The 53,389-nt window shown below is 64.9% G+C and carries 56 protein-coding genes and 1 pseudogene; 40 read left to right on the plus strand and 17 right to left on the minus strand.

Annotated features, from left to right (window positions below):
• Positions 1-520: 520 nt before the first annotated feature.
• Together HNH97_RS13620 and aroB are read right to left on the minus strand one after the other, a co-directional pair.
• Entirely contained in the window at positions 521-1,699 is a 1,179-nt protein-coding gene (locus HNH97_RS13620; protein ID WP_110912695.1) for an OmpA family protein, read from the minus strand.
• Between the two features lie 313 nt (positions 1,700-2,012).
• On the minus strand, positions 2,013-3,776 hold the full coding sequence (gene aroB / locus HNH97_RS13625) for a 3-dehydroquinate synthase (RefSeq protein ID WP_407716809.1): 1,764 nt from the start codon (positions 3,774-3,776) through the stop codon (positions 2,013-2,015).
• 138 nt (positions 3,777-3,914) lie between these two features.
• Here aroB and HNH97_RS13630 point away from each other — a divergent pair, with 138 nt between their 5' ends.
• From HNH97_RS13630 to HNH97_RS13640, 3 genes are all read left to right on the plus strand, one after another.
• Entirely contained in the window at positions 3,915-4,130 is a 216-nt protein-coding gene (locus HNH97_RS13630) for a hypothetical protein (RefSeq protein ID WP_227744562.1), read from the plus strand.
• Positions 4,127-5,041, plus strand: coding sequence for a site-specific tyrosine recombinase XerD (locus tag HNH97_RS13635; RefSeq protein WP_171791254.1), 915 nt, complete (start codon positions 4,127-4,129; stop codon positions 5,039-5,041). The genes HNH97_RS13630 and HNH97_RS13635 overlap by 4 nt, the downstream gene beginning before the upstream one ends.
• 87 nt (positions 5,042-5,128) lie before the next feature.
• The gene (locus HNH97_RS13640) at positions 5,129-6,085 is read left to right on the plus strand and encodes an acetyl-CoA carboxylase carboxyltransferase subunit alpha (protein ID WP_171791255.1); all 957 of its coding nucleotides are present in this window, start codon (positions 5,129-5,131) and stop codon (positions 6,083-6,085) included.
• A 176-nt stretch (positions 6,086-6,261) separates the two neighbouring features.
• Here the strand turns inward: HNH97_RS13640 and HNH97_RS13645 are convergent, their stop codons facing one another.
• The gene (locus HNH97_RS13645; RefSeq protein ID WP_171791256.1) at positions 6,262-7,023 is read right to left on the minus strand and encodes a competence/damage-inducible protein A; all 762 of its coding nucleotides are present in this window, start codon (positions 7,021-7,023) and stop codon (positions 6,262-6,264) included.
• Positions 7,024-7,203: 180 nt separating this feature from the next.
• Here HNH97_RS13645 and HNH97_RS13650 point away from each other — a divergent pair, with 180 nt between their 5' ends.
• Complete coding sequence (locus HNH97_RS13650) at positions 7,204-8,127, plus strand: SMP-30/gluconolactonase/LRE family protein (protein WP_171791257.1); 924 nt, start codon at positions 7,204-7,206, stop codon at positions 8,125-8,127.
• A 113-nt stretch (positions 8,128-8,240) separates the two neighbouring features.
• Here the strand turns inward: HNH97_RS13650 and mutT are convergent, their stop codons facing one another.
• The 3 genes from mutT to HNH97_RS13665 form a co-directional block, all read right to left on the minus strand.
• Positions 8,241-9,254, minus strand: a complete 1,014-nt coding sequence (mutT, locus tag HNH97_RS18200; RefSeq protein ID WP_171791258.1) for an 8-oxo-dGTP diphosphatase MutT — start codon at positions 9,252-9,254, stop codon at positions 8,241-8,243.
• Complete coding sequence (locus tag HNH97_RS13660; RefSeq protein ID WP_110912703.1) at positions 9,251-10,366, minus strand: aromatic ring-hydroxylating oxygenase subunit alpha; 1,116 nt, start codon at positions 10,364-10,366, stop codon at positions 9,251-9,253. Before HNH97_RS13660 ends, mutT begins: the two co-directional genes overlap by 4 nt.
• Positions 10,367-10,640: 274 nt before the next feature.
• Complete coding sequence (locus tag HNH97_RS13665; RefSeq protein WP_171791259.1) at positions 10,641-11,513, minus strand: ATP-binding protein; 873 nt, start codon at positions 11,511-11,513, stop codon at positions 10,641-10,643.
• A 172-nt stretch (positions 11,514-11,685) separates the two neighbouring features.
• On the opposite strand from HNH97_RS13665, the gene yajC reads away from it, so the two are divergent.
• Positions 11,686-12,066, plus strand: coding sequence for a preprotein translocase subunit YajC (yajC, locus tag HNH97_RS13670; protein WP_110912705.1), 381 nt, complete (start codon positions 11,686-11,688; stop codon positions 12,064-12,066).
• Positions 12,067-12,104: 38 nt separating this feature from the next.
• Here yajC and HNH97_RS13675 read toward each other — a convergent pair whose 3' ends face one another.
• Positions 12,105-12,767, minus strand: coding sequence for a LysE family translocator (locus tag HNH97_RS13675; protein WP_171791260.1), 663 nt, complete (start codon positions 12,765-12,767; stop codon positions 12,105-12,107).
• A gap of 140 nt (positions 12,768-12,907) precedes the next feature.
• Complete coding sequence (locus HNH97_RS13680; RefSeq protein ID WP_171791261.1) at positions 12,908-13,516, minus strand: superoxide dismutase; 609 nt, start codon at positions 13,514-13,516, stop codon at positions 12,908-12,910.
• Positions 13,517-13,645: 129 nt separating this feature from the next.
• Between HNH97_RS13680 and HNH97_RS13685 the strand changes: the two genes are divergently transcribed.
• Positions 13,646-14,500 carry a phytoene/squalene synthase family protein gene (locus HNH97_RS13685; RefSeq protein WP_171791262.1) on the plus strand — a complete coding sequence of 285 codons (855 nt, stop codon included), beginning with the start codon at positions 13,646-13,648 and terminating at the stop codon, positions 14,498-14,500.
• A gap of 105 nt (positions 14,501-14,605) precedes the next feature.
• Here the strand turns inward: HNH97_RS13685 and HNH97_RS13690 are convergent, their stop codons facing one another.
• Positions 14,606-15,481 carry an NAD(P)-dependent oxidoreductase gene (locus HNH97_RS13690; RefSeq protein WP_171791263.1) on the minus strand — a complete coding sequence of 292 codons (876 nt, stop codon included), beginning with the start codon at positions 15,479-15,481 and terminating at the stop codon, positions 14,606-14,608.
• Positions 15,482-15,688: 207 nt separating this feature from the next.
• Between HNH97_RS13690 and HNH97_RS13695 the strand changes: the two genes are divergently transcribed.
• Both HNH97_RS13695 and HNH97_RS13700 read left to right on the plus strand, forming a co-directional pair.
• On the plus strand, positions 15,689-16,663 hold the full coding sequence (locus HNH97_RS13695; protein ID WP_171791264.1) for a bifunctional enoyl-CoA hydratase/phosphate acetyltransferase: 975 nt from the start codon (positions 15,689-15,691) through the stop codon (positions 16,661-16,663).
• 346 nt (positions 16,664-17,009) lie between these two features.
• The gene (locus HNH97_RS13700) at positions 17,010-18,503 is read left to right on the plus strand and encodes a malate:quinone oxidoreductase (RefSeq protein ID WP_171791281.1); all 1,494 of its coding nucleotides are present in this window, start codon (positions 17,010-17,012) and stop codon (positions 18,501-18,503) included.
• Positions 18,504-18,679: 176 nt separating this feature from the next.
• Here the strand turns inward: HNH97_RS13700 and HNH97_RS13705 are convergent, their stop codons facing one another.
• Positions 18,680-19,291, minus strand: coding sequence for a LabA-like NYN domain-containing protein (locus HNH97_RS13705; protein ID WP_110912709.1), 612 nt, complete (start codon positions 19,289-19,291; stop codon positions 18,680-18,682).
• A 184-nt stretch (positions 19,292-19,475) separates the two neighbouring features.
• Here HNH97_RS13705 and folK point away from each other — a divergent pair, with 184 nt between their 5' ends.
• The 20 genes from folK (at position 19,476) to gloA (ending at position 39,069) form a co-directional block, all read left to right on the plus strand.
• Entirely contained in the window at positions 19,476-20,015 is a 540-nt protein-coding gene (gene folK / locus HNH97_RS13710) for a 2-amino-4-hydroxy-6-hydroxymethyldihydropteridine diphosphokinase (RefSeq protein ID WP_171791265.1), read from the plus strand.
• A gap of 95 nt (positions 20,016-20,110) precedes the next feature.
• Complete coding sequence (rpoZ, locus tag HNH97_RS13715; protein WP_110095458.1) at positions 20,111-20,506, plus strand: DNA-directed RNA polymerase subunit omega; 396 nt, start codon at positions 20,111-20,113, stop codon at positions 20,504-20,506.
• A gap of 75 nt (positions 20,507-20,581) precedes the next feature.
• Positions 20,582-22,876, plus strand: a complete 2,295-nt coding sequence (locus HNH97_RS13720; protein ID WP_171791282.1) for a RelA/SpoT family protein — start codon at positions 20,582-20,584, stop codon at positions 22,874-22,876.
• 30 nt (positions 22,877-22,906) lie between these two features.
• The gene (gene acpS / locus HNH97_RS13725) at positions 22,907-23,320 is read left to right on the plus strand and encodes a holo-ACP synthase (protein ID WP_110912712.1); all 414 of its coding nucleotides are present in this window, start codon (positions 22,907-22,909) and stop codon (positions 23,318-23,320) included.
• Between the two features lie 185 nt (positions 23,321-23,505).
• Positions 23,506-24,249, plus strand: a complete 744-nt coding sequence (lepB, locus tag HNH97_RS13730; protein WP_407716811.1) for a signal peptidase I — start codon at positions 23,506-23,508, stop codon at positions 24,247-24,249.
• A 2-nt stretch (positions 24,250-24,251) separates the two neighbouring features.
• Positions 24,252-24,986: a ribonuclease III gene (gene rnc / locus HNH97_RS13735; protein ID WP_110912713.1), complete on the plus strand. Its 735-nt coding sequence runs from the start codon at positions 24,252-24,254 to the stop codon at positions 24,984-24,986.
• A gap of 77 nt (positions 24,987-25,063) precedes the next feature.
• Positions 25,064-25,972 (plus strand): GTPase Era, encoded by a 909-nt coding sequence (gene era, locus HNH97_RS13740; protein WP_407716810.1) that lies wholly within the window; start codon positions 25,064-25,066, stop codon positions 25,970-25,972.
• 235 nt (positions 25,973-26,207) lie between these two features.
• Positions 26,208-26,960, plus strand: a complete 753-nt coding sequence (gene pyrH / locus HNH97_RS13745) for a UMP kinase (protein WP_171791268.1) — start codon at positions 26,208-26,210, stop codon at positions 26,958-26,960.
• 73 nt (positions 26,961-27,033) lie between these two features.
• Positions 27,034-27,600, plus strand: a complete 567-nt coding sequence (frr, locus tag HNH97_RS13750) for a ribosome recycling factor (RefSeq protein ID WP_110912775.1) — start codon at positions 27,034-27,036, stop codon at positions 27,598-27,600.
• Between the two features lie 7 nt (positions 27,601-27,607).
• Complete coding sequence (uppS, locus tag HNH97_RS13755; protein ID WP_171791269.1) at positions 27,608-28,342, plus strand: polyprenyl diphosphate synthase; 735 nt, start codon at positions 27,608-27,610, stop codon at positions 28,340-28,342.
• A 103-nt stretch (positions 28,343-28,445) separates the two neighbouring features.
• Positions 28,446-29,201, plus strand: coding sequence for a phosphatidate cytidylyltransferase (locus tag HNH97_RS13760; RefSeq protein ID WP_390669913.1), 756 nt, complete (start codon positions 28,446-28,448; stop codon positions 29,199-29,201).
• Positions 29,202-29,243: 42 nt separating this feature from the next.
• Positions 29,244-30,401 carry a 1-deoxy-D-xylulose-5-phosphate reductoisomerase gene (gene dxr / locus HNH97_RS13765; protein WP_110912718.1) on the plus strand — a complete coding sequence of 386 codons (1,158 nt, stop codon included), beginning with the start codon at positions 29,244-29,246 and terminating at the stop codon, positions 30,399-30,401.
• 59 nt (positions 30,402-30,460) lie between these two features.
• Entirely contained in the window at positions 30,461-31,567 is a 1,107-nt protein-coding gene (gene rseP / locus HNH97_RS13770) for an RIP metalloprotease RseP (RefSeq protein WP_110912719.1), read from the plus strand.
• 145 nt (positions 31,568-31,712) lie between these two features.
• Positions 31,713-34,208 (plus strand): outer membrane protein assembly factor BamA, encoded by a 2,496-nt coding sequence (gene bamA, locus HNH97_RS13775; RefSeq protein WP_167400293.1) that lies wholly within the window; start codon positions 31,713-31,715, stop codon positions 34,206-34,208.
• A gap of 7 nt (positions 34,209-34,215) precedes the next feature.
• Positions 34,216-35,082, plus strand: coding sequence for an OmpH family outer membrane protein (locus tag HNH97_RS13780; protein WP_171791270.1), 867 nt, complete (start codon positions 34,216-34,218; stop codon positions 35,080-35,082).
• Positions 35,083-35,098: 16 nt separating this feature from the next.
• Entirely contained in the window at positions 35,099-36,175 is a 1,077-nt protein-coding gene (gene lpxD, locus HNH97_RS13785) for a UDP-3-O-(3-hydroxymyristoyl)glucosamine N-acyltransferase (RefSeq protein ID WP_171791271.1), read from the plus strand.
• Positions 36,176-36,276: 101 nt separating this feature from the next.
• On the plus strand, positions 36,277-36,762 hold the full coding sequence (gene fabZ / locus HNH97_RS13790) for a 3-hydroxyacyl-ACP dehydratase FabZ (RefSeq protein WP_040510475.1): 486 nt from the start codon (positions 36,277-36,279) through the stop codon (positions 36,760-36,762).
• A 114-nt stretch (positions 36,763-36,876) separates the two neighbouring features.
• A complete protein-coding gene (gene lpxA / locus HNH97_RS13795; RefSeq protein ID WP_407716812.1) occupies positions 36,877-37,776 on the plus strand; it encodes an acyl-ACP--UDP-N-acetylglucosamine O-acyltransferase in 900 nt (299 codons plus the stop codon).
• Complete coding sequence (locus HNH97_RS13800) at positions 37,766-38,662, plus strand: LpxI family protein (protein ID WP_171791272.1); 897 nt, start codon at positions 37,766-37,768, stop codon at positions 38,660-38,662. The genes lpxA and HNH97_RS13800 overlap by 11 nt, the downstream gene beginning before the upstream one ends.
• A gap of 17 nt (positions 38,663-38,679) precedes the next feature.
• Complete coding sequence (gene gloA, locus HNH97_RS13805) at positions 38,680-39,069, plus strand: lactoylglutathione lyase (RefSeq protein ID WP_110912723.1); 390 nt, start codon at positions 38,680-38,682, stop codon at positions 39,067-39,069.
• Here the strand turns inward: gloA and HNH97_RS13810 are convergent.
• Complete coding sequence (locus HNH97_RS13810; RefSeq protein WP_216657673.1) at positions 39,066-39,314, minus strand: hypothetical protein; 249 nt, start codon at positions 39,312-39,314, stop codon at positions 39,066-39,068. The genes gloA and HNH97_RS13810 overlap by 4 nt on opposite strands.
• A 178-nt stretch (positions 39,315-39,492) precedes the next feature.
• Here HNH97_RS13810 and rpmH point away from each other — a divergent pair, with 178 nt between their 5' ends.
• From rpmH to HNH97_RS13855, 9 genes and pseudogenes are all read left to right on the plus strand, one after another.
• Positions 39,493-39,627, plus strand: a complete 135-nt coding sequence (gene rpmH / locus HNH97_RS18005) for a 50S ribosomal protein L34 (RefSeq protein WP_010507731.1) — start codon at positions 39,493-39,495, stop codon at positions 39,625-39,627.
• 70 nt (positions 39,628-39,697) lie between these two features.
• Positions 39,698-40,048: a ribonuclease P protein component gene (gene rnpA / locus HNH97_RS13820; RefSeq protein WP_110912724.1), complete on the plus strand. Its 351-nt coding sequence runs from the start codon at positions 39,698-39,700 to the stop codon at positions 40,046-40,048.
• 47 nt (positions 40,049-40,095) lie between these two features.
• The gene (gene yidD / locus HNH97_RS13825) at positions 40,096-40,341 is read left to right on the plus strand and encodes a membrane protein insertion efficiency factor YidD (RefSeq protein WP_110912725.1); all 246 of its coding nucleotides are present in this window, start codon (positions 40,096-40,098) and stop codon (positions 40,339-40,341) included.
• Between the two features lie 21 nt (positions 40,342-40,362).
• Positions 40,363-42,114, plus strand: a pseudogene (gene yidC / locus HNH97_RS13830) (membrane protein insertase YidC); the annotation flags it as partial.
• Positions 42,115-42,505: 391 nt separating this feature from the next.
• Positions 42,506-43,183: a ribosome biogenesis GTP-binding protein YihA/YsxC gene (gene yihA, locus HNH97_RS13835; RefSeq protein ID WP_110912727.1), complete on the plus strand. Its 678-nt coding sequence runs from the start codon at positions 42,506-42,508 to the stop codon at positions 43,181-43,183.
• Between the two features lie 61 nt (positions 43,184-43,244).
• Positions 43,245-44,150: an acetylglutamate kinase gene (gene argB / locus HNH97_RS13840; protein ID WP_003618094.1), complete on the plus strand. Its 906-nt coding sequence runs from the start codon at positions 43,245-43,247 to the stop codon at positions 44,148-44,150.
• Positions 44,151-44,300: 150 nt separating this feature from the next.
• Positions 44,301-45,149: a 2,3,4,5-tetrahydropyridine-2,6-dicarboxylate N-succinyltransferase gene (gene dapD, locus HNH97_RS13845; RefSeq protein ID WP_171791274.1), complete on the plus strand. Its 849-nt coding sequence runs from the start codon at positions 44,301-44,303 to the stop codon at positions 45,147-45,149.
• Positions 45,150-45,163: 14 nt separating this feature from the next.
• Entirely contained in the window at positions 45,164-46,363 is a 1,200-nt protein-coding gene (gene dapE / locus HNH97_RS13850) for a succinyl-diaminopimelate desuccinylase (RefSeq protein ID WP_171791275.1), read from the plus strand.
• Positions 46,363-46,998, plus strand: coding sequence for a hypothetical protein (locus HNH97_RS13855; protein ID WP_171791276.1), 636 nt, complete (start codon positions 46,363-46,365; stop codon positions 46,996-46,998). Before dapE ends, HNH97_RS13855 begins: the two co-directional genes overlap by 1 nt.
• Positions 46,999-47,103: 105 nt before the next feature.
• On the opposite strand, the gene truA is transcribed toward HNH97_RS13855, so the two are convergent.
• On the minus strand, positions 47,104-47,955 hold the full coding sequence (gene truA, locus HNH97_RS13860; RefSeq protein ID WP_244949467.1) for a tRNA pseudouridine(38-40) synthase TruA: 852 nt from the start codon (positions 47,953-47,955) through the stop codon (positions 47,104-47,106).
• A complete protein-coding gene (fmt, locus tag HNH97_RS13865; protein ID WP_171791277.1) occupies positions 47,952-48,878 on the minus strand; it encodes a methionyl-tRNA formyltransferase in 927 nt (308 codons plus the stop codon). The genes truA and fmt overlap by 4 nt, the downstream gene beginning before the upstream one ends.
• Between fmt and HNH97_RS13870 the strand changes: the two genes are divergently transcribed.
• Complete coding sequence (locus HNH97_RS13870) at positions 48,877-49,020, plus strand: hypothetical protein (protein WP_167400295.1); 144 nt, start codon at positions 48,877-48,879, stop codon at positions 49,018-49,020. The two genes, fmt and HNH97_RS13870, sit on opposite strands and share 2 nt — an antisense overlap.
• On the opposite strand, the gene def is transcribed toward HNH97_RS13870, so the two are convergent.
• On the minus strand, positions 49,010-49,552 hold the full coding sequence (gene def / locus HNH97_RS13875; protein ID WP_110912731.1) for a peptide deformylase: 543 nt from the start codon (positions 49,550-49,552) through the stop codon (positions 49,010-49,012). The genes HNH97_RS13870 and def overlap by 11 nt on opposite strands.
• A gap of 258 nt (positions 49,553-49,810) precedes the next feature.
• On the opposite strand from def, the gene HNH97_RS13880 reads away from it, so the two are divergent.
• Positions 49,811-50,278 carry an Hsp20 family protein gene (locus tag HNH97_RS13880; RefSeq protein WP_171791278.1) on the plus strand — a complete coding sequence of 156 codons (468 nt, stop codon included), beginning with the start codon at positions 49,811-49,813 and terminating at the stop codon, positions 50,276-50,278.
• 84 nt (positions 50,279-50,362) lie between these two features.
• A complete protein-coding gene (locus tag HNH97_RS13885) occupies positions 50,363-50,629 on the plus strand; it encodes a DUF1150 family protein (protein ID WP_171791279.1) in 267 nt (88 codons plus the stop codon).
• A 56-nt stretch (positions 50,630-50,685) separates the two neighbouring features.
• On the opposite strand, the gene hpf is transcribed toward HNH97_RS13885, so the two are convergent.
• From hpf to HNH97_RS13900, 3 genes are all read right to left on the minus strand, one after another.
• Positions 50,686-51,327: a ribosome hibernation-promoting factor, HPF/YfiA family gene (gene hpf, locus HNH97_RS13890; protein ID WP_110912733.1), complete on the minus strand. Its 642-nt coding sequence runs from the start codon at positions 51,325-51,327 to the stop codon at positions 50,686-50,688.
• A gap of 272 nt (positions 51,328-51,599) precedes the next feature.
• Positions 51,600-52,394, minus strand: a complete 795-nt coding sequence (lptB, locus tag HNH97_RS13895; RefSeq protein ID WP_244949468.1) for an LPS export ABC transporter ATP-binding protein — start codon at positions 52,392-52,394, stop codon at positions 51,600-51,602.
• A partial coding sequence (locus HNH97_RS13900; protein ID WP_244949469.1) for a hypothetical protein occupies positions 52,391-53,389 on the minus strand: 999 nt, incomplete at its 5' end. The genes lptB and HNH97_RS13900, both read right to left, overlap by 4 nt.

Consider the following 53,389-nt stretch of genomic DNA (forward strand, 5'->3'; position numbering starts at 1 on the left):
ATACGGACCGGTGATCGTCGTGGCCATTGAGGCCGCCGGAGCGGCAGCCATCAGGGTCGTTGCCAGTAACGCCGTGCGAAGACGCATATTCTCGTCCTTAAAAAATGAAGTGTCAGAACTTCATGGAGTCTCAAAGGGATGAGGCGCGTCCCAACTCAGCAGGATGCACAGACACATCATCCGTTAATCTTTTCTGAGTGTCAGATAGCCTTTCTCGGTAGGGATGAGAAGGGATGTTTCGCTGTATCGGGATGAGTGTGGCAAAAAAAGCACAAAACCTTAAAGATACTGCGAGGTATAATTCTAATTTATCGTGTTCCTAAAAGGGGATATCGGAAATTTCCTGCGAAATCTCATAAAATTCATATGGTCTTTGAAAAAGAATATATGAAGAACACTCTATGGTGTTTCTGCCTTATTTTGCCGGGACTTATCTACCGCCGCGGCAGGAATCGGCGGCACCATGAAAAAAGGAGCGCCGGAGCGCCCCTTTTCCCTGTTGCCGTAACCGGGCATGTCATCAGTGCAGGATGATTTCGACGCGGCGGTTCTGCGGTTCACGTGTGTCCGGGCCGGTCGGGACCAGCGGGTGCGCCTCGCCATAGCCCTGAATGTCGATGGCGTTGGCAGGTACGCCATCACGGATCAGTTCGGCCTTCACGCTGTTGGCGCGACGCAGGGACAGGCCCATGTTGTACTGCTCGCCACGCGGGCCGGGCTGCGCTGCCGAATTGTCGGTGTAGCCATTGACCTCGATGCGGGTGGTCTGGACATGGGTGGAAGCCTGCGCGGCTTCGGCCACGATCTCACGCGCACGGCCGGTAAGGGCTGCGCCGTCCCAGTCAAAGAAGACGAGGTAGGTGCGCGCCGCGGTCGGTGCGGGCGGGACAACGGCGGGGGCCGGCGGCGGCGGCGGGGGCGCATGGTTGAAGGCATAGCGCACGCCGACGATGAACTGGTGGTTGAAGCGGTGGTCGAAACGGACATAGCCATTGCGTTCCGCGTTCCACGGGCTGCCGATGGTGGTCTGGCTGCCGGCATTGCCCATCGCAAAGGACTGCGGCTGTCCGATCATGCGGTATTCGGTGGTCATCTGCAGGCCCGGGACACCGGGGATGTCATAGGCCGCACCGACGATGCCCTGATACGCAAAACCCTGGTTGCCGCCCATATGGCGGACATTCGCGCTGACGCCATTGATGTTGTAGCCGGTTGACGTGCCCACATCCTGCCACAGGTAGCCCGCACCGACACCGACGAACGGCGTGACGGGGACGTCGATGTTGAACAGGCGCTTCAGGTCGATGTCATACAGGACATTGAGGAACCCGCCATAGGAGCGGTCGGACCCGTGGGTACGGCCCACGAAGGTGTTGGCCCCGCCACCGATCGTCTCGCGGTTGATCTGCGACCAGTTGTAATCCCCCTCGATTTCCACGCGCAGGCCGTTGCCAAAGCCCCAGCCCACCCCGCCAAAGCCGGTCCAGCCATTGCTGTGATGCAGGCGGTCGCGTGTTCCGACCTCGTTTTCCTGATGGCTGGGACCACCGTCGCGATCGACCCCGTGGCCATGCTGGACCTGGGTGAGGTCATAGCCCCCACCGATTCCGACATAGGGGCCCGTGATCGTCGTGGCCATCGAGGCCGCCGGGGCGGCAGCCATCAGGGTCGTTGCCAGTAACGCCGTACGCAGACGCATATTCCCGTCCTTAAACCTGATCGTACGCCTGTGTTCGTGGAGACAGGGGGCAGTTCCACAAGGGCGATACAATGTTGAGCGAATAAAGCTTGTGCTTTTCTTTTGCGACGCCAGGGGGAATATTGCGGGAATATTTCTTACCAGATCTCCCGATACGACCCTTGGCGGGTTTCTTTCTGAGGGAGACAGGTTGAAATAAGGTAAATATAGCCCGGCAGATGGCAGGTGCGCACCATCTCCGGGCTATTGTTGCATAAACATCACGCCTTGCCGCATGCGCTGCTGGTCGTGGCGCGGTGTGGCGGGCGGCGGGTCAGGGGCGGCAGCCATCCGCGCGCAGGACGGCGGCCACCGCGTCATCAGGCACGTCGCGGCAGGTGAAGGCCTCGCCAATGCCGCGCACGAGGACAAAGGACAGCCGCCCGTCGCGCATCTTCTTGTCACGCTGCATGTGGCGGATCAGGGTCGCGGCGGAGAATTCCTCCCCCGTGTCGCTGATGCGCGCGGGCATGCCCAGACGTTCAAGGTGCGCCGTCACGCGGTCAAGGTCGGCCTGCGGGCAGTAACCCAGTTGCACCGACAGCATGAACGCCAGGCGCAGGCCGATCGACACGCCCTCCCCATGCAGGAGGCGCCCGTCATAGCCAAGCTCCGCCTCCAGCGCATGGCCGAACGTATGGCCAAGGTTGAGGAGCGCGCGCCCGTTGGCCTTGCGCTCCTCACGCTCGTCATCGGCGACGACGGCGGCCTTGAAGGCGCAGGCGCGGCGGATGGCCTCGGCCTGCATGGCGGAGTCGCCCTCAAGCACCGCCTGCCCGTGCCGGTCGCACCATTCAAACAGGTCCGCATCGCCCAGCAGGCCGGATTTCAGGATTTCCGCGTATCCGGCGCGGATTTCGCGCGCGGGCAGGGTGGTCAGCGCCGTCGTGTCGATCAGCACGGAAATGGGCTGGTGGAAGGCGCCGAGCAGGTTCTTGCCAAAGGGGGTGTTGATCCCGGTCTTGCCCCCCACGGACGAATCGACCTGCGACAGCAGCGTGGTCGGGATCTGCACGAACGGCAGGCCGCGCAGGGTGGTCGCGGCGGCGAACCCGGCAAGGTCGCCCACGACCCCGCCGCCAAGGGCGACGACCGTGGTGCCGCGTTCGACCCCGGCGGCCAGCAGTTCGTTGGTCACGCGCCCGTATTCGGCAAGTGTCTTCGACCCTTCGCCCGGCGGCACGGTAATGGTCTCGTGTCGGATGCCGGTTTCCTCCAGCCCCGCGAGCAGCGCGGGCAGGTGGAGTGCCGCCACGTTCGCGTCGGTGACGATCATCACCCGCTTCTGCGGCAGCAGGGGCGCAAGGCGCGCACCCGCACGGCGGATCATGTCCGCCCCGATCTGCACGTCATAGCGCGCGCGTTCCAGTTCCACGGGCACCAGCAGGGGGCGGCGCGCGGTGTTGATGGCCCCCAGGACCTTTTCGGCACTGTGCTCCACGTTGTCATCTCCACAATCGACGATAATGTCCGCCTCGGCATAGACGGGATGACGGGCGCGCATAAGGTCCGACAGCACCGTGGCGGGCGACTCCACGTTCAACAACGGGCGATGGGTGCGGTCCTGCACGCGGTTCAGCAGCACCGGCAGGGTGCAGCGCAGCCATACCGAGGTCGCATTTTCGCGCACGCACGCGCGGGTGCGCGGGTCCATGAACGCGCCGCCCCCGGTCGCCAGCACGATCGGCGGCCCGGACAGCAGCCGGCGCAGGACCATATGTTCGCCGCGGCGGAATTCCGCCTCCCCGTATTTCTGGAACAGGTCGGCGATGGAACATCCCGCCGCGCGTTCGATCTCCTCGTCCGAATCCACGAATTCCAGGTTCAGTTGCGTCGCGAGCATGCGTCCGATGGTGGTCTTGCCCGCGCCCATCAGCCCGACCAGCACGATGCTGCGTCCCTGTGGCGGGGCGGTGGCGGCATGCCGGCCCTGGCCGAGCGCATCGAGATCGAGGGGGATGAACAGGGGCGTGGCGTCGTTATGGGTGGACGTCGGGCGCGCCATCGGGGGCGTATCGGATGAAATCGGGCGTGACATGACGGCCAACCTAACATAGAGCGGGAAAAAACGGATAGCGGGGAAGACGGCGCACCGCCGGTTGTACGGCCATGCGCCGGCTTTTTCCCGCGTTGTCCATCTGGTATCTGGCGCATCCTTTGCATGGGGGAAACGGTCATGGGCCGTATTATTGTCGCCGCGTTCGCGGTCGTGCTGGTCTGCATGGTCGGCGGGTTCCTCTCGCTCGGCATGTTCCCGCCCGCGCTGGTGCAGCAGGACGTGCATCGTGACCTGTCGCTGGCCAGTGCGCCTGCCGCACCCCCGCCGATGGCGATCGCAGCACCCGCGCCGCTGCCGGTCATGCCACTGGGCAAGCCCGCCGCCGCGCAATGAGCGCGGACGGCGTCGATGCGTTTCTTGAGATGCTGGCCGCCGAACGGGGGGCCGCGCTCAATACGCTGAAGGCCTATCGCCGCGACCTCGATGACCTCGGTGCCATGCTGGCGGGGCAGGGGGCGTCGCTGCCGCAGGCCACGGCCCGGCAACTGGGTGCGTATCTTTCGGGCCTGGCGCAGGCGGGACTGTCGGCGCGCACGCAGGCGCGGCGGCTGTCATGCCTGCGCCAGTACTACCTGTTCCTCGTGCGTGAAGGGCGGCGGCCCGATAATCCGGCAGGCATGCTCGAAGCCCCGCGCCTGCGTGCGGCGCTGCCGCGTTTCCTGTCCGAAGGTGATGTGGAGTCGCTGCTGGCGGCATGCGTGGCGCGCGCTGATGCCGGTGCGCAGGAGGTGCGGCGCATGCTGGTCGCGCGCACCGCGCTGGAGATCCTGTATGCCTCGGGCCTGCGCATTTCCGAACTGCTGTCCCTGCCGCGCGCGGCGCTGGAACGCATGACGGGGATGCTGCTGGTGCGGGGGAAGGGGGGGCGTGAACGCATGGTGCCGCTGTCGGCGCGCGCGCGCGATGCCGCCGATGAACTGATGCGCATGGACCGCCCGCTGCGCAGCACATACCTGTTCCCTGGCCGCAGTCCGCTGCGCCCCATGACGCGGCAGGGATTCGACCGCATCCTGCATGACGTGGCGCTGAAGGCCGGGCTGGACCCGCAGCACCTGTCGCCGCATGTGCTGCGCCATTCGTTCGCCACCCACCTGCTGTCGCACGGGGCGGACCTGCGGGCGTTGCAGATGCTGCTGGGGCATGCCGATATCGCCACCACCCAGATCTATACCCATGTCCTGACGGAGCGGCTGCAGGAAGCGCTACGTCAGCATCATCCGCTGTCGGAACATGCCGTCGCCTGAGGGCAAAAATACCGGGGACGGCAAAAACGCGCGATCATCGGTGCAGAATCTGTTTGGCTGTGCCCCGGCCTGTGCTATCGGCAGGCCATGCGCCAGTTTCTAGATTTCGAAAAGCCCGTCGCCGAGCTTGAAAACAAGATTGACGAACTTCGCAAGATGTCCGGTCCCGACGGCATTAACATCGCCGACGAGATCGCACGCCTGACGGAAAAGGCCGACCGCGAACTGCGCGCGGCCTACGCCAAGCTGACGCCATGGCAGAAGGTGCAGGTCGCCCGTCATGCGCAGCGTCCGCACACGGTGGATTACATCGCCGGGCTGATTACCGAGTTCACGCCGCTTGCGGGTGATCGCCTGTTCGGGGAGGACAAGGCCATCATCGGGGGGCTGGGCCGTTTCGGCAACCAGCCTGTCGTTGTCATCGGCACGGAACGCGGGGCGGAAATCGAAACCCGCCTCGAGCACAATTTCGGCATGGCGCGGCCCGAAGGCTATCGCAAGGCGCAGCGCCTGGTGAAGCTGGCGGGGCAGTTCGGCCTGCCGGTCCTGACCTTCATCGACACGTCCGGCGCATGGCCCGGCATCGATGCGGAGGCACGCGGGCAGGCGGAAGCCATCGCGCGCTCCATCGACACCTGCCTGTCCGCGCCGGTGCCGGTCATCGCGACCGTCATTGGCGAAGGTGGCTCCGGTGGCGCGATCGCACTTGGCGCGGGGGATCGCGTCATGATGCTGGAACATGCGATCTATTCCGTCATCTCGCCCGAGGCCTGTGCCTCGATCCTGTGGCGTGACCCCAAGCAGGCGAGCACGGCGGCCGGTGCGCTGAAACTGACGGCGCAGGACCTGCTGCATCTTGAACTGATCGACCGGATCATTCCCGAACCGCTTGGTGGGGCGCAGCGCGACCCGAAGGCGACCATCCGCGCGGTGGGCGACGCCATTGCGGCGGAACTGCCCGGCCTGATGAAGAAGGATGCGACGCTGCTCAAGGCGCAGCGGCGGGAAAAATTCCTCGCCATGGGACGCGACAAGATCGCCTGAGAACCGCCCATTCAACCTTGGGAACCATGATTTTTTAAGGAATCAGGGTGCAGGGATCGCGATCCCTGCCGGGTCCGGGCGGCGCCCGCATATTCAGGGGCTTTGCCCCCGAACCCCCACCAAAGGGCATTACCCTTTGGAAACCATTACTTTTCAACAGATCGGGGGCGGGGTGTTTACGCCTTATGCGCGGGTTCACCTGCCAGCGGTGTGAAGCCCATTTCCCGGATCATGGCCGCGATCTTGTCCGCGACCTGCGTGACCTCGTCCGCGTCCAGTCCCTTGCACACCAGCGCCACGCCACCATGGCCGTCCCTGTCGTGGAAAGGGTAGGAGCCGATATCAATATCGGGATGGGCATGCTGGATATTTTCCAGCTTCGCCGCCAGTGCCCCTTCATACAGGCCGAATGCGTGCCAGCTACGTGACGTGACCGGCGTGCCATGGCGCAGGGTGGGGGCGATTTCCTCGAACATGGCGCGCATGATCCGGGGCACCCCCGCCATGACATGCACGTTCCCCATGGTAAAGCCGGGCGCGATGGAAACGGGATTGCGGATGGGGGTCGCCCCCTGTGGCAGGGTCGCCATGCGCTGGCGCGCCGCATTGAACTCACCCGGCGCGAAATGTTTTTCCAGCAGGGCGAATGTCTCGGGATGGGGCACCCACGGCACGCCGAACGCCTCCGCCACGCAGGAGGAGGTGATGTCGTCATGCGTCGGGCCGATGCCGCCGGTGGTAAAGACATGGTCATAGGCCGCGCGCGCTTCGGTCACCACACTGACAATCACGGGGCGGATGTCGGGAATGATCCGCACCTCCCGCAGGCTGATGCCGATTTCCGTCAGGCGGCGGGCGATATACTGCACATTTACGTCCTGCGTCCGGCCGGACAGGATTTCGTTACCGATAACCAGGATACAGGCGGTCGGGTTCATGGCGTCTCATCCATCGGGTTGAAAGCGAAAGGATCAATAGGCGCGCAGGCTACAGGAGATCGCGGCAAAAGTCTTGGCCATGGCGGGGTGCCGCGTTGCCCGGCGTGAAAGGGGACTGCGCGCGTCGGGGCTTTTTGCGATAGACTCCCGCTCATCCGATACATCCGCAAAGGAAGCAGCATGGATACGATGACACCGCAATGCATCTGGGACCTCAAGGCGCAGCTTGGCGAAGGCCCGGTCTGGGTCGCGGCGGAACAGGCGCTCTATTTCGTGGATATCGTCGGTTCGGCCATTCATCGCTATGTCCCCGCCACACAGGCGACGACATCGTGGCAGGCCCCCCGCCGTCCCGGTTTCCTTGTACCCGTGGCGGACGGCACCTTCATGTGCGGCCTGCAGGACGGGCTGCATGCGTTCGATCCCGTAACCGGGCGGTTCAGCGCGCAGGCCGTGGTGGAACCGGACAAGCCGGGAAACCGGATCAATGACGGGTATGTGGACCCGCGCGGCCGCCTGTGGTTCGGCACCATGGATGATGGGGAGGCATCCCCGTCGGGCGCGCTGTACTGCGTGACGCGCGAAGGCGATGGCGCCCTGCGCATCGTGCGGCAGGATGAGGGTTATGTGGTGACCAACGGCCCCGCGCTCTCCCCCGACGGGCGGACGCTGTATCATAACGATTCGCACCGGCAGTCGATTTACGCCTTCGACGTGTCCGGCGACGGTGCGCTGGCGAACCGGCGCGTCTTTGCCCGCCTGTCGGAGGGCTATCCCGATGGCGTGGTCGTTGATAGCGCGGGATGCCTGTGGGTCGGGGTCTGGGGCGGTGGCCGGATCGAGCGTTTCGCCCCCGATGGGCAGCGGCTTGCCCCCGTGATGGTGCCCGCGCGCAACGTGACCAAGGTCGCCTTTGGTGGTGAAGATTACCGCACCGTCTTCGTCACGACAGCGCGCAAGGGACTGGATGCGGATGTGCTGGCCGCGCAACCCCTGACGGGGGGGCTGTTCACGTTCCGTGTCGATGTCCCCGGACAGGAACAGGCGACGTTCCCGGCCAGCGGCGTGCGTGAACTTGGCAGGGAACTGCACAGCCCGGCCTGATGAAGCAGGTAAAAGTTTTTGGTGAAGCTTCTGATCGGAAAAGCTTCGAACGACGCCGCCTTTTCAGGTCAAAAGGCGGCGCCCGGAAACTTCTGTGCCCCTGCCCCGGTGCTTCAGACGAGGTCGCGCAGCAGCGGCACCAGCGGCTTGTCCGCGTCGGGCATGGCATATTCATGCAGGCGGCTGGTCGCCACCCATGCCAGGGCCTGCCCCTCCCGCGGGGTGGGGGTGTTTTTCCACCGATGGCAGACATAAAGCGGCATCAGCAGGTGGAAATGCCCGTAATCGTGGGACACGAAGGTAAACGGCGCCAGGCATGAGCGCGTGACGTCGATGCCAAGTTCCTCATCCAGTTCGCGGATCAGCGCGACCTCCGGCGTTTCGCCGGGTTCCACCTTGCCGCCGGGGAATTCCCACAGCCCGGCCATGGATTTTCCCTCCGGCCGCCGGGCTAGCAGGATGCGTCCGTCCGTGTCGATCAGCGCGACCGCCGCGACCAGCACGCTTTTCTTCTGGCGCGGCAGGCCAGTGTCCTCCCCGGCGGGGACGCCGGTGCCCGACAGGTCGGCCCGGCGCGCCTCGAAACACAGGACGGGATATTCCCCCCCGCGTGAGACGAACTCCTGATGTCCGGTCCCGACCTCGCGAAAGCCGATGCGGCGCAGCACGGCGATGGAGGGGTGGTTGTCATGCGCGGCCGACGCCGTCAGCCGTTCGATCGGCAGGTTGGCCATGGCCCAGCGCGCCAGCCGTCCCGCCGTGGTGGACGCCACCTTGCGGTTCCAGTGCGTGCGCGCGACCCAGTATCCCAGCGTGCCCGAACGGTTGGCATGGTCGATCCGCAGCCCGATGCAGCCGATCAGTTCGTCGGGATTGGCGGCCTTCGGGCAGGTGATGGCAAAATGGTAGGCATCGCCGCTGCGCGACTGCGCGATGGTGGAAGCGATCCATTCATCCGTCAGGGCGCGCGGGTAGGGGAACGGCACGCGGCTGAGCATGCGCACCACGCTCCAGTCATTGATCAGGCGATGCATGACCGGTGCGTCGGTGGCCCGCACCTCACGCAGGAGGTAGTCACCTGCCTCCAGCGCGGTGCCCGCAAACCGTGACTGTCCCTCCGCTGTCATGTGGTGGTCTGTGGCGCGGCGGGGGCAGGGGTGTCGTCTTCAGCCGGCAGCCCGCATTCGGCCAGCAGTTCGCGCAGGTTGCAGATCACGGGGAAGATCTCCTGGTTGCGGTCGCCGCCCTGCTCGTTCCATGCCTCCTGCTCCATTTCCACGATCTCGCGGTCCTCGCGGAAGATGCGCTCGGTAAAGGCGGTCAGGAACGGCCATGCGAGGTCGAGCAGGCCGGGGATGCCCGGCCGCTTGATCGACAGCAGGCCGAAGGTGCGGTTGGTCAACTGCTCCGCATCCTGCGGGACATAGGAAATCCACAGGTCCATGACCGGGTCGTTGTCGCCCGTGCGAATCGACAGCGTCTGGTGGGGATAGACGGTGCGGATCGTCATGACGTCGCGATGGGCGAATTTTTCGCTGTTGTCGCGCTTCTGCCCGAAGATCAGGGCCTCGCCAATCGGCTGCTTGCCCCCGGTGCGGGCAAAGCTGTAGCGCGCCTCCACCATGTTGGACGTGCGTTCCTGCCCCAGGAAGCGCGGCTTCATCTCGCCCATCTGCTTCATGTGCATGAACTGGTGGTTCATATCCATCAGGTTCTCATGCATGAAGCTGTAGTGGCACTTGATGGTGCGGCCGAAGCGGCGCGTCTTATAGGCGGGGTTGGCCACCTGCGCCAGGTGCGGCAGGGCCTGCGCCTGTGCCTTTTCCGGGTCGCCGGGGAAGATGAAGATCAGCCCGTCCTGTTCGCGGCAGGGATAGGTGCGCACGCCGTTGGGCAGTTTCCCCTTGCCAAGGTAGGGCACGTCGATGCAGCGCCCCGACCGGCCATAGGCCCAGCCGTGATAGCAGCATTGCACCGAGTCTCCCTTGACGGTCCCCTTGCTCAGGGGCACCTGACGATGGGCGCAGCGGTCCTCCAGCGCAAAGACGGAACCGCCCTCGCGCGGGCGCACCAGCGCGATGGGCAGGCCGGCGTAGCGTGTTCCGATTGTCTTGCCCGGGCGCAGTTCGCGCGACCATGCGACGGGGTACCAGTTGTCAGGATGCGCATGGATGCGACGCAGGTCGCGTCGGCCTGTGGTCAGGGGCGGCATGCTGTCTGACGATAGCAGTTTGTCCATTGTCTCTCTTGATTTTGAAGATGGCCGTGGCAATCGGACATGCCAGGAATCCCGGGTGGCGTTGGGTCTGTCATCTGTGCGGTCAGGTATAATATCCACTACGGTATATAAGGATGTTTTTCGCGGGAAGCATAAATGGTTCCGCCTGCCCACACTTTGTCATATGCCCTCCTGCGTCCTGATGCGGGTGCGCATGCCGCGCCATGATACGCGGCGGGACCATTGTGGCCCACACCATGATGGCAGGCGGGCACGCAATGGTCCTTGTGCTGGATCATCCTTGCGCGGAAAGTTCCGCCGTCAGGTCCTCGATGAACTGGAACGCGACACGGCCCGAACGCCCGCCACGCGCCAGTGACCACGCATTGGCGCGGCGCACCAGGTCGGCGTCGCCGATCGGCAGGTCGCGTTCGCGGGCATAGCCGCGCACCATGTCCATGAATGTATCCTGCGCGCAGTTGTGAAAGCCGATCCACAGCCCGAACCGGTCGGAGAGGGAGACCTTCTCCTCCGTCGCCTCGGACGTGTTGATGGCGGTCGAACTTTCGTTCTCGATCATCTCGCGCGGCATCAGGTGGCGGCGGTTCGACGTGGCATAGAACAGGACATTGGCCGGGCGTCCCGCGATCCCGCCATCAAGCACGGATTTCAGCGCCTTGTAATCCGCATCCTCGCGCTCGAACGACAGGTCGTCGCAGAAGACGATGAACCGCCGGGAACTTTCACGCAGCAGCGCGAGCAGTTCGGGCAGGGTGGACAGGTCCTCGCGCTGGATTTCCACCAGCGCCACGCGGCCCTGTCCCTGTGGTGCGGGCTTTCCATCCACCAGGTTGGCCTGCGCATGCGCCGCCTTGACCAGCGACGATTTGCCCATGCCGCGCGCACCCCACAGCATGGCGTTGTTGGCGGGCAGGCCACGGGCGAAATGCAGCGTGTTTTCCAAAAGCATGTTGCGCTGGCGTTCTACCCCGCGCAGCAGGCCGATATCGACACGCGCCACATGCGCCACGGGCGACAGGCGCCCCAGCGCGGGATGCCAGATGAAGGCGTCCGCCGATTCAAGCCCGCCGAGGCTGGGCGCGGGCGGGGAGAGGCGCTCCAGCGCGGAGGCGATACGTTCGAGGAGGGGGAGCAGGTTGGAATCCATCGTCGATCCTGGGTCCTGGACAAGAGGCGACAGCATACGCTGACTGGTAACCGGAGCGCGTCGGACCATATGCAATGGCGAAGTGACGCCTTGACGGGAAACAGGCGAAAACTATGGTCCGCATCGCAACCCTGCAACCCGTTCCAACCTGTATCATGCCGGAAAGCTGCCCATGCGCTCTCTTTTTGACAATTTCCTGACTACCCCAGCCTATGCACAGTCGGCCGGGGGCGGCGGATTCAGCGCCGAGGGACTGATGTCCATCCTGCCCTATGTGGCCATGTTCGGGATTTTCTATTTCCTGCTGATCCGCCCGCAGCAGGTCAAGCAGAAGCAGTTGCGCAGCCAGCTTGCCGCCCTGCGCCGGGGCGACCGGGTGCTGACGGCGGGCGGGATCGTCGCCGTTGTCCAGAAGGTCAGCGATGGATCGAACGAGGTCGAGGTTGAAATCGCCCCCAACGTGCGCGTCACGGTGCTGCGTGACACCATCAGCACCGTCATCACCAGTGTTTCCGTCCCCGCCAACGACGTGACCCCGTCCAAGAAGGACTGAGGCCACGCCCCGTCAGGCCGGGACCGGTCGGGTGGGGATCAGGCGCGTGCGCGCAGCAGGATCGCGCCAAAGCCGATGAAGATCCCCCCGGTCACCCGGTTGAACGCCCGCTTGAGTGATGGGCGTTCCAGATAGGCCGCCATCTTGCGGCCCCCCAGCGCGTAGATCATGTACCATCCCGTCTCGATCGTGGCGAAGGTCGCGACGAGGATGGAAAACTGCGGCAGTTGCGGTGCGGCGGGATTGATGAACTGCGGGAAGAACGCGGCCGCGAACAGCAGGAGCTTCGGGTTGCTGATCGCGACGAGGAAGCCGCCGCGAAACAGGGCGAATGTCGTGGTGGTGGCGGGATCCGCCGTGGCGTCGCCATTCCCGGCGCCGTCATCCTGCCCATCCCCCTGCGGCGGCGCAGTCCCCGCATCCGCGCGCCACGCCCTGATGCCGAGGAAGACGAGATAGCACGCGCCCGCCACGCGCAGGACGCCAAACAGCTTCGGCGATGCGGCAAGTGCCGCGCTGAGCCCCGCCGCGGAGGCGCCAAGTGCGACCAGCAGCGCGAGCAGGCATCCCGCCATGGCCGCGGTGGTGCGCCGCACCCCGAAATGGACGCTGCGTGTCAGGACATGCAGCATGTTGGGGCCGGGAATGGCGCAGAGAAGGAAGACGGCGACGGAAAACAGCCACCATGAATGAAGGGTCATCACGCGGTCCTGCGGGTCGTGCCATGGCCGTGCGGGCCAGGGGGTACACCTCATGGAAAGGGAACGAAAAAACCCGACCGCATGCACGGCCGGGTTCCATCATGGCGGCCCGGGGGCCGCCCGGCGGTTGCCGTGACGCCTTACGCGGCCTTGAGCTGCGCTTCGGCGAATTCGTAGTTCGCCAGCTTGTCGAGATAGTTGACGATGTAGTCGGGACGACGGTTGCGGAAGTCGAGGTAGTAGGAGTGCTCCCACACGTCGAGGCCCAGCAGCACCTTGCCCTGGCCTTCGGCCAGCGGGTTGGAGCCATTGGCCGTCTTCGTCACCTTGAGCTTGCCGTCGGGGCCAAGGACCAGCCAGGCCCAGCCGGAGCCGAACTGCGACGCGGCGGCCGCCTTGAAGTCGGCCTTGAACTTCTCGATGCTGCCGAAATCCTCGACCAGCTTCCTGGACACGGATTCGGGCATCTCGCCGCCCTTGGGCGACAGGTTCTGCCAGAACAGGATGTGGTTCCAGTGCTGTCCCGCATTGTTGAATACGGGCGCCTGTGCCGGGTCACCCTTGACCGCCAGGATGATTTCTTCCAGCGACTTGCCCTGCAGTTCGGGCTTGGATTCGACAAAGCCGTTCAGCGCCGTCACATAGGCCTGATGATGCTTGTCATGATGCAGTTCCAGCGTTTCCTGGCACATGCCACGCGCGGCAAGCGCATTGTAGGCGAAGGGAAGGGAGGGCAATTCGAAAGCCATGAACGTTCTCCTGGCGATTGCAAAAGGCGGTATCGCACCGCTACCCCTAAACAGCTATGGGCGCACGGCGGGTGCGTCAAGTCACGCGCCACGGCGCGGTACCATCGTAACGCATGGACCCCTAACGTCATGACCCCTGTCCGGGATGCAGAACACTCCATTGATGGCCTGTCCGAATGTGGCGCGATTGCGCGGCGTTTCGACCCGGACCGTTTCCTGTGCGCGCTGTTCATGCCCGCCCCGGTGCGGGAGGCGGCGATGACGCTGATCGCCTTCAATCACGAGTGCGTTCGCGCGCTGTCGACTCCTGCCTCCTGGTCGGTGGCGGGGCCGATCGCGGGGATGATCCGGCTGCAATGGTGGCGTGACGTGATTGATGGCGGCGACCCGCAGCGCCATCCGGTCGCCATCGCGCTGGTGGACCTGCTGGCGCGTGGCGCGGTCAGGGCGGATACCGTGCGCGGGATTGTCGATGCGCGCGAATGTGAACTCGACGGGCTGCCGGACTGGCCCGCATGGCGCGACAACATGTGCGCAGGCGCCGGCGGCGTGCAGCGTGCCATGGCCCAGGCGATGGGCTGTCATGATGATGCGGTGTGCGATGCGGTGGCGGAACTTGGCGCGGTCTATGGCGTGGGCGCACTGGCGCGGCATCTGGGGGCGGTGCTGCGTTCGGGGCGCTGCCCCCTGCCCGATGAGGCGCTGGAAACCGTGGGGCTGAGCCGCGATGGCATGCGCGACGGCCATGCCGCCACCCCCGGACAGGTGGCGGCCCTGCATGGCATGCTGCGCACCGAAGGGGAGGCGTTCCATGCCCGTGCCATGGCCCTTGCCCCGCGCCTGCCGCGCGCGATCCTGCCTGCCGCCCTGCCTGCCGTGCTGGGGCGGCGCGACCTGAAGGCCGGTGGGGGGCAGGACGGTGCCGCGCGCGGTATCGGCGACCGGCTGGCGGTCATGGCCGCGATGGCGCGCGGGCGGGTCTGAATCAAGGAGCAAAAGTTTTTGGGTGCCGCCTTTTTCCAAAAAGGCGGCGTCTCTTGAAGCTTTTTGGAAAAAGCTTCACCAAAAACTTTTGATTTTAAAAGATATTTATGGCGTGTCGTCGTTGGCGACCATGTCTTCCATCACGGCGAACAGGGACGAATAATCCTCGTTCGGGTAACGGCGGCGCGTCAGGCTCAGCGACTGTGTCGCGGCGGCGGTTGCGGGCATCGGGGCCATCTGGCGCGCGGCGTCGGTCATCAGCAGGCGCATGTCCTTCTGCATCAGGCGCGTGGGGAACTGCGGGCTGAAATCCCCGGCCTTCGCGGCCTTGAGCTTGCGCTTGTGGTGTGGCGAGATGACTGGCACGGCGTCAAGCGCATCGAACAGCATGTCACGGTCCAGGCCACTTGCCAGCCCATAGGTGACCCCTTCGGCCACAACCGCGAGCGTGGCGCCCATGATGCCGTTGATGACCAGCTTCAGCTTCGACCCGCTGCCTGACGGGCCGGCATGGATCGTCAGGCGCCCGATGGCGTCGAAGATGGGCTGCGCGCGCGCGACATCGGCGGCATGCCCGCCCACCAGCACGACAAGGTTGGCGGATTCGGCCTCCGGCGTGCTGCCCGCCACGGGCGCATCGAGCACCGCAACCCCGATCGCCGCCCCCTGCGCCGCCAGCGCGGTGGAGGTTTCGGGGGCCACCGAACTGGTATTGATCAGCAGGCCGCCCGCCTTCATGCCCGCAAGCGCGCCGTCGGGGCCGGACATGGACTGCTCCAGCGCCTCGTCATCGGGGACGCAGGCGATGACGATGTCCGCTTCCTGCGCCAGCGCGCGGGGCGTGGGCAGGAACGGCACGTCGCCATCCCCGCCCTTGCCCGACGGGGTATAGGCCGCGATGCGGTATCCCGCCTTGCGCAGGTTCGCACCCATACGGCTGGCCATGGCGCCAAAACCGATAAAGCCGATCAGAGAGGACATGGGAAAAACTCCTGTCTTGTTCATCCGGGGCATGAAGGCCCGTCATGCGGGCATGATCGGGACAAGCTTGCCCAATGGGGGCGGGGATGTCACGCGGGCGATGGCGGGCGTGTCCGCGCGGTCGCGCAAAGATGATGCGCAAGGGCCCCCCATGTCTGTGGCAAGGAAGGGCAGAGCCGTTAAGTGTCCGCCTTGCTGGGAAAATCCATGACGACGTCCGCCCCGACGCCTGCCCCCGTGCCCGCCCTGCCTTTCTTTGATGGCCTTGCCGCAACCCTGCGCGATGTTGCCCCGATGCCGGTGGGCATCGTCTATCCCTGCAGCGCGATCGCCCTGCGCGCCGCGTGCGAACTGCTGCGCCGCAACCTTGCGCAGCCTGTGCTAATCGGGCCTGCCGCGCGGATTCGCGCCATCGCGCACGAAGAATCGCTCGATATTTCCGCCTGCCGCCTCGTGGATGCCGCCGATGACGCGCAGGCCGCGCGGTGCGGCGTGCGCATGGCCCGCGACGGGGAGGTCGCGATCCTGATGAAGGGCGCGCTGCATTCGCGTGTCTATCTGCATGAAATCGGCCATCATGACAGCGGCCTGCGCACCGAACGGTGGATGAGCCATGTCTACATCCTCGACCTGCCGGGGGTGGGGCGGCCGCTGCTCGTTAGTGACGGGGCGGTCAACATCGCGCCCGACCTCGACGTGCGGCGTGACATCGTGCGCAACGCGATCGACCTTGCGCACATGCTGGGCATCGCATGCCCGCGCGTGGCGCTGCTGTCGGCGGTGGAGACGGTCAATCCCGGCCTGCAGTCCACGTTGGATGCGGCGATCATCTGCAAGATGGCGGACAGGGGGCAGATCACCGGCGGCATTGTCGATGGGCCGCTGGCGCTCGACAACGCCCTCAGTCCGGAGGCCGCGCGGTGCAAGGGCGTGCGTTCGCCCATTGACGGGCGGGCCGACATCCTGGTCGTGCCGGACCTTGAATCGGGCAATATCCTGGCCAAGCAGATGACCTTCCTTGGCGGTGCGCAGGCGGCGGGCATCGTGATCGGCGCGCGCGTGCCCGTGGTCCTGACCAGCCGGGCGGATTCCCTGTCCACGCGCATGCTGTCATGCATGGTCGCCGTGGCCATGGTGCGCAAGGGATACCGCATTGCACGCCCCGGCGCGGACGGTGCATGAATGCGATACATGGAATGCAGATATGCGCCGCGATCCTTTTCCCTCGCACAAAGATGATGCGCCACAATGACCGTGCCAATGGCATGAGGAATGACTGTCGCTGTCAGGCCTGTCCGTGCCCGGCGCGCCTGCCCCGTCCCGCCATGGGACGGATGCGCGCACGGGTGGGGTGGGGCGGACGGTATTTTCCGCGCGCCGGACCCGGCGGGACGCGGGAACACGAAATCCGGCGTGGCATGGTCGCCAGGGATGCCCCCTGCGGGCCGGTCCCGCGCCACCGGCAGGCTGCCCGGAGCGCACGATTGCAGCCACGACACCACTGCCCGACGCCGAAGCGGAGAATATCATGACCTCTCAGCCTACTACTGCCGATTCCACCTATGATGTCGTCCTTGTCGGCGGCGGTATCATGAGCGCAACGCTCGGCGTGATGCTCAAACAGCTTGAACCCAACCTGTCGATCGCGCTGTTCGGGCGTCTCGACGATGTCGCGCTCGAAAGTTCCAATGGATGGAACAATGCCGGCACCGGCCATTCCGCGCTGTGCGAACTCAACTATACCCCCATGGGCGCGGGGGGCGAGATCGATATTTCCAAGGCCGTCAACGTCAACGAGGCCTTTCAGGTTTCACGCCAGTTCTGGTCCTACCTGACGGAAAATGGCCTGATCGCCTCGCCGCGCGACTTCCTTAACCCCATTGCGCACATGAGCTTTGTATGGGGGCCGGAGAATGTCGATTTCCTCCAGCGCCGCTATAACGCGCTGAAGGACCATCCGCTGTTTGCGGGGATATCCTATTCCACCGATACGGCGCAACTGGCACAGTGGATGCCGCTGGTGATGGACGGGCGCACGGGTGGCACGCCGCTGGCGGCCACGCATCACCCGGCGGGCACGGATGTCAATTTCGGCGCACTGACGCATCGCCTGGTCGATATCCTGACCGGTGGCCCGGGCTTTGACCTCAACCTCGCGCATGAGGTGACGGGCCTGCGGCAGTCCGGGTCGGGATGGACCGTGTCGGTGCAGGGCATGCATGACGGCGCATCGCGCGATGTCGCGGCGCGGTTCGTGTTTGTCGGCGCGGGGGGCGGTGCGCTGCCGCTGCTGCAGAAAAGCGGCATCCCCGAGGCGCGCGGCATTGGCGGCTTCCCCGTCAGCGGGCAGTTCCTGCGCTGCACCAACCCCGAAATCGTCGCCCGCCACCATGCCAAGGTCTATGGCAAGGCGTCGGTGGGCGCGCCGCCGATGTCGGTCCCGCACCTCGACACCCGTGTCATCGACGGGAAGGAAGGGCTGCTGTTCGGCCCGTATGCGGGCTTCTCCACCAAGTTCCTCAAGCAGGGGTCGTGGCTGGACCTGCCGCGTTCGATCCGCATGGACAATATCGGCGCGATGCTGGCGGTGGCGCGCGACAACATGCCGCTGACGAAATACCTGATCCAGCAGGTCATGCAGTCGAGCGAGGACCGCATGAAGGCCCTGCGCGATTTCGTGCCCGGCGCGCGCAGCAGCGACTGGGAACTGATTACCGCGGGCCAGCGTGTACAGGTCATCAAGAAGGATCCGGTCAAGGGCGGCGTGCTGCAGTTCGGGACCGAGGTCGTGACCGGCGCGAATGGCACGATCGCGGGCCTGCTGGGCGCATCGCCGGGGGCATCCACAGCCGCGCCGATCATGCTGTCGGTCATCCAGCGCTGCTTTGCCGATCGCCTGCCGCAGTGGGAAGACCGCCTGCGCAAGATGATCCCGTCCTATGGCAAGCGCCTGTCCGACGATGCCGCACTGTGCGCGCGCACCCGCGACTGGACGCGCCAGACGCTTCAGCTTGAAGGCTGATTTTTACGGGTGGCTTTTTTCCGGGCGGCGTAGATGACTGCGCCGCCTGTAAAAGAAAATCATTCAGAAATTTGGGCGAAGCTTTTTTAAAGCTTCGAAGGGCGCTGCCTTTTTCGGGATAAAGGCAGCATCCGAAAAACTTTAATTTTTCTTAATCTATTCTTCTGAAACGGTCGTCATTCTTCCGGAAGGTCGCTCAGGTGGTCGGCCGGGTGGCGGACCGGCGGCGCCGGGTTGGGCCGGTTGGCGCGGTTTTCGATCTGCCGACGGGTGAAATGCGATGCAATGTCGGCAAGTTCGATGAACTGGTCCGCCTGACGGCGCAATTCATCGCCAATCAGCGGTGGCGAGGTCTTGATGGACGCGATGACCGTCGTACGCACGCCCTGACGCTGCACCGCCTCAAGCAGGCGGCGGAAATCCGCATCCCCGCTGAACAGCACGGCATGGTCGATCTTTGGCGCCATCTCCAGCATGTCCACGGCCAGTTCGATGTCCATGTTGCCCTTTACGCGCCGGCGGCCCGTATGGTCGGTATATTCACGCGCCGTCTTCGTCACGAGGAAATAGCCGTTATAGACAAGCCAGTCCGTCAGTGGCTTGAGCGGGGAATATTCCTCCGTCTCCAGCACGGCTGAATAATAATAGGCGCGCAGGACATTCGATTTGGACCGGAAAAATGACAGCAGCTTGCGATAATCGACCTCGAAACCGAGGTTGCGTGACGCTGAATACAGGCTGGTTCCATCAATAAAAAGACAAAGCCGTTCCTGGGGCTGAAAGAACATTAGAGGGTGTCCCTGAAAGAGGTAGCTTGATATGCCCGGCTGACGATTGAAAATTCCAATGGCTCTGGTCGTGGTCCGTCAGGAGGGAGGCCGGGGTGCGGTGCGCCCGGCCTGACATTGTCCATACCGATGTAGTCATAAAGTTTGAGATAACAAATCATCCAGTCATGTTATTATTCATGACATGGATACGCACGATATGGTGCCGGGTTCCGGCGGGCATTCAGCAGGCATCCTTGTGGCGGTGGGGGCGAACCTGTCCCGCCGCACGGGGGAAGGGCCATTGCAGACTTGCCACTGGGCTGTGGCGGAAATAGGGCACATTGACACAATTCGGGTGGAGGCGGTCTCCTGCTGGTATGAAAGCGCGCCGATCCCGCCCTCGGGGCAGCCCCCCTATGTCAACGGGATGGTGCGACTGAGTGGCGATATCACACCCGAAGCCCTCCTGTCTGCCCTGCAGGACATCGAGGCGCGGGCCGGGCGCGTGCGCACGATCGCCAATGCCGCCCGCCCGCTGGATCTGGACATCATCGCGATGGGCGACCTTGTGCGCGCCGGTCCCGATCCCATCGTGCCGCATCCGCGCGCCTGCCTGCGTGCCTTCGTGCTGCTGCCGCTGCGCGATGTCGCCCCGGACTGGCGCGATCCCGTCAGCGGGGCGGGGATCGACACCCTGCTCGCCCGCGTGGCGGACCAGCAGATCACCCGCCTGCCGGGCTGAGCGCATAAGAGCGTGCTTGCGTTGTGGAACGGGGGGGAGTATTCCATCTTGTTCCACCGATATATTGTTCCATAGAGAAACCGGAGTCTGGCCTGATGGCACGCGTCACTGTCGAGGACTGCGTTGAGCGGGTTCCCAACCGCTTTGAACTGGTGCTGCTGGCGGCCCAGCGCGCCCGCGCCCTGTCGCGCGGCGAAGAACTGACGATCGATCGCGACAACGACAAGAATCCCGTCGTCGCCCTGCGTGAGATTGCGGACCAGACGATCAGTCTGGACCAGGTCAAGAGCGACCTGCTGCGTTCGCTGGCCCGCGCGCCCGAGCCCGAGCCCGCCGACGAGGAAGTCGTGGACCTGATCCCGACGGAACAGAACATCTTTGGCCTGCAGGATGTCTCCGCCGAGGAGGAAGCCCGCCACACGGCAGGCATGACGGCAGAGGAACTCGAGGCCACGATCGAGGCGGAACTCGGCGGTCGGGGTTCGCGATAGCATTCTTGACGGAAGGGGACGGATGTGACGGATCGGGTCGGCTCTGAAACGACGGCTTCCCTCACGTCCCCTGCCATGCCTGCCACGCAGGCCCCGCCACACGGCGCGGCGGAGGCCGTGCCGGTTGTGACGGCGGAGGCCGCACCACCGGCGGCCGGACGGGTCATTTCCTGTGACGGGCTGATCCGGCGCATCCAGGCCTATGACCCCGGCGCCGACATCGACCTGATCCGCCGCGCGTTCGACGTGGCGTACCAGGCGCATGAGGGACAGGCCCGCGACAATGGTGATCCCTACATCACCCATCCGCTTGCGGTGGCGAACATCCTGGCCGGGTTCCGGCTGGATGCGGCCTCCATCGCGACGGCGCTGCTCCATGACACGATCGAGGATACCGGCGTCACGCAGGCGCAGTTGCGTACGCAGTTCGGGCCGACCATCGCGGAACTCGTCGATGGCGTGACCAAGCTGACGCGGCTGGAGCTTCAGTCCGACCGTACCAAGCAGGCGGAGAATTTCCGCAAGCTCGTGCTCGCGATGTCCAAGGACATCCGCGTCCTGATCGTCAAGCTTGCGGACCGTCTGCACAACATGCGCACGCTGCATTACGTGCAGCGCCTTGACCGCCGGCAGCGCATCGCGCGCGAAACCATGGAAATCTACGCCCCGCTTGCCGATCGTATCGGCATGGAGAAGGTGAAGGTCGAACTGCAGAACCTCTCCTTCGCGGAGCTTGAGCCCGAGGCGATGGCTACCATCCGTGCCCGCCTGAACTACCTGCGCGGGCAGGGCGCGGACGTGATCGAGGAAATCCGCCACGAACTGCAGAACCTGTGCGCGGAAGCCGGGCTGAAGGGCGTGGAGGTCACGGGGCGGGAGAAGACGCCCTATTCCATCTGGGAGAAAATGCAGCGGCGCAATGTCGCGTTCGAGCAGTTGTCCGACATCATGGCGTTCCGCATCATCGTCCCCACGCGGGAGGGATGCTACGTCACGCTGGGCGCCGTGCATGCGGCCTATCCCGTGATCGCGGGGCGGTTCAAGGATTACATCTCCACCCCCAAGGTCAACGGCTACCAGAGCCTGCATACCGGGGTTACGCTGCGCCATCCGCGCAACCAGAAGATCGAGGTGCAGATCCGCACGGCGGAAATGCATGATGTCGCGGAAAACGGCGTCGCCTCGCACTGGCTGTACAAGCAGGGCGGCGACGGGAAGGTGGAGGACGCCTCGCACGTGGTCTCCGGCCTGCGCTGGGTTCAGGACCTGCTCGACATCCTCGAGGACTCGGCCGCGCCGGATGAATTCCTCGAAAATACCAAGCTCGAACTCTATCAGGACCAGGTGTTCTGCTTCACGCCGAAGGGACAGTTGATTTCCCTGCCGCGTGGGGCAACGCCGATCGACTTTGCCTATGCCGTGCACAGCCAGGTGGGCGACAGTTGCGTCGGCGCGCGCATCAACGGCCGCCTGATGCCCCTGCGCCACGAACTGCAGAATGGCGACCAGGTGGAGATCATGACCGCGCGCGGCGGTACGCCGTCGCCGTCGTGGGAGCGCTTTGTCGTCACCGGCAAGGCCCGTGCGCGCATCCGCCGCCATGTCGCGCTGCAGCAGCGTGAAACGCACCTCGACAGCGGGCGTGTCGCCCTGGCCAAGTCGTTCCGGCAGGAAGGCGTGGACGGGTCGGAAAAGGTGCTCGAATCCCTGCTCAAGGACCTGCGCCTGTCGTCGGTGGCGGACCTGTATGTGGCGGTGGGCAACGGCAACCTGTCCGCGCGTGAGGTGGTGCAGGCGGCCTATCCCGAACTGCGCCGTGCGCCGCGTGCGCCGCGCATGGTGCCCGGCCTGTCGATGCGCGCGGCCGAAAGCACGACGTCCTTTTCCGCGGCCCGGCGCAAGAACGCGGCCGGCATGGCGCTGGCGGGCGTGGGCGCGGGGATGGCGGTGCATTTCGCGGGCTGCTGCCATCCGCTGCCGGGGGACCGTATCGTGGGCATCGTCTCCACCGGCAAGGGGATCACGGTCCATGCGCAGGGATGCCAGACGCTGGAGACCTTCGCGGCCACGCCCGAACGCTTCATGGACCTCAACTGGGATTACGACCTGATCGCGCGCAACGCGGGTGGCACCCATGTCGGGCGGTTGAGTGTCGTGACCGCCAACGAACCTTCGGTCCTTGCGACGCTGACGAACATCGCGACCAAGCATGAAGGCGTGATGGTCAACCTGCGCATCGTCAACCGGCAACTGGAATTCATGGAGATCCTTGCCGATATCGAGGTGCGTGACCTGCGTCACCTGTCGGCCATCATGGCGGCGCTGCGGGCGGAAACCGGTGTCGTGCAGGTGGAGCGCGCCAAGGGATGACGGGGATCTGGCAATGAGGCATCTGCCGTCATGATGATCGGGATCGGCTCGGACCTGTGTGACATCCGCCGGGTCGAGCGTGTCCTCGCCCGGCATGGCGCCCGGTTCGAGGCGCGGGTCTTTACCCCGCGTGAACGTGCCGTGGCCGACCGGCGTTCGGGGCAGGCCCGGCTTGGCACCTACGCCAAGCGCTGGGCGGCGAAGGAAGCCTGCGCCAAGGCGCTGGGCACCGGGTTCGCCCGGGGGGTGTACCATCGCGACCTCGGCGTGGAAAACCTGGCCGGGGGGCAGCCTGTCATGGTGCTGTCGGGTGGGGCGCGCGCGCGGCTTGATGAACTCGTGCCGGCGGGATATGCGCCGCGCATCATGGTGACGATGACGGACGAATATCCCTATGCCTTCGCCCAGGTCGTCATCGTGGCGGATGCCGCCCCATCTTCCTGATCGTCCCATGCATGGCCGCCCATGCTTGACAGGGCATGGCCCCGTGGGCTTGATCGCCAGAATATGCGCCCGGTGCCGTATTGCGCCCGGTCGAGCACGAAGCCGGATTTATGAAGAACATGTCGAGCGATGACCCCCAGACGCCAACTGTCCTGACGACCTCCCCCTCCACGGGGACGCGTGGCATGCTGGAACTCCTGCGTACTGTCGTGGTTGCTGGCGCGATCGCGGTTTTCGTGCGCACCGCCCTGTTCGAACCGTTCAATATCCCGTCCGGTTCGATGATCCCGACATTGCAGGTGGGGGATTATGTGTGGGTCGCCAAATACAGCTATGGCTACTCCCACTTCTCCCTGCCACTGTCGCCCAACCTGTTCAGCGGCCGCATCTTCGGCAGTGAACCGCATCGTGGCGATGTGGCGGTGTTCCGCTTCACCAAGGACACGTCCATCGATTACATCAAGCGGGTGGTCGGCCTGCCGGGGGACCGCATCCAGATGCGCGAGGGGCAGCTTTACCTGAACGGTGAACTCGTCCCCCGCACGTCGGAGGGCGAGTATGTTGCGGTGGACGAACATCACACCCGCATGGAGGGCGAGCGCTATCGCGAGGACCTGCCCGGCAGCGATGGCCGTCCGGTGGTGTCGCACGACATCCTGAAGCTGACGGATGAGGGGGACAAGAACGATACCCCCGAATATGTCGTCCCGCCGGGCTATTTCTTCGTCATGGGCGACAACCGCGACGACAGCGCCGACAGCCGTTTCATGGGCGATGCGCCACAGGATCTCGGCTTCGTGCCGATGGAGAACCTCGTGGGGCAGGCCAAGTGGATCTTCCTGTCGGTGGATTCGCAGTATCCGACGTGGGAATTCTGGAAATGGCCCACGGAAATCCGGTGGGGACGCCTGTTTTCGGGGGTGCACTGATCATGGAGGCGTCCAGCAGTGCCACGACCGAATTCGAACGGATCGAGGCGTATGTCGGCTATTCCTTCCATAACCCCGCCCTGCTGCGGGAGGCGCTGACCCATCGTTCCGCCGCCCACCAGCGCAGCAGCGCGGTCGGGCGGCGCACGCGCCAGTCGGTGGCGCGGCGTGGGGCGGGGTCGAATGAACGGCTGGAGTTCATTGGCGATCGCGTGCTCGGCCTGCTGATGGCGGAATGGCTGCTTGAACGTTTCCCTGACGAGCAGGAAGGCGCGCTTGGCCCGCGCCACGCGCACCTTGTCTCGCGCACGGTACTGGCCCGCATTGCCGAGGAGATGGCCCTGCCGCCCGCCCTTGACGTGGCGGAGCATGAGGCCCGCGCCGGCGTGCGCCAGATGGCCAACGTGCTGGCCGACGCGGTGGAGGCGATCCTGGGTGCGATCTACCTTGATGGCGGGCTGGAGCCTGCCCGCGCCTTTGTCCGCCGCGCATGGAACGACGCCATCGTGGCGCAGGCCCGCCCGCCCAAGGACCCCAAGACCGCATTGCAGGAATGGGTGCTGGCGCGGGGACTGCCGCTGCCGGTGTACAAGGTGGTCTCCACCGACGGCCCGTCGCATGCGCCGCGCTTCGTGATTTCGGTGGAGGCATCGGGACGGCGCGGCGAAGGCGTTGCAGGCAGCAAGCGCGCCGCCGAAAGCGAGGCCGCGGCAAGGCTGCTCAGCCAGTTTGGCTGACGCCGTGCGCGTCCATGGTGGCGCGGGCACACAGAATCGAACACTCGGGACGGCCATCGCTGCCGTGGGAATGACAGATGCCGGAACATGAAGACATGACGACCCGCTGCGGTTTCGTCGCCATCGTGGGGGCGCCCAATGCGGGCAAGTCCACGCTGCTGAACCGCATGGCGGGGACCAAGCTGTCGATCGTCAGCCCCAAGGCGCAGACGACGCGGTTCCGGGTGCTGGGAATCCTGATGCGCAACAACGCGCAGATGCTGCTGGTGGATACGCCGGGCATCTTCCGCCCGCGCCGCATGCTTGATCGTGCGATGGTCGCGGCCGCCTGGACCGGGGCGGAGGACGCGGACATCACGCTGCTGATCGTCGATGCGCGCGCGGGCCTGACCGAGGCTGTGCGCGAGATCGTCTCCCAACTGGCGCAGCGCAACCGCCGGGTGTGGCTGGTGCTGAACAAGACCGACCTGATGAAGCGCGACGCGCTGCTGCCCCTGACGGCGGAACTGTCGGGCCTGCTGCCGGTGGAGCACGTGTTCATGATCAGCGCGCGTTCGGGGCAGGGGGTGGATGACCTGATGGACCGGATGGCCGCCGAACTGCCGGTGGGGCCGTACCTGTATCCCGAAGACGACCTGACGGACCTGCCTGATCGCCTGCTGGCCGCCGAACTGGTGCGCGAGCAGATCTTCCTGCAGACGCATGAGGAAGTCCCCTATGCCGCCACGGCGGAGACCGAGAGCTTTCAGGAGCGCCCGGACGGGTCGGTGCGGATCGAGGTCACGATCTATGTCGCGCGTGCGTCGCACAAGGCGATCCTGATCGGGGAGCGCGGGTCGCGGATTCGCAGCATTGGCGAACGCGCGCGCAAGGAACTTGCGCGCCTGCTGGACCGGCCGTGCCACCTGTTCCTCAATGTGAAGGAACGCTCCGGCTGGGATGAGGAACGCGCCCGCCTGCGTGCCATCGGCCTCGACGACGCCTGACGCCCCGGCCCCGCATGGTGGTGCGGGATTCGCGGTGCGCAGGGGGATCGCGGATCGGTGATGCGCCGCGTGGCGCATGAAACGCGGCGGCCATGTCCTGATTGCCGCATTATCGGCATCGTGTGCTTGTGAGGGGGGCGAACCCCCTATATGACATGTGCTGCGCGGGCGCTGCCGCCACTCGCGGGCGGTGGCCTGCCGCTTTGTGTCTTATTCCTGTTGTGTTCGAGGGCCAATGACAAATCCGCTGACAGATCATGCCCCAGACAATGCCCCCGGTTACCGCCGGGTCCTGCTGAAGGTTTCGGGCGAGGCCCTGATGGGCAGCGGGTCCTACGGGATCGATCCTGCAACCGTCGATGGAATCGCCGCCGACGTGGCGGCGGTTGCGCGTACTGGCGTGGAGGTGTGTCTGGTTATCGGGGGTGGCAACATCTTTCGCGGTGTCGCCGCCGCGGCGCGTGGCATGGACCGTGCGCAGGGCGATTACGCCGGCATGCTGGCGACTGTCATCAATGCGCTGCTCATGCAGAATTCGCTCGAACGCCAGGGGATCGCAACCCGCGTGATGAGCGCGATCCAGATGTCCTCCATCGCGGAACCCTATATCCGCCGCCGCGCCGTGCGGCACATGGAAAAGGGACGGGTGGTGATCTTCGCCGCCGGGACCGGCAACCCGTTCTTCACCACCGATACGGGTGCCGCCCTGCGTGCGGCGGAAATGGAATGCAGCGCCCTGTTCAAGGGCACGCAGGTCGATGGCGTCTATTCCGCCGACCCGCGCAAGGTGCCTGACGCGCGCCGTTACGATACGCTGACCTATCGCGATGTGCTGGCCAATGACCTCAATGTCATGGATGCGGCCGCCATCAGCCTTGCGCGTGAGAACAAACTGCCGATCGTGGTGTTCAATATCCATGAAAAGGATGCGTTTTCGCGCGTTATGCGGGGCGAGGGACGCTTTACCACGATCGTGGCCTCGGACTGAGGCGCACACCCCGCACGAATAGAGTCGCATGGCGGTCGAACGCGACCGTTTGAGGAATGTTGGGAGGGCCAAGGTGTCTGTCGATCAGAAAAGTTTGCTGGCGGATATTACCCGTCGCATGGAAGGCGCGCTTGAAAGCCTGCGTCGTGATTTCGCCGGCCTGCGTTCGGGCCGCGCGAGCCCGGCGCTGCTGGAACCGGTGCGCGTGGAAGCCTATGGCGGTGAGGTGCCGCTGACGCAGGTTGGCTCCATCGCCGTGCCGGAGGCGCGGATGCTGACGGTGCAGGTGTGGGACCGTTCGCTGGTCAGTGCGGTGGAACGTGCGATCCGTGACAGCGGTCTGGGTCTGAACCCGGCGGCCGATGGCCAGACCGTGCGCGTGCCCATCCCCCAGTTGACCGAGGAGCGTCGCAACGAACTGGCGCGCGCGGCGGGCAAGTATGCCGAGAACGCAAAGATCGCGGTGCGTGGCGTGCGTCGTGATGGCATGGAACAGACGCGCGGGCAGGAAAAGAAGGGCGAAATCAGCCAGGATGACGTCAAGGTCTGGTCCGATGCGATCCAGAAGCTGACGGACCAGTATGTAAAGCGTGTTGACGAACTGCTCGCGGAAAAAGAACGCGAGATCAAGCAGGTCTGACCCCCGCATGTACCCAGTGGCCGGGGGGCGGCGTGCAGGGATCGTGCCTGACCATGTGGCGATCATCATGGATGGCAACGGGCGGTGGGCGGCGGCGCGCGGCCTGCCATTGCTCGCCGGGCATCGTGCCGGGGCGGAGGCGGTGCAGCGCTGCATCCGCGCGGCCGTCGCGGCGGGGGTGAAGTGGCTGACGCTTTATGCCTTTTCCTCTGAAAACTGGCGGCGCACCCCGCAGGAAGTGGCCGACCTGACCAGCCTCCTGCGCTACTACCTGCGCTACAAGGTGGCGGAGCTTGCGGCGAAGGGGGTGCGTATCCGCATCATCGGCGACCTGTCGCGCTTTGCTCCCGATGTGCGGGCCGAAGCCCGCCGTGCGGAGACGGAGACAGCCTCCAACACGGTGCTGACGGTGGTGCTTGCACTGTCCTATGGCGGGCGGGCCGACATCATGCAGGCCGCGCTGCGCATGGCGAAGGCCATCAATGACGGCACGCTGGCGGCCGCACAGGTTGACGAGGACACGTTTGGCGGCTTCCTGATGACGGCGGACATGCCGGACCCCGACATCGTGGTGCGCACGAGTGGCGAAAGCCGTCTGTCCAATTTCCTGTTATGGCAGTCGGCCTATGCCGAACTGATATTCATAGAGACGCTGTGGCCTGATTTTGACGCCGGGCATTTCGATGCCGTGCTTCAGATCTATTCCCGGCGCGAAAGGCGCTTCGGTGCAAGACCCGTCTGATCCCGACACCCCTACCGTCATCGCGTTTCCCTCGGCCCCCCGGCCGCCGGGTGGCGGGTCCGGGCGCGGGTGGAAGGACCTGCGCGCGCGCGTGCTGTCGGCCATGGTGATCGTGCCGCTTGCCGGATTGTGCGTCTGGGCGGGGGGCGTCGCCTATGCCGTGATGATCATGCTGGCGATGCTGGGCATGGCGTCCGAATGGGGACGGATGTTTTCGCTGTCGGCGCGGAGCTGGCGCGGCGTGCTCTACCTTGTATGGCCGCTGGCCTGTGCCGCGGCGGCACTTGATGGACAATGGGGTGGCGCGTTCCTGGTCATGGGGGCGGCGTTTGTTTTTGGCCCGGCCCTGTGGGCGGGGCAGGTGGCGATTGGCTGCGCGGGGATATCGCTCCTGTGGCTGCGCTTCATGACGCATCCGGGGGCGGGCGTCGTCCTGTTCGTCGTGGCATGTGTCGCGCTGAGCGATACGGGCGCCTACCTTACGGGGCGGGCGGTTGGCGGGCCGAAGCTTGCGCCGCGCATTTCGCCGGCCAAGACATGGTCGGGTTCGGTGGGCGGACTGCTGGCCGCGATTGCGGGGGGGGCGACGATCGCGACCCTGCTGCCCGATGCGCTGTCGGGGGCGGCCGTGCGCGGGGCGATGATGGGCGGCGTCATGGCGATTGCGGCGCAGGCGGGCGACCTTGCGGAAAGTGCGCTCAAGCGGGCGCGCGGCGTCAAGGATTCCGGGACGATCATCCCGGGGCATGGCGGCCTGCTGGATCGGTTTGACGGATTGCTGGTGGCAGCACCACTGGCTGCATTGATTTCGCTGGGGGCAGCGGCGGGCGCTGCTTTCTGGTATGTCGGCCTGCGCTGAGCGCGCGGTCGCAATGAAAAGAAGATTGGGGAAATCGGTAGGATGAAGACAGTTTCCGTTCTGGGCAGTACCGGCAGCATCGGCTGCTCCACTGTGGATCTGCTGTTGCAGGCGCCGGAGCGGTTCCGCGTCGTGGCCCTGGTCGGGGGACGCAATGTCACGCGACTGGCCGAACAGGCGCGGGCGCTGGATGCCGAATATGCCGTCATCGCCGATGAAACCCTGGTAGGGGAGCTTGAGACCCTGCTGGCCGGGACGTCCACGCGGGTGTCCGGCGGGCGCGAGGCGGTGATCCGTGCGGCGGGCGTGCCGGTGGACTGGACCATGGCTGCGATCACCGGGGCCATCGGGCTGGAACCCACGCTGGCGGCGGTGCGCAATGGCGGGTGTGTCGCGCTGGCGAACAAGGAAGCGCTGGTCTGCGCGGGCGATGTCATGCTGCGCGAGGTGCACCAGGCGGGGGCGACGCTGCTTCCGGTCGATTCGGAACATAACGCCATTTTCCAGTCCATGGCCGACCGGCAGGTGGACCAGGTGGAAAAGATCGTGCTGACGGCCTCGGGCGGCCCGTTCCGCCGCGCCAGCATCGAGGAGATGGAGAAGGCCCCGCTCGAAGCCGCGCTGAAGCATCCGACATGGAGCATGGGCGCCAAGATCACCATCGATTCCGCGACGATGTTCAACAAGGGCCTTGAACTGATCGAGGCGGCGCGCCTGTTCGACATGACGGAGGACCGGATCGGCGTCATCGTCCATCCGCAGTCCGTGGTCCACAGCATGGTCCAGTACACCGATGGCAGCATCATCGCGCAGCTTGGCTCCGCCGACATGCGCATTCCCATCGCGCACACGCTGGCCTGGCCGAAGCGCATGGCGACGAATTCCCCGCGCCTCGACCTTGCCGCCATGTCGCGGCTGGATTTCGAGGAACCGGACGAGGAACGTTTCCCCGCGCTGCGCCTTGCCCGGGAATCGCTGCGGGCGGGGGGCGCTGCCTCCGCGATCCTGTCTGGCGCCAATGAAATTGCCGTGGAGGCCTTCCTTAATCGTAAAATCGGCTTCCGGGATATTGCGCGGGTTGTCGAGGATGTGATGCAATCACTTGGAAACCAGAAGGCGGACACGCTGGAGCAGGTCCTGCGCTGGGATGAGGAGGCGCGACGCCTCGCCCGGAGCATGATCACGGCACGGGCCGCATAAGACGACTGGATCAAGGGGAGGATGGCCGCGCGTGATCATCAGGGGAACTCATAATCATCATGCATGATCTGCTGCGGACCATTCTTGCATTTGCCCTGGTGCTGGGGGTGCTGGTTTTCATCCACGAACTCGGCCATTACCTCGCCGCGCGCTGGCGCGGGGTGCATGTGGAGGTTTTCTCCATCGGGTTTGGCAAGCCGCTGCTGCGCTGGCACGACAGTGTCGGCACGGAATGGCGGCTGTGTCCCGTCCCGCTTGGTGGCTACGTGAAGCCGCACGGGTTCGAGGGACCGGAAGACGCCACCCCCGAACAGATGGCCGCCTGGCAGCCGGGACGCACGTTCCATGACAAGCCTGTGCTGTCACGGGCCATCGTCATTATTGCGGGACCGGTTTTCAACTTCCTGCTTGCGATCATCCTCTTTACCGGCCTGTTCGCCTTTGCGGGGCAGCCGCATATCCGCAATGTCGTGGCCGATGTGATGCCCGGAAGTGCTGCGGCGACGGCCGGCATCCACCCCCATGACGCCATCGTGCGGCTGGGCGATCATCCCATCTCCGACGTGGCGGACCTGCAGGCGCGCATCGCCGCCGAACCCGGCGCGCATATCGACGTGGTCGTGCGCCGCGACGGCAATGACGTGACGATCCCGCTGACGGTCGGCAGCGTGGCCGGTGCGAAGGGGCAGGCCCCGCACGGGCAGCTTGGCGTCTCCTTCCTTGCGGAAATGGGCGCGCCGCAGTCCCTGCCGCATGCCTTCGTCTCCGCCGTGAAGGAGACATGGAACGTGTCCGTGCAGACCCTTGCGGGGCTGTGGCAGATGCTGACGGGACAGCACAGCACCAAGGACCTGGGCGGCCCGCTGCGGATCGCGCAGATGTCGGGGCAGGTGGCGCAGTACGGGATCTCGAGCCTCGTATCCTTCATGGCGCTGCTGTCGATCAACCTTGGCCTGATCAACCTGTTCCCCATCCCGATTCTCGATGGGGGACGGCTGATGTTCTATATTCTTGAGGCAATAATGGGGCGTCCCGTGTCGCGCCGGGTGCAGCAGATCAGCTTCCAGGCGGGATTCGCCCTTATTGCCAGCCTGTTTTTATTTTCTACATTTAACGACCTCTCGCATTTCGGCTTGTTTCAATGGCTGGCATCGCATGTCGGATAACGTAAGAATGGCGGCATGAGACAAGTGCTTGCACGAGAGGGGCGATATCGGATACGTCCGCCCATGCGGATAATGCATGACAGCACGGAGATGACCTCTTCGCATGGCTGGCAGTGTGGCCAATCCGCCTACCGAATGGTGAGGAATGCCGATTTTGTCGACTAAACGTTCAGCGCTGCTTGCATCCGTGTGCGTTGTGCCGCTGTTCTGGACGGCAGGAGCCCACGCGCAGGACGCTGGACCGGAGGGCGCGCCGCCTTCCGATGCCCCCCCGTCCGACGGCATGGCCCCTACGCCGGGGATGGCCCCTGACCAGCCGGAGGTCGAGGCCATCAAGCCGCCGCCGCTGGCCGATCCGATCGAGGCGGTGGACATCAAGGGCAATGACCGTATCGAGACGAACACCATCCTGTCCTATATGGTGGTGCAGCCCGGTGACCGGTTTGACCAGGACCTGCTCGACCGTTCGCTCAAGACGCTTTACGCCACCGGCCTGTTCAAGGACGTGAGCATGCAGCGTTCGGGCAACATGCTGATCGTGCATGTTGTCGAAAACCCGATCGTCAACCGCATCATCTTCGAAGGTAACCACAGCGCCAAGGACGAGGACCTGACAAAGGTCATCTCGCTGCGGCCGCGCGCGGTGTTCTCCACCAAGACGATTGCCTCCGACCGGCAGAAGATCCTTGGCGTCTATGCGGAAAAGGCACGCTATGCTGCCACCGTCACGCCGCAGGTCATCCGCCTTGCGCATAACCGCGTCGATGTGATCTTCCGCATCAACGAGGCGCAGAAGACGCTGATCCGCAAGGTGACGTTCGTGGGCAACCGCACCTTCTCCAGCACGCGCCTTGCCGGTGTCGTGTCGTCGAAGGAAACGGCATGGTACCGCTTCTTCTCGTCGAGCGACCAGTACAATCCCGAACGTATCAAGTATGACGCGGAACTGCTGCACCGCTTCTACCTGAAGAACGGCTTTGTCGATTTCCAGATCAAGAACGCGACGGGTGAACTCTCCCCCGACCACAAGGCGTTCTACATCACCTATACGATGGAAGAGGGGCCGCGTTACCGTCTGAACAAGATGGATATCCGTTCTTCGCTGCGGCATGTCAGCGCGGAGTCCCTGCACAAGTACATCTCCCTGTTCCATAACCAGTGGTATGACGGCAGCGCCATCCAGCATAACGCGACATCCATGCAGGAGATCCTGCAGGCCAAGGGATATCCGTTCGCGATGGTGCATCCCGAAATCGCGCGCAATCCCGAAAAGCGTACGGTCAACCTGCTGTTCGACGTGAGCGAAGGGCCGCGCATGTATGTCGAGCGTATCGACATCAACGGCAACACCATCACGCAGGACAAGGTTATCCGCCGCCAGTTGCCGATGTCCGAAGGCGACCCGTACACCCCCATGGACCGCAAGTATTCCAAGGCGGTGCTTGAGGATCTTGGCTTCTTCAAGACGGTCTCGATCGACCAGACGCCCGGTTCCGCGCCCGACAAGGTCAACATCTCCGCCGATGTGGTGGAAAAGCCGACGGGTGAATTCTCGCTCGGTGGCGGGTATTCGTCGGATGCGGGCGTGCTCGGCAACCTTGGGCTGAAGCAGCATAACCTGCTGGGCACCGGCATTGATGCCGGCTTCTCCGGCACGGCGGCCTATTACGAGGACCAGGCCGACATCTCGATCACGGACCCGTATTTCCTCAACCGCAACCTGGTCGCCGGTATCGACATCTTCGGCATCCAGAACCGTTACATGACGTACCAGAACTACTCCGAAGGCCGGTACGGCATGACGCTGCGCATGGGGTATTCGTACAATAACCACCTGTCGCAGTCGTGGAGCTATACGCTGACCGATCGAAATGTCGGCGATACATGGTCGGATTCCTCGTGGTACGTGCTTGACCAGTCCGGCTGGTCGCTGCTGTCGCAGTTGAGCACCACGCTGACCTATGACACCCGTGACCGGCGCATGCAGCCGCACAGCGGGTACGTCATCCGCGTGGGTGGCGACTTCGCGGGTATCGGCGGCAACGAACGCTATTTCCGTGGCAAGATCGACGCCGCCTACTACATCCCGCTCGACAGCCTGATGGGCAACCATGACTGGACGGTGGACCTGCGCGCGGGTGCGGGTGACATCGCCAACTGGGGCGGCGGGCGCAGCGACATCATCGATAACTTCTATCTCGGTGGTAACACGCTGCGCGGCTTCCTTGACGGTGGTGCCGGGCCGCGAACGATGGGTATTCCCGCACGCACCATCGACGGCGTGAAATACCCGATGCATTCGCAGGAAGACTTCCTTGGCGGCCGGTTCCTGTATACCGCATCCGCCACGATCCATTTCCCCATGCCGTTCGCGGCAGACATGGGGATCAAGGGACGTTATTTTGTCGATGCCGGTGGCCTGGATGGCCTGCGCGTGCGCGAACGCTATACCTCGCCCAGCGATGGTTACAAATATACCCCGGTATATGGCGATACGCTGACGCCGCGCGTCAGTACCGGCGTGGGCTTTTCGTGGAAAAGCCCGTTTGGTCTGATCAACATCGATCTTGGTGTGCCGATCATCAAGCAGAAGCATGACCGAACACAGTTGCTCCGCTTTGGCTTCGGCCAACAATTCTGAGGTGATAATGTTGCGTAATTCCGGCGTTCGTCTACTTGCCGCGGCTGTCGCACTGGGATGTGGCAGTCTGGTCGGATCTGCTGCCCATGCGCAGAACAATTCCGGCTGGTTCGTCCCCAAGGCATCCCAGCAGCAGCCGGAGCATGCGGCATCCCACGCGGCCCAGCCTGCGCCGCCGCCCGTGCCCCTGCCGGCCCCGCCCGCCGACAGCGAGGAGGCGCAGTCCCAGACGCCGCCGGTCCTGCCGCTGCCGCAGATTCCCAATTCCCCCGACCTGCCCAAGGGGGCGCCGCCGCCCGCGCCGATCATCGGTGTCATCAGCGTGCCTGACGTGATGCGCCTGTCCACCGCGGCACAGCAGGCGGAGCGCGTGCTGGGCGCGCGTCGTGACGAACTGGCGCGCGATGCGCAGAAGGAGCAGGCATCGTGGCGTGACGAGCAGCAGAAGCTGCAGGGGCAGGCCCGGACCATGACGTCCGACCAGATCCAGGCGAGCGAGCGCAAGCTGCAGGAACGCGTGATCGCGGCGCAGAAGAACTTCCGCAACCGCAACCGCATCATCCAGGAAGCGGCCCAGGTGTCGCTGGGGCAGATCGAGCGTGAACTGGTGCAGATCATCCGCCAGGTCGCGGCCAGCCGCAGCATGAACCTTGTCCTGCACCGTGAGCAGGTGGCGCTGAGCCAGGACAGCCTCGACATCACGCAGCAGGTTGCGACGCAACTGAACTCTGTCCTGCCGAGCGTCTTCATCCCGGCGGCGAATGTCGATCCTGAAGTACTGGCGAAATCGGGCACGATGCCGACGACCGCCGATGCGGAAGGCGGGGCCTCCGCTCCGGCGGCGCCTGCCGCCGCGGCCAAGGTGAAGCATTAAGGGCTTGGAAGGATCCATGCACGTGCAGGAGGAAAGCGGGCCGGGCGATACGCGGTTTTTTGTATCTGACGGCCCGTTTGACGCCGCCGAACTTGCGCGGTGCGCCGATGCCGAACTCCACGGATCGGACGCGGCCCTGGCCGGTGCGCCACAGTTCTGCGGCATAGCGCCGCTGCAGTCGGCGGGGCCGGAGCAGGTCAGCTTCCTCGACAACCGGCGCTATCTCCCCCTGCTGGAGAAAACGGGCGCGGGGGCCGTGATCGTGGCGCCCGCCTTTGTGGACAAGGTGCCCGCGCATGCCGTGGCGCTGGTGTCAAAGACACCGTACCTGGCATGGGCGCGGGTTGCGTCACGTTTCTATCCCGCGCCGCCGGTCAGACCGGGGGTCCATCCCACGGCGGTGATCGGCGAAGGCGCGCAGATCGACCCCACGGCGGCGGTCGGGGCCTTCTGTGTCATTGGTGAACGGGTGCGCATCGGCGCAGGTGTATGTATCGACACGCATGTCACGATTGGCGATGGCGTGGAAATCGGCGCACGCAGTCGTATCGGCAGCCATGTCTGCCTGTCGCACGCGCTGCTGGGTGAACGCGTGACCCTGCTGCCGGGTGCGCGCATCGGGCAGGAGGGGTTCGGCTTCGCCACCGGGCCGGACGGGTTTGAAACCGTGCCGCAGCTTGGCCGTGTGATCCTTGAGGACGGGGTCGAGGTCGGGGCCAACTCCACCATTGACCGTGGTTCGATCCGTGACACCCTGATCGGGGCGGGTTCGCGCCTCGACAATCTGGTGCAGATCGGCCATAATGCGCGTCTGGGGCGGTGCTGTATCGTGGTGTCCCAGGCCGGTATTTCGGGTTCGACGGAACTGGGTGATTTTGTCACGATCGCGGCGCAGGCCGGGCTGATCGGGCATATCAGGATCGGCACAAAGGCACGGATCGGCGCGCAGTGTGGCGTCATGTCCGATGTCGAGGCCGGGGCCGATGTCATCGGAAGCCCGGCGATGCCATTCAGGGAGTTTTTCCGAAACGTGGCGTTCCTGCGTCGTCTGGCGAAAAAACCGGCGCAGGACGGGGGCGACAAGGCCGGCTAGGCGACTGTGCCGAGGCGCGGCAAGGAACATTCAACCGGCACGGGGCGGCCTGTCCAGTCAGATTGCAGGCGTCCCCCGTACCGAATAGATGGTTGGACGACGTGGATAAAGAAGTAGAGGCATTACCGACGGAGCAGGCGCCGCAGAGTGTCGAGGCAATCGACATCATGCGCATCATGGAGGCGATACCCCATCGTTATCCCTTCCTGCTGATTGACAGGATGGTTGACATCGTCCGGGGGCAGTCCGCGGTCGGCATCAAGAACGTGTCCGTGAACGAACCGCATTTCCAGGGGCATTTCCCCGCGCGGCCCGTCATGCCCGGCGTGCTCATCATCGAGGCGATGGCGCAGACGGCGGCGACGTTGGTCGTGCTGACCCTGGGCGAGGCGTTCGAGGGGAAGCTGGTCTATTTCATGACCATCGACGGTGCGAAGTTCCGTCGGCCCGTCGGCCCCGGCGACCAGTTGCGGATTTCCGTTGAAAAAGAGCGCAGCCGCGCGAATGTCTGGAAATTCAAGGGGATCGCACGTGTTGATGGCGTCTCGGTGGCCGAGGCGACGTTCAGCGCGATGATCATGGGCTAGGCCGCGCCCCGCGCAACGCAAATGATCGGCCCGTACCGGCAGGCACCGTGACCGGGGGCCGGTATCGGGATCATGGCTTTTTCTCCGGTAGCAGTCTGCCGGAAGGCCGTCGAAATGGAGGCTGTTCTGGCACACAGCGCATCTACCGGCGCGACAGGGGAGACGGGACCTTTGGGCCCTGCCGAGATTCATCCCTCATCCATCGTTGCCGCTGGCGCCCGAATTGGTCGCGGCGTGTCAATCGGTCCATGGTGCACGATCGGTCCCGATGTGGTGATCGAAGATGGTGTGCGGCTGATTTCCCACGTCGTGGTTGATGGCCATACGCATATCGGCGCGAATGTCGTGTGCTATCCCTTCACCACGGTGGGACTGGAACCGCAGGACCTGAAATATCGTGGTGAACCGACCCGCTGTATCGTGGGGGCGGGCACCATCATCCGTGAAAACGTCACCATCCACCGTGGCACCGCCACGGGTGTGGGTGTGACCACGATTGGCGATGGCTGCCTTATCATGGCGAATTCGCATGTGGCGCACGACTGCACGCTGGGGCGCGGTGTCATCATCGTCAACAATGTGGTGATGGGTGGCCATGTCGTGATCGGCGAAAATGCCCGCATCATGGGGTCCGCGGCCCTGCACCAGTTCGTGCGTATCGGCCATGCGGCCCTTGTCGGCGGTGTATGCGGGGTGGAGGCGGACGTCATCCCGTATGGCAGCGTGCTGGGCAACCGGGCGCGGCTTGTGGGGCTGCACTGGATCTGGCTGCGGCGCAATGGCGTTGCCCCCGATGATATCCGGCGCATGCGTCTGGCGTTCCGCGCGCTCTATCCCAAGGCCGCGCATGCCAGTGGCGCAGTCTTCCAGCAGCGTCTGGAACAGGTGCGCGCGCAGTATGGTGACGATGCCCGCGTGTCCGAAATCCTCGACTTCATTGCCGCGCCCAGCCATCGTGGACTGGTGCGCGTGCAGAGAAGTCCGGGCGAAATGATCGAGACCGATGGCGCCTGATCCATCGGGGGATCAGGTGTCGCCGTCTTCTGAACCGTCCGCGCCCCGCTGTGTCGGGATCCTTGCCGGGGGCGGCCCGCTGCCTGCGCAGGTGGCGCAGTCGGTCGTCGCCGCGGGCGGCAGCGTTTTCATCATCGGGTTCGAGGGCTTTGCCGAACCCGACGTCATCGCCCCATGGCCGCACCGGTTCATCCGGCTTGCCGCGGCGGGCGAAATCCTTTCCACCCTGCGCCAGCATGGATGTCGCGAACTGGTCCTGATCGGGCCGGTGCGGCGTCCTTCCTTTGCGACATTGCGGCCTGATGCGGCGGGCGCGCGGATTCTGGCGCGGATCGGCCGTGCCCTGTTTTCAGGCGATGACGGACTGCTTGGCGCGATTGTCCGGGTGCTGGGGGAGGAAGGATTCGTCGTCCGGGGGGCGCATGAATACCTGCATGCCTCCGTCGGGCGGCAGGGCGTGATGGGCGCGGTGCGTCCCGATTCCGTCGCCGTGTCGGATATCGGGCGCGGGCGCAGCGTGGTGGTGGCCATGGGCGCGCTTGATATCGGTCAGGGCTGCGTGGTGCAGGACGGGCTTGTCCTTGCGGTCGAGGCGATCGAGGGCACGGACGAGATGCTTGAACGTGTCGGGCGATACCGTCAGGATGGCCGTCCCGGCGGTGTGCTGGTCAAGATGGCCAAGCCCGGGCAGGAACGGCGCGCCGACCTGCCGACCATCGGCCCGGAAACGGTGCGCCGCGCGGCCCGCGCGGGATTGCGCGGCATCGCGTTCGAGGCCGGGGCAACGCTGCTGACCGACCCGCGTGAATGTGTGGCGCTGGCCGATGCGGCGGGGCTTTTCCTCGTCGGGATCACGACAGCCGGGACAATGGAATCCCTTTTGTAAAAAGGAGTGAAAACGTCATGGGCAGTTACCTGCATACAATGGTCCGCGTCCGTAACCTGGAGGCCAGCATCGCCTTCTACAGGCTGCTGGGGATGCATGAACTGCGTCGGCGCGAGGTGCCGGAGGGCAAATATACGCTTGTCTTCATCGGCTACGGCGACAACGCGGCGGGGCAGGCGGAAATCGAACTGACCTATAACTGGGGCCAGGACGAGGGATATGACGTCGGCACCGGATTCGGCCACTTTGCCGTGGGGGTGGAGGATGTCGCCGCCATGGTGGAACGGGTCCGCGCAGGCGGCGGCAAGGTCACGCGGGAGGCGGGGCCGGTGAAATTCGGCACCACCGTCATCGCCTTTGTCGAGGATCCCGATGGCTACAAGGTCGAACTGATCGAACGCCGCTAGTCCTTTTCCTTTGCGGGCAGGCAGGTGCGCCGCATGAGGTCGAGCCTGCCGACCGTGGCCTCTATCGCCTGTATGATGACATCCGCGCCCGCGCGCACTTTCGCGTCAGGGTGCGCCGACAGTACGTCCGCCTGCATCAGGGCGGGTGACAGGATGCCCCGGATGTCATGCAGGTGCCTGCGTATCCCCGCCACGTCTGCGGTGTCTGGTGCGGTATCCGGGGTGGTGTGCGGGGTCGGGGGCATGGGCATGTCCGTGCTGTGATGTGGCGGTATGGTGCATTGCGCGATCATGTAACGCGCGTTGCGCATTGACGCTGGGAATAACGGGCAGTATAAGGCCCGCCTTGGGGATGTGGAGGGAAATTGCCTGCACCCCCGATATTCATCCGTAACCTGTTACAGTCAATCTGGGAGTGCCGTCGTGAAGCGCACGTATCAACCCTCGAAGCTGGTCCGCAAGCGCCGTCACGGCTTTCGTTCCCGCATGGAAACCGTCGGTGGCCGCAAGGTGGTTGCGAACCGTCGCACCAAGGGCCGCAAGCGTCTTTCCGCTTAATTGCCCTGGTCTTACGTTCCGGGACGGTCTGTCCCGGAATGACACTCTGCATTAACAGGGGCTGCTGAACGTGGCCGACCGGTCGATACGTCTCAAGAAACGTGCTGAATTCCTGAAGGTGGCGGCAAAAGGCCGCAAGGCCCCGGTGTCCGGCATGGTTGTGCAGGCGTTGCATCGTGATGATGACGATTCGGCGCGTCATGGTTTCACCGTGACGAAGAAGGTCGGGAACTCGGTGGTCCGCAATCGTGTACGCAGGCGCCTGCGCGAGGTGGTCCGTCAGGTCGGGCGGGAACTGCCACTCAGTGGCGTCGATCTTGTGGTGATTGGCCGTAGCGCCACAATCGATCGTAAATTTGCCGCGCTGCTCACTGACTATCGCAAGGCATTGAAAAAGGCCGGGGTCGTGGGGGACGCGTGAACATTCCTTCCCCCGGTCCGGTTTCACGGGGTCCTGCTGTCGCAGCGATGCGCGCAATGATCCGTGCCTACCAGTTGCTGGTCCGGCCCGTGATTGGCGCGAACTGCCGCTTTACCCCGTCATGCAGCCATTATGCCCGCGATGCGCTGGCGCGCCATGGTGCGTGGCGTGGCGGTCTTATGTCGCTTTGGCGTATCATGCGCTGCAATCCCTGGAATGCGGGGGGATATGACCCGGTGCCGGACACGCACCATGACGGTCGCTCCTGCTGCTGCATCCACAAACCTGAATAACGAGAGTCTGGCTGGTCGCTGATGGATATCAAGCGTTTAATTGTGGCGGTGGCGATGTCTGCCATGGTTCTGGTCGGTTTCCAGTATCTGGTACCGCATCCGGACCACAAGGCGGTCACACAACCCGCGGCCAGCGCCGGGCAGGATACGCCTGCCACGGCTTCGCCTGCCCCGGCGGAGGACAGGTCCGCCGCGGTGGAGGCGAAGAACGACCCGCGCCTTGCGATTGATACCGGACGGGTCAGCGGGTCGATCGACCTGCGTGGCGCGCGTCTGGATGACCTCGTGCTCAAGGACTATCACGAGACGGTCAAGCCCGGCAGCCCGCTGGTCCGTATCCTTGACCCGCGGCAGGATTCGCAGTCGAACCTGGTGGAGGTCGGCTGGCTCAACATTGCGGGCGGGCAGGTGCGCGTGCCCGACGCCAACACGGTCTGGAGCGCGGACCAGTCCACCCTGACGCAGGACCAGCCCGTCACCCTGACATGGGATAACGGGCAGGGGCAGGTCTTCGAACTCGTCGTCGCGATCGACCAGAACTACATGTTCTCCGTCACGCAGAAGGTGCATAACCACGGGGCGGAGGCGGTGTCGCTCTACCCCTATTCGCGTGTCGATCGTGGCTATACCCCCGTGGAGACGGGGGGATACCTGGTGCATGAAGGACCGATTTCCGTCATTGACGGGCGTCTGGATGAAAGCTCCTACAAATCCGTGCGCAATGGCGCGGTGCCGCCGGGCAACCTGTCGTGGAACAAGCCCGGCACGGGCGGCTGGAGTGGCATTACCGACAAATACTGGCTGACGGCCGTGATCCCGCAGCAGGATTCGCTGGTCACCGGCAGCTATGGCTACGGGCCGGAACCGGGGCATGAGGGCGTCTACCAGGTCGGCTTTACCGCCCGCACGCCCGAAGTGATCGCCCCCGGCGGTGACGGCGTGACCGAAAGCCATGTCTTCGCCGGTGCGAAGGAAGTGCCGCTGCTGGAGAAGTATGAGGCGAGCCTGCACATCCCCTCCTTCTGGAAGGCGGTGGATTTCGGATGGTTCGCGTTCCTGACGCATCCCATCTTCACCGTGCTGGACTGGCTGAATACGCTTCTGGGGAATTTCGGCCTTGCGCTGATGGCCTTCACGCTGGTGGTCAAGGGGCTGTTCTTCCCGCTGGCGACCAAGCAGTTCCGCTCCATGGGCAAGATGCGCCAGCTTCAGCCCAAGGTCAAAGCCCTGCGGGAGCGTTATAAAGACGACCAGATGGCGCTGAACCAGCACATGATCGCGCTGTACAAGGAAGAAAAGGTCAACCCCGCCAGCGGCTGCCTGCCGATGCTGCTGCAGATCCCGGTGTTCTGGTGCCTGTACAAGGTGCTGTTCGTCACGATCGAGATGCGCCATGCACCGTTCTTTGGTTGGATCCATGACCTTTCGGCGGCCGACCCGACGAACATCTTTACCCTGTTCGGGCTGATCCCGTGGGACCCGACGCATATCTCGACCTTCTTCCAGCTTGGGCTGTGGCCGATCGCCTTTGGCCTGACCATGTTCGCGCAGCAGAAGATCAACCCCGCACCTGCCGCCGACCCGGCGCAGCAGAAGATGTTCCAGTTGATGCCGATCCTGTTCACCTTCTTCATGGCGCGCCAGCCGTCGGGACTGGTGATCTATTACTGCTGGAACAACCTGCTGACGATGGCGCAGCAGGCCCTGATCCAGCGTCGCGTCAATGCCGAAGCGAAGAACCCCGTGGTGAAGACGTCGCAGCCGGAAAAGCCGGGCTTCTTTGCAAAGAAGCTGCAGGGCATGCTTGAGCGGCAGGCGCAGGCGGTGCAGAACGCGGCGTCCGCCAAGGGCAAGGCCGACGGCAAGGGCAAGCAGATCGAAGGCACCGTGATAAGGGAAATCCCGCAGGCACCCGAAACCGATGCGGACAAACCCGCCGGGACGCAAGGCGACGCCACGACCGCGACGAAACCGGACGCGACGACGGACGCCGGCGGCGCGCCTGCGACCTATACGTCGCCGCGCAAGGGCAAGAACCAGAAAAACAAGAAGGCCAGGGAGCAGCAGAAGGCCGCCCGCGCCAATCCTTCCGCAGGCGATGGCAAGACGGGCGGGAATAACGGGGACCAGGGCAACGGCCCGAACGGGGATAAGACAGGCGGCAATGGTTGATTTCACCCCCCAGGCCCCGACGCCCGAGGAAATCGAGCGCGACCGCGAGGCCGGACGGCTGCTGTTCGCCGGGGAATGCCAGTTCGTGTTCGGCGCGCAGAAGCTGGGGCAGTTGCCTGATCCGCTGCTGCCGGAGGTCGCGTTTGCCGGACGTTCCAACGTGGGGAAGTCCAGCCTGGTCAACGCCCTGACGGGACGGCGGACGCTGGCGCGTGCCTCGTCCGAGCCGGGACGCACGAAACAGTTGAATTTCTTTGAACTTGCAGGGCGCCTGACGCTGGTGGACATGCCCGGCTATGGCTTTGCCAAGGCGGCCAAGGCGGTCAAGGAAGACTGGCAGGGGATGATGTTCTCGTTCCTGCGCGGGCGCCCGACGCTCAAGCGCGTGGTGCTGCTGCTGGATTCGCGGGTGGAGATCAAGGAAAATGACCGCCAGATCATGAAGCTGCTCGATCGCGCGGCGGTCACGTTCCAGATCGTGCTGACGAAATGCGATGTCCCGAAGCCCCCCGTGCTGGCGGCGAAACTGCGTGAAACGCGCGAGATCGCGGCAAGCCACGCCGCAGCCTATCCCACCGTCCTTGCGACAAGCAGCACGAACGGCGAAGGCATCGTTGAACTGCGCGCGGAACTTGCGCGGCTTGCATATCCGCCCCCCGCGCGGGCATGAAGGGTCCGGCTGTGATAAGGGTCATGGCCGTACAGTGTTTGATGGATTGAGGCACGATCGGATGACGTTAACAGGACCGGGCAGTCAGGATGCCCGCGAACGGGCAGATGTTCTGGCGCGGGCGTTGCCGTACCTGCGACGCTATGCCGGGGATACGCTTGTCGTGAAATATGGCGGCAGCGCGATGGTCGATACCTCGCTGTCGGATGCGTTCGGTCATGATGTCGCGCTCCTCAAGCAGGTGGGGATCAATCCCGTCATCGTCCATGGCGGCGGCCCACAGATCAGCGCGATGCTCAAGCGCCTGCAGATTGAATCGACCTTCATCGACGGCCTGCGCGTGACCGATGCGGCGATGATCGACGTGATCGAGATGGTGCTGGCGGGCAAGGTGAACAAGCAGGTCGCGGGCCTGATCAACCGTGCCGGCGCGCTGGCGGTGGGGATTTCGGGCATGGATGGCGGCCTGATTTCCGCGCGCAGGCTGGAACGCCGCGCCCGTGAAAACGGGGTGGAGACGGACCGCCTGCTCGACCTTGGTTTCGTGGGGGAACCCACGCGCATCGACCCGCGCGTGATCTATGCCCTGTCGGGATCGGGACTGATCCCCGTCATTGCCCCTGTCGGCAGTGGCGAGAACGGGGAGACCTACAACATCAATGCCGACACGGCGGCGGGCGCCATCGCGGGCGCGGTCAATGCCAGCCGCCTGCTGATGCTGACGGACGTGCCGGGCGTCCTTGATGAAAACGGCAACCTCATTCCCGAACTGACGGCGGAGGATGCCCGTCGTGGCATCGCAAGCGGCATGATCTCGGGCGGGATGATCCCGAAGGTCGAGACCTGCCTTGCCGCCGTGAAGGCCGGGGCAAAGGCCGCCGTGATCCTTGATGGCCGCGTGCCGCATGCCTGCCTGCTGGAACTGTTTACCGAAGCGGGGCTGGGCACGCTGATTCGCGGGGAATGAGGCGGCGGCCGCCTCTGGCTTCGAGAACCGGGGAATGCGTTGACAGGGGCGGCCATCCCCCGCATGGTCCGCGATCGCCCCATTTCATGCCGTCGCGCGCACCCTGAGACACAGGGGCGGCGATGCTGTCCGGAACAGGATTTGGAATTCATGACTGATACAGCCCTCCAGAGCCAGATCGAGGCCCTGTGGGAACGGCGTGAGACGCTGTCCCCCACATCCGGCGACGCGGAACGCGCGCCGGTGGAGGCCGCGCTGTCCGCACTTGATGCCGGTCGCCTGCGCGTGGCGACGCCGGGTGCTGATGGCTGGGTTGTCAATGAATGGCTGAAGAAGGCGGTGCTGCTGTCCTTCCGCCTCAACGACAACCGCCTTGTGCCCGGTGGTGGCGCAGGCGCGCCGGCATTCGACAAGGTGCCGCTGAAATTCGCCGGCTGGAACGAGGCGGAGTTCGCGCAGGCGGGCTTCCGCGCCGTGCCGGGCGCGGTCGTGCGCCGTTCGGCCCATATCGCGCCGGGCGTGGTCCTGATGCCCAGCTTCGTCAATGCAGGCGCCTATGTGGACAGCGGCACGATGGTCGATACGTGGGTGACGATCGGCAGTTGCGCGCAGATCGGCAAGAACTGCCATATCAGCGGCGGCGTGGGCATCGGCGGCGTTCTGGAACCGCTGCAGGCCGCCCCGGTCATCATCGAGGACAACTGCTTCATCGGTGCGCGTTCCGAAGTGGCCGAAGGCGTCGTGGTCGAACGTGGCAGCGTGCTGTCGATGGGCGTGTTCCTTGGCGCATCGACCAAGATCGTCGATCGTGCGACGGGCGAGGTGTTCATGGGCCGCGTCCCGGCCTATTCCGTCGTGGTGCCCGGCACCCTGCCGCCGCGCCAGCCGACCTCGGCCGAGGGCAGGCCGCTGCCGTCGCTCGACTGTGCGGTGATCGTCAAGCGTGTGGATGAACGCACACGGTCGAAAACCTCCATCAACGAGCTGCTGCGCGGCTGAAGGGCGGACCGGTCATGAGCGAGACACCCACCGGCAACGCACCCCACGGGACACACGATCCCGTGGCGCAGGAGGATGCCGGGGGTGTGCTTGCGCTGGCCCGCGACCTGATCCGCTGTCCCTCGGTCACGCCGGATGACGGGTGCGCGATCGATGTGCTCGCCACTGTCCTGCGGCAGATGGGCTTTGCGGTCACGCCCCTGACGTTCGGGGAGGGGCATGCACGCACCCCCAACCTGTTTGCCCGCCTGGGCACGGGCCATCCGCATGTCTGTTTTGCCGGGCATACCGATGTCGTCCCGGTGGGCGATGCCGCATGGCGCAGCGACCCGTTCGGCGCGCAGGTCCATGACGGCCTGCTGTATGGGCGTGGGGCGTGCGACATGAAGGGCGGGATCGCCGCCTTTGTCGCTGCCGTGCGCTGCTACCTTGCGCGGCACGACGGCCGCGTGCCCGGTTCGATCAGCCTGCTGATCACCGGGGATGAGGAAGGCCCCGCCACCAACGGCACCGTGCGCGTGCTGGAATGGATGGAGGCACAGGGGCAGATCCCCGATTTCTGTGTGGTGGGGGAACCGACGAACCCGCAGCAGATGGGCGAGGTCATCAAGATCGGGCGTCGTGGCAGCCTGAATGCCACGATCACGGTCACGGGCGTGCAGGGGCATGTGGCCTATCCCCACCGGGCGGACAACCCGGTCCACCGGCTGCTGGCCATCCTGCACGAACTGACGGCAGCGCCGCTGGATACCGGCAGCGAGTGGTTCGAACCGTCGAGCCTGCAGGTGACCAGCATCGATGTCGGCAATACCGCAACCAATGTCATCCCTGCCACGGCATGCGCGCGGCTGAACATCCGTTTCAACGACCTGCATACGGGGGCGGACCTTTCGGGGTGGATACGCACCGTCTGCGCGCGGCATGCGCCGGGGGCGGATGTCCATATCCGCATCAGCGGGGAATCGTTCCTGACGCAGCCGACGGCCGGGGTGGATGCCCTGCGCGATGCGGTGGCCGGGGTGACCGGCCATGTGCCGCGCCTTGATACCGGGGGCGGGACATCCGATGCCCGGTTTATCAGCCGTTACTGCCCTGTGGCCGAATTCGGCCTGGTCGGGGCCAGCATGCACAAGGCGGATGAACATGTGCCGGTGGCCGACCTGACGCAACTGGCACGGATCTATGACATGTTTCTGGAAAGGCTGATGGCCTGATGGCGGATGACGGCATGACGCCCCAGCCCGGCGGGTTTGGCAATATCCTGCGTGGGATGCTGCTGCTTGGACGCGGGCGGGTCGCGGGGCTCGCATATTTCGGCAATACCCGCGACGCGGTCCTGACGGCGCTTGCGCCGCGCATCGCACTGTGGCTGGTCGGCGGCCTGCTGACGATGGCGCACGCGCCCGACGCCACCAGCGTCACGCGCTGGCTGTTTTCGCTGTGCATGATCCTGCTGCCTGCGGTGGTGACCTATGCGCTGGCGCAGCGCTGGCATCGTTCCGGGCTGTGGTGCCGCTATATCGCGGCGGCATGGTGGACCGACTGGCTGTCGCCGTTTGTCATGCTGGCGGTTGCGCTGCTGATGGCGCTGGGTTCACCCGCGCTGCTGGAGACGACATATGGCGGCCTGATCATCAACGGTGTCGGCTTCGCCTACAGCCTGTGGATGACATGGTTCATCGCGCGCGTCGGGCTTGCGCTGGGTGGCGGGCGTGCGATGCTGATGGTTGGGGCCGTGCTGGTCAGCCTGACGCTTCTGGCGGTGATTACCGCGCTGCTGCCGCCGCATTACATGCCGTGGCACGATTTCATGGCGCTTCCCGGGGCTTCGTCTGGGACCAGCCACTAAGGGCTGGTAAAGGAAGGTTTTGGGGCGCCGCTTTTTTCAAGAAGGCGGCGTTCCTCTGAAGCTTTTTGAAAAAGCTTCACCAAAAACTTTCTGTTGCTTTCAGGATTATTTCGCGAACGGATCTTCGGGGTAGCCCACGCCGGTCAGGTAAAGCCCGTCCGCAGGGGCCGTTGGGCCGCCCGCGCGCCGGTCACGGGCGGCAAGCGCCTGCGCCACCCGTTCGACCGACCAGCTTCCTTCGCCCACCATCTTGAGCGTGCCGGTCATGTTGCGCACCTGATGGTGAAGGAAGGCGCGGGCCTCCGTCACGATCACGATTTCCTCTCCCTCGCGCATGATCTCCATCCGGTCGAGGGTGCGGATCGGGCTTTTCGCCTGACAGGCGGAGGCGCGGAAGGTGGTGAAATCATGCCGTCCCAGCAGCGCCTGCGCCGCCTGACGCATCAGGTCCACATCCAGTTGCTGGCGCACATGCCATACGCGTCCTTCGTCCAGTGTGGGGCGGGCGCTGCGGTTGAGGATACGATAGCGGTAGGATCGGCGGATGGCGGAAAAACGCGCGCTCCAGTTCGGCAGGACGGGGCGCGCGATCAGGATGGCCACGCGATGCGGTTTCATGTGGTAATTCAGTGCATCGCGCACCGCCGCACTGCTCAGCGGGATGTCGTCGGGGAAATCGAGGTGCGCGACCTGCCCGGTTGCATGCACGCCGGAATCGGTGCGCCCGGCGGTGATGCTGCTGACGGGACGGCCACCGGTCAGGCGCGTGGCCGCAGCCTCCAGCACGCTCTGGACCGAGGTCAGGCCCGACGCCTGGCGCTGCCAGCCGACAAAGTCGCGACCGTCATATTCGATCCTGACCGCCCAGCGGCGCACGTTTGCCGGTGCTTCGGCGCGTGGGGGGACAAATCCGGGGGGCAGGCCGCCCCATTCGGGGCGCGTGGTCTCGTCGCTCATGCGTGGGGCAGGTCGAAACGGGTGCCGACGGGCACGTCCTGTCCGCGCAGGAAGGCGTCGGCCTCCATCATGCCGCGTCCGGGGCGCTGCAGGCGCGTGATCCGCAGGGTCGTGCCATCCCCGCACGCCACCAGCAGCCTGTCATCGACAACCGTGCCGGGGGCTGCCGAGGAAGTCACGTGTTCCGGCATGACGGCCCCGATCTTGATCGTCTGGCCCGCCAGTCGGGTGAAGGTGCCGGGCCATGGCGTCATGGCGCGCACCTGCCGGTCCAGTTCTTGCACCGTTTTGTCCCAGTGCAGGCGCCCGTCCTCGCGCGTCAGGCGCGCGGCATAGGTCACGCCTTCCTCTGGCTGGGGACGGGGGAGCGGGATATCACGCAGGGTTTCGACAATCAGGCGCGCGCCCATGGCGGCAAGGTCGTCATGCAGGCTGCTCGCCGTGGTGCGGGGTGTCAGGGCAACGCGCCCTTCCACCAGCATCGCGCCGGTATCCAGTCCCGCATCCATCTGCATGATGGTCACGCCGCTTTCACGGTCTCCCGCAAGGATCGCCGCCTGTATGGGCGCGGCCCCGCGCCAGCGTGGCAGCAGGCTGGCATGGATGTTCAGGCACCCGTGCGTGGGCGTGTCGAGCATGACGGACGGCAGGATCAGCCCATAGGCCGCGACCACCGCCGCGTCGAGCTTCAGCGCCGCGAAATATTCATGTTCCGCCACGTTGCGACGCAGCGACAGCGGCGTGCGCACCTCGATCCCCAGCGCCTCCGCCGCGACCTGCACCGGTGACGGGCGCAGCGCCTTGCCCCGGCCTGCGGGACGGGGGGGCTGCGTATAGGCCACGACGATTTCATGCCCGGCAGCGTGCAGGGCCTGAAGCGCCGGTACGGCGAAGTCGGGCGTTCCCATGAAGGCAAGGCGCATGATGTCGGTCCATCGGGGAAAAGGCGCGCCGGGCGATGCCAGCGGCAGGCAGGCACCATGGGCGGCGGGGAAAGGGGCCGCCGCGCATCACGTCATCGGGGCGTGGGCATCGCGGCGGGGGATCGGGCCGGTCAGTGCTTGAGGCGCTGTTCCTTGGCGAGGCGGCGCATGATCATGTTGCGCTTGAGCGCCGAGAGGTGATCGACAAACAGGATCCCCTCCAGATGGTCGATCTCGTGCTGGATGCAGGTGGCAAGCAGGCCATCGACCTCGATCTCGTGACGCTTGCCCTCCAGATCCTGGTACCGCACGCGCACGCTTTCGGGGCGGGCGACCTCGGCATACTGGTTGGGAAGCGACAGGCAGCCTTCCTCGCGGATGGACATGGTCTCGGTTTCGGCGATGATGTCGGGATTGATCAGCACCATCGGGTTGCGCGCCTCGTCCTTGTCCGCGACATCGACGATGGCGAAGCGCAGGCCAAGTCCCACCTGCGGGGCGGCGAGGCCGATGCCGGGGGCCTTGTACATCGCGGCGAACATGCGCGGTATGGCTTCGCGCAGTCCGGCGGTGTCCTCGGGGCGGACAAGGCGCGTTTTCTGACGGAGGATCGCCTGCGGGGCGACAAGAATCGGCATCGGCGTGGCCGTTGCAATGACATCCTGATCTATCATGTTCGCGATTTAGCGATCCTGCGCCCCGGATACCAGAGGTTCCGTGTGGTCAGGGACGTGTTTTTACCGGATCCGCCCATTTTTTGACCTGTCGCTTTTGTCCGCGCCTGTGGCCGCAGGGGGACAGTTCCCTTGCGCGCCGGCGCGGATGTCCCATATCGTGAAACAGGGTGGATGCCATGACGGGTCCACCCCTGATTGTCGTCTCGCTCTGGAATTGAGGAGGCCTGAGTGTCGGGAAGAGTGTTCGGATCCCCCATGTTTCTTGGTTTTGATCATCTGGAACAGATGCTGGAACGGGCGTCGAAGAACGCATCGGACGGGTATCCGCCATACAACATAGAACAGGTCAGCCCCACGACCCTGCGCATCACGCTGGCGGTGGCGGGGTTCATGATGGAAGACCTGCATATCACGCAGGAAGACAACCAGCTTGTGATCCGTGGGCGGCAGGGTGACGACGGGCAGGGTCGCGTGTTCCTGCATCGTGGCATCGCCGCACGCCAGTTCCAGAAAGCCTTTGTCATGGCCGAGGGAATCGAGATCGGCGGTGCATGGATGGATAACGGCCTGCTGCATATCGAACTGCACCGGCCACAGCCCGAAGTGCGCGTGCGCAAGATCGAGATCGCGAAAGGCCCGTCAATCCGCGATCGCGCAGCACCGGTTGTCGATGTGCCCGGGATGCGCACGCAGCATGTCGTGCGGGTCATCGACGACGAATGAGGGATGAATGCCGCCCATCCCTGTTATCATGTGAATGCGGAAAATGATCTCCTTCATGGGGGTGTTTTCCGGCTGCTGGAGGGCATGCAATTGAGAACAACACTCCGTAACGGTCGGCTGGTGCCGTGCGAGGGCAACAGCCTGCCGCTGGATGTGCATACACTGAGCGACAGCCAGATGCGTGCGCTGGGAATGGAATATGTGGCCTATATCAAGGAAGTCGTCGTGGACGGGGAGGAGGCGTTCGCCATCCATGCCGCCGATGGCACACCCATGGCCCTGACACCGGATCGCGACATGGCGATTACCGCCGTGCTGGAACATGAAATGGTGCCGGCGCTGGTTCACTGAACCCTGCCGCATCCCGCCCTGCTGGCCGCCCCGTCTGCTGACGGGGCGGCCTTTTTTCATGCCTGGAGGCGGCCCGCGGGATCGAGCCAGCCGATATTGCCGTCATCGCGGCGGTAGATGACGTTGATCTCCTCGCTGCAGCTATTGCGGAACATCAGCAGTTTCGTATCCGCGAGATCGAGTCGCATGACCGCCTCCCCAACACTCAGCGTCGCGATGTCGGTCGGGCGTTCGGCGATAATGGTGGCATAGGGGCCGGCCCCTGCTATGGCCGGGTCCGTGTCCTCGTCCAGGCCGTCACTGGTGGCTGCCTGCCGTGTGTCCTCGCGCGCCGGGATGTCCCCACCGGGACGCAGGACGTAGCTGCGTCCCTTTTCCGTAGGCGTGGCGCGGGAACGCAGGTGCCCGTGATTGGTGGCCTTGCGGTGATAGCGGCGCAGGCGCTTGGCGATATGTTCGGCGGCGTCATCGAACGCCCCATGGGCATCGGCGGCTTCGCCTTCGCCACGCAGCGTCAGCCCGCGTGAGGCATGGAGGTTGATGTCGCAGGTAAAGAACGAACGCGCCCGGCTGAAGGTGACGCGGGCTTCCATCGCCTGTCCGAAGTATTTTTCCGAAATGCGGTCCAGGTGATCGGTCACGCGGTATTTCAGGGCGTCAGACAGGTCGATCTGCTTGCCAGCAACGCTGATGTGCATAAGGGACCACTCCTTGTTTTCGCCAAGGAAGCCATGTGCAGTGACGGAAAAAGCGATGGGCCATTTATCGTATCAGGTATGAAAATCCCCGCTCCGCATGCACGGCCTGCCCTGGCTTCAGGTTCACTCTGTTGCACCAGTTCCGGCCCACCCGTGGGCAGGGCCGGAAACCCCATCAGACATGTCCGGGGCGGTCCTGTCCATTCCTTCTTTGCATGCAAGGCGGCACGATTTTCGATGCAACCCGCCGCCCGGTCCGCAACCCGCTGTAACTAAAGTGTAAACTTCTCACCCAGATAGACGCGGCGCACGTCCTCGTTGGCGACGATTTCCTCCGGGCGGCCTTCGGTCAGGACCTGGCCGCTATGCATGATATAGGCGCGGTCGATCACCTCGAGCGTCTCGCGCACGTTATGGTCGGTAATCAGCACGCCGATGCCGCGATCCTTCAGGTGGGCGACAAGGTCGCGGATTTCGCCCACCGCGATGGGGTCGATGCCCGCCAGCGGTTCGTCAAGCAGGATGTAATGCGGCTGGCTGGCCAGTGCGCGCGCGATTTCCAGGCGTCGCCGTTCGCCGCCCGACAGCGCGAGCGAGGGGGAATGGCGCAGGCGTGTGATCCCGAATTCGCCCAGAAGCCCGTCAAGCATCGTCTGCCGCCGGTCCGCGTCGGGTTCGACGATCTCCAGCGCCGCCATGATGTTCTGTTCGACGTTCAGGCCGCGAAAGATGCTCGATTCCTGCGGCAGGTAGCCGATTCCCATGCGTGCGCGGCGATACATCGGCAACTGCGTGATATCCGCGCCGTCCAGCGTGATGGTGCCGATGTCGGGACGCACCAGCCCCACGATCATGTAAAAGCTGGTGGTCTTGCCCGCGCCATTGGGGCCAAGCAGGCCCACCGCCTCGCCACGCTGCACCTGCAGCGAGACATCGCGCACGACCGAACGCTTGCGATAGCTCTTGCCGATGCCACTGGCGATCAGGCCCCCGGCGGGTGTGACGTCGGGTGTGATGGGGGCGGCCGGCGCGGCGGTTGCGGGCAGGGGGGCGTCGGACGTGTTCATTTCGTGGTTCCCTTGTTGCCGGTTCCGGCCTGATTGGGCACGACAAGCCCGCTGACGCGCGATCCCGGCGTATCCGTCAGGGTGGCGATGCCCGTGCGCATGTTCACGATCGCGGACGCGCCGCTGATCTCGTTCAGCCCGCGTGAGATATGGACATTCCCCACGATCCGCGCGATCCCGCTGTCGGGAACATATACGCCACGATCGCCGGTCACCGCCTCGCTTTGTGTGCGGATCAGGATATGGCCAAAGGCATCGACGCGTTCAATCGCGCCCGCGCCGCCCGGATCACGCCCTGCGCCATGGGGCGTGCGTTCGGCCTTGGGCCGGTCATATCCCACCAGGATGTCTGCACGCATCTGCCGGCCGTCATTGGTGGTCAGCGTGGCGTTGCCACGGCTGACGGACATGTGTTCGCGCGAATGGTATTCCACCGTGTCACGCGCCGTCAGGATGTCCTGCGGGGTGGTCATCTTCATGTTCGTGCCGGTCATCACCAGCACGGCCTGGTCCATGTCGTACACCGCCCGGTCGCCCCATGCCTGGTCGGTATTGGTGAAGATGTGCACATGTCCCACCGCTTCGAGGCGATAGACCTCGCTGCCGCCATTGCCGGGCGTGCCATCGCCGCCGGGGGCGGGGGTGTTGTTATGGCCCATGGACTGCGACGCGGGCCGGTCGGGCGGTGGCAGATCCTCCGGCAGGGTGTCGGAATGGGTCACAAGGCTGGTATCGACGTCCGGGTCGGCGCCTGCAGTCTGCTGCGCAGCAGGGGCCGTCGCCGTGGGCGGGGTGGTCGCCACAGGCATGTTGCCCGGTGACGCGGCGGCAGGCCCGGCAGGGGAGTTTGCGGGAGGTGTCGCGGGGACTGCCGCCTGCTTCTGCGCCGGTGGGGTCGCGGCGGGGGACGGCTTCGTGGCCGGATGTTTCCTGTCCCCCGGGCGCGCCGTCTGGATCGACGCATCGGGCGGGGGCGCGTCGGGGTCCTGCATCGG

It is taken from the genome of Gluconacetobacter entanii (genome assembly GCF_013155425.1).
GTDB lineage: Bacteria > Pseudomonadota > Alphaproteobacteria > Acetobacterales > Acetobacteraceae > Novacetimonas > Novacetimonas entanii.

Coding starts and splice junctions, on each gene's coding strand:
- rnc (WP_110912713.1), top strand. CDS start 24,252: ATGGAGGCGTCCAGCAGTGCCACGACCGAATTCGAACGGATCGAGGCG.
- lepB (WP_407716811.1), top strand. CDS start 23,506: ATGCTGGAACTCCTGCGTACTGTCGTGGTTGCTGGCGCGATCGCGGTT.
- bamA (WP_167400293.1), top strand. CDS start 31,713: ATGCCGATTTTGTCGACTAAACGTTCAGCGCTGCTTGCATCCGTGTGC.
- HNH97_RS13695 (WP_171791264.1), top strand. CDS start 15,689: ATGACGACGTCCGCCCCGACGCCTGCCCCCGTGCCCGCCCTGCCTTTC.
- fmt (WP_171791277.1), bottom strand. CDS start 48,878: ATGCGCCTTGCCTTCATGGGAACGCCCGACTTCGCCGTACCGGCGCTT.
- folK (WP_171791265.1), top strand. CDS start 19,476: ATGGATACGCACGATATGGTGCCGGGTTCCGGCGGGCATTCAGCAGGC.
- HNH97_RS13800 (WP_171791272.1), top strand. CDS start 37,766: ATGGCGCCTGATCCATCGGGGGATCAGGTGTCGCCGTCTTCTGAACCG.
- HNH97_RS13720 (WP_171791282.1), top strand. CDS start 20,582: ATGCCTGCCACGCAGGCCCCGCCACACGGCGCGGCGGAGGCCGTGCCG.
- HNH97_RS13685 (WP_171791262.1), top strand. CDS start 13,646: ATGACCCCTGTCCGGGATGCAGAACACTCCATTGATGGCCTGTCCGAA.
- HNH97_RS13705 (WP_110912709.1), bottom strand. CDS start 19,291: ATGTTCTTTCAGCCCCAGGAACGGCTTTGTCTTTTTATTGATGGAACC.
- dapD (WP_171791274.1), top strand. CDS start 44,301: ATGACTGATACAGCCCTCCAGAGCCAGATCGAGGCCCTGTGGGAACGG.
- HNH97_RS13630 (WP_227744562.1), top strand. CDS start 3,915: ATGGGCCGTATTATTGTCGCCGCGTTCGCGGTCGTGCTGGTCTGCATG.
- era (WP_407716810.1), top strand. CDS start 25,064: ATGCCGGAACATGAAGACATGACGACCCGCTGCGGTTTCGTCGCCATC.
- lpxA (WP_407716812.1), top strand. CDS start 36,877: ATGGAGGCTGTTCTGGCACACAGCGCATCTACCGGCGCGACAGGGGAG.
- HNH97_RS13660 (WP_110912703.1), bottom strand. CDS start 10,366: ATGGACAAACTGCTATCGTCAGACAGCATGCCGCCCCTGACCACAGGC.
- HNH97_RS13690 (WP_171791263.1), bottom strand. CDS start 15,481: ATGTCCTCTCTGATCGGCTTTATCGGTTTTGGCGCCATGGCCAGCCGT.
- HNH97_RS13760 (WP_390669913.1), top strand. CDS start 28,446: ATGGTGATCGTGCCGCTTGCCGGATTGTGCGTCTGGGCGGGGGGCGTC.
- pyrH (WP_171791268.1), top strand. CDS start 26,208: ATGACAAATCCGCTGACAGATCATGCCCCAGACAATGCCCCCGGTTAC.
- HNH97_RS13645 (WP_171791256.1), bottom strand. CDS start 7,023: ATGAACCCGACCGCCTGTATCCTGGTTATCGGTAACGAAATCCTGTCC.
- lptB (WP_244949468.1), bottom strand. CDS start 52,394: ATGAACACGTCCGACGCCCCCCTGCCCGCAACCGCCGCGCCGGCCGCC.
- dapE (WP_171791275.1), top strand. CDS start 45,164: ATGAGCGAGACACCCACCGGCAACGCACCCCACGGGACACACGATCCC.
- truA (WP_244949467.1), bottom strand. CDS start 47,955: ATGAGCGACGAGACCACGCGCCCCGAATGGGGCGGCCTGCCCCCCGGA.
- rpoZ (WP_110095458.1), top strand. CDS start 20,111: ATGGCACGCGTCACTGTCGAGGACTGCGTTGAGCGGGTTCCCAACCGC.
- HNH97_RS13675 (WP_171791260.1), bottom strand. CDS start 12,767: ATGACCCTTCATTCATGGTGGCTGTTTTCCGTCGCCGTCTTCCTTCTC.
- uppS (WP_171791269.1), top strand. CDS start 27,608: ATGTACCCAGTGGCCGGGGGGCGGCGTGCAGGGATCGTGCCTGACCAT.
- HNH97_RS13855 (WP_171791276.1), top strand. CDS start 46,363: ATGGCGGATGACGGCATGACGCCCCAGCCCGGCGGGTTTGGCAATATC.
- HNH97_RS13810 (WP_216657673.1), bottom strand. CDS start 39,314: ATGCCCCCGACCCCGCACACCACCCCGGATACCGCACCAGACACCGCA.
- gloA (WP_110912723.1), top strand. CDS start 38,680: ATGGGCAGTTACCTGCATACAATGGTCCGCGTCCGTAACCTGGAGGCC.
- HNH97_RS13620 (WP_110912695.1), bottom strand. CDS start 1,699: ATGCGTCTGCGTACGGCGTTACTGGCAACGACCCTGATGGCTGCCGCC.
- mutT (WP_171791258.1), bottom strand. CDS start 9,254: ATGACAGCGGAGGGACAGTCACGGTTTGCGGGCACCGCGCTGGAGGCA.
- yajC (WP_110912705.1), top strand. CDS start 11,686: ATGCGCTCTCTTTTTGACAATTTCCTGACTACCCCAGCCTATGCACAG.
- HNH97_RS13680 (WP_171791261.1), bottom strand. CDS start 13,516: ATGGCTTTCGAATTGCCCTCCCTTCCCTTCGCCTACAATGCGCTTGCC.
- hpf (WP_110912733.1), bottom strand. CDS start 51,327: ATGCACATCAGCGTTGCTGGCAAGCAGATCGACCTGTCTGACGCCCTG.
- def (WP_110912731.1), bottom strand. CDS start 49,552: ATGATAGATCAGGATGTCATTGCAACGGCCACGCCGATGCCGATTCTT.
- acpS (WP_110912712.1), top strand. CDS start 22,907: ATGATGATCGGGATCGGCTCGGACCTGTGTGACATCCGCCGGGTCGAG.
- dxr (WP_110912718.1), top strand. CDS start 29,244: ATGAAGACAGTTTCCGTTCTGGGCAGTACCGGCAGCATCGGCTGCTCC.
- HNH97_RS13635 (WP_171791254.1), top strand. CDS start 4,127: ATGAGCGCGGACGGCGTCGATGCGTTTCTTGAGATGCTGGCCGCCGAA.
- HNH97_RS13665 (WP_171791259.1), bottom strand. CDS start 11,513: ATGGATTCCAACCTGCTCCCCCTCCTCGAACGTATCGCCTCCGCGCTG.
- HNH97_RS13780 (WP_171791270.1), top strand. CDS start 34,216: ATGTTGCGTAATTCCGGCGTTCGTCTACTTGCCGCGGCTGTCGCACTG.
- HNH97_RS13640 (WP_171791255.1), top strand. CDS start 5,129: ATGCGCCAGTTTCTAGATTTCGAAAAGCCCGTCGCCGAGCTTGAAAAC.
- HNH97_RS13870 (WP_167400295.1), top strand. CDS start 48,877: ATGATGTCGGTCCATCGGGGAAAAGGCGCGCCGGGCGATGCCAGCGGC.
- rseP (WP_110912719.1), top strand. CDS start 30,461: ATGCATGATCTGCTGCGGACCATTCTTGCATTTGCCCTGGTGCTGGGG.
- HNH97_RS13650 (WP_171791257.1), top strand. CDS start 7,204: ATGGATACGATGACACCGCAATGCATCTGGGACCTCAAGGCGCAGCTT.
- yihA (WP_110912727.1), top strand. CDS start 42,506: ATGGTTGATTTCACCCCCCAGGCCCCGACGCCCGAGGAAATCGAGCGC.
- argB (WP_003618094.1), top strand. CDS start 43,245: ATGACGTTAACAGGACCGGGCAGTCAGGATGCCCGCGAACGGGCAGAT.
- lpxD (WP_171791271.1), top strand. CDS start 35,099: ATGCACGTGCAGGAGGAAAGCGGGCCGGGCGATACGCGGTTTTTTGTA.
- HNH97_RS13880 (WP_171791278.1), top strand. CDS start 49,811: ATGTTTCTTGGTTTTGATCATCTGGAACAGATGCTGGAACGGGCGTCG.
- HNH97_RS13700 (WP_171791281.1), top strand. CDS start 17,010: ATGACCTCTCAGCCTACTACTGCCGATTCCACCTATGATGTCGTCCTT.
- HNH97_RS13885 (WP_171791279.1), top strand. CDS start 50,363: ATGCAATTGAGAACAACACTCCGTAACGGTCGGCTGGTGCCGTGCGAG.
- yidD (WP_110912725.1), top strand. CDS start 40,096: ATGCGCGCAATGATCCGTGCCTACCAGTTGCTGGTCCGGCCCGTGATT.
- aroB (WP_407716809.1), bottom strand. CDS start 3,776: ATGTCACGCCCGATTTCATCCGATACGCCCCCGATGGCGCGCCCGACG.